Here is a 57,671-nt window from a genome sequence, read left to right as displayed (position 1 = left end):
GCACCAGCACGATCAGCGTGTCCAGCGGGATCACGCCGTACTGATAGCCGGCCTCGGTGACCACGGTGAAGAAGCGGTCCCAACCCGGGCTGGTCAGGCCGCGCATGCTCCACAGCAGCGGCTCGTCGAAATACAGGTCTTCCAGCGCATGCACTTCGTCGGCGAGGGCCACGAACACGCCCAATGGCAGCAGGACTCCGGCGAACAGCAGCACCACGCGCCAGGCATTGAGCCGCAGCCAGCGGCGCAGGCCGGCCGCTTCGGCGGCGGACTCACCCGGTGCGGCGGACATAGGTGCGTTCGACGTACTCGTCGATCAACGCCACGAACTCGTGGGCGATGTTCTCGCCACGCAGGGTCACCTTCTTCTCGCCGTCGATGAATACCGGCGCGGCCGGCGCTTCGCCGGTGCCCGGCAGCGAGATGCCGATGTTGGCGTGGCGCGACTCGCCCGGCCCGTTGACCACGCAGCCCATCACCGCCAGGGTCATGCTCTCGGCGCCGGGATGGGTCACCTTCCACTCCGGCATCTTCGCGCGGACGTGGTTCTGCACCACCTTGGCCAGCTCCTGGAAGAACTCGGAGGTGGTGCGGCCACAACCCGGGCAGGCGGTGACCAGCGGAGTGAAGGCGCGCTGGCCGGTGGTCTGCAGCAGTTCCTGGGCGACGATCACTTCCTGCGTGCGCGACTGCCCCGGCTCGGGGGTCAGCGAGATGCGGATGGTGTCGCCGATGCCTTCCTGCAGCAGCACGGCCAACGCCGCGCTGGAGGCGACGATGCCCTTGCTGCCGATGCCGGCCTCGGTCAGGCCCAGGTGCAGGGCGAAGTCCGAGCGCTGCGCCAGGTCGCGGTACACCGCGATCAACTCCTGCACGCCGCTGACCTTGCAGCTGAGCACGATACGGTCGCGACCCAGGCCCAGCTCCACCGCGCGCTCGGCCGAATCCAGCGCCGAGCGGATCAACGCCTCGCGCAGCACCCGGCCGGCATCCCACGGCACTTCGCGCCGCGAATTCTCGTCCATCAGCTGCGCCGCCAGCGCCTGGTCCAGCGAACCCCAGTTGGCGCCGATGCGCACCGGCTTGTCGTACTTCAGCGCGAACTCGATCAGCTGCGCGAACTGGGTGTCCTTCTTCTTGCCGAAGCCGACGTTGCCGGGATTGATCCGGTACTTGGCCAGCGCCTCGGCACAGGCCGGCTCCGCCGCCAGCAGTTGATGGCCGTTGTAGTGGAAGTCGCCGATCAGCGGCACCTCGATGCCCATCATCCGCAGCTTGTCGACGATGCGCGGGATCGCAGCGGCCGACTCGGGATTGTTGACGGTCAGGCGCACCAGTTCCGAGCCGGCGCGCCACAGTTCGGCCACCTGCTTGACCGAGGAGGCGACGTCGGCGGTGTCGGTATTGGTCATCGACTGCACCACCACCGGCTTGCCGCCGCCCATGGTGACGCCGCCGATGCGGACCGGCTGGGTGAGACGGCGCGCCCAGGGCGCGGCATCGGCGGGGGGCGGGGGGCGGCTGACGGCATCGTACATGCGCCCATTTTAGCCTGCGCGGCCGCTCCTGCCGCACGCGCCGGCACCGCCGATTCAGCCAGGCGGCACCGCTGCGACGGTTTGTCGCAGGCAGCCCCCGGGTCCAGCGCATACGATGCGCAGCATGGATTCCACCGATGCCTCCTTCCTGCGCACCCTGTGCAGCCTGCGCTGGCTGGCCACCGCCGGCCAGGCCGCGACGATCCTGGTGGCGACCTGGCCGCTGCAGTTGCCGCTGCCGCAGGCGCCGCTGTGGGCCGGCGTGGCGGTGCTGGCGCTGTTCAACCTGTACGCGCAGCTGCGCCTGCGCCATGCCGACTCGGCCGCGCCGGCCACCGCCTTCGGCCACATCCTGGTCGACGTGACCGTGCTGACCTGGATGGTCGGCTGGAGCGGCGGCATCGGCAACGCCTTCGGCTCGCTGTTCCTGGTGCTGATCGCGCTGGCGGTGCTGGCCCTGCCGCTGCGCTGGGCGCTGGCGGTGGCGCTGGCCTGCGTGGCCGGCTATGCGGTCAGCGCGCTGTTCGGCCTGCCGCTGCCGCATGGCCCCTACCAGGCGCTGGACCTGCAGCGTTGGGGCATGGCCGCCAACTTCCTGCTGTCCACGGTGGTGGTGCTGGTGTTCTCCACCCGCCTGGCGATGGCCATGCGCGAGCGCGAACGCGAGCTGGCGCTGCTGCGCGAGCGCTTCACCCGCAACGAGGGCATCGTCGCCCTGGCCACCCATGCCGCGTCGGTGGCGCACGAGCTGAACACACCGCTGGCGACGATGACCCTGCTCACCGACGACATCGCCGAACAGAGTACCCAGCCGGAGCTGCGCGAGGACCTGGACACCCTGCGCGAACTGCTGGTGCAGTGCCGCGAACGGGTGCTGGCGCTGGCCGCACCGGCGCAGCGCGCCGGCGGGCAGACGGTGTCGCTGGCGCAGGTACTGCACCAGTGGCAACTGGTGCGGCCGACCGTGCGGCTGCGCCGCAACGACGACGCGCCGCTGCAGTTGCGGATGGAAAGCGCCATCGGCCATCTGCTGCAGGTCTTGCTGAACAACGCCGCCGACGCCGGCGAACGCGCCGGCCACCCCCAGGTGGACCTGAACGTGCGGGTCACCGGCAGCGAACTGGTCGGCGAGGTGCGCGACTACGGCGGCGGCTTCGACGCCAACCAGGTCGGCCTGCCGGCCACTCTGTTCCGCAGCGGCAAGCCCGAAAGCATGGGCGTGGGCCTGGCGCTGTCGCATGCGACCATCGAACGCCTGGGCGGTGAGTTGTGGACCGAGCCGGCGCCGGACCACGGCGCCCGGGTCGGCTTCCGCCTGCCGCTGCTCGCCCTGGAGACCTCCGCATGAACACCGACACCCCGCTGGGCCTGCTGGTCGACGACGATCCGCTGTACCTGCGCACCCTGCAGCGCACCCTCGCCCGCCGCGGCCTGGAGACGCGCACCGCCGACAGCGCCGCCGCCGCACTGGCGCTGGCCGCCGAGGCGCCGCCGGACTACGCACTGATCGACCTCAAGCTCGGCGACGAATCCGGCCTGGCGCTGATCCAGCCGCTGCGCGCGATCCGCGCCGACATGCGCATCCTGCTGGTCACCGGCTACGCCAGCATCGCCACCGCGGTGGAGGCGATCAAGCTCGGCGCCGACGACTACCTGCCCAAGCCGGCCACGGTGCCGATGATCCTGCGTGCGATCGGCCTGGAGGCCGAGGAGGACGACGACGAGGACGGCAGCGACGTGCCGGATGCGATGACCCCGCTCAGCCGCCTGCAGTGGGAGCACATCCAGCAGGCCATGCACGAGACCGGCGGCAACGTCTCCGCCGCCGCGCGCCTGCTCGGCATGCACCGCCGCTCGCTGCAGCGCAAGCTGGCCAAGCGGCCCAGCCCGCAGCGCGATCCGCCGCGCTAAGGCGGGCGGCGCGGCGCGGTGGCCTGAACCGCCCGTCCGGCTGGCGCTCAAGTCCCCTGGTACCGGGCCGATAACCCGGCATGCTGAAGTCTCCCCCACCCGCCTTGCTGGACGAGCCGCAACGGCTCAGCGCCCTGCGCCAGCTGTGTCTGCTGGACACGCCGGCCGACCAGGTCTTCGATCTGGTCACGCAGTTGGCGTCCCGCTACCTGCGGGTGCCGATCGCGCTGGTCTCGCTGATCGACGAACAGCGCCAGTGGTTCAAGTCCCGGGTCGGCCTGGAGGTTCCGCAGACGCCGCGCAGCCAGGCGTTCTGCGCCTACGCGATCCACAGCCCGGAACTGATGGTGGTGCCCGATGCCCGCCAGGATCCGCGTTTCCGCGACAACCCGCTGGTCACCGGCCCGCCGTTCATCCGCTTCTACGCCGGCGCGCCGCTGCTGATGGCCGATGGCGCCAGCCTGGGTACGCTGTGCGTGATCGACAGCGAGCCGCGCCACGAGTTCGACGAGGTGGCGCGCCGCACCCTGCAGGACCTGCGCGACCTGCTGATGGTGCGCATCGACACCCTGCGCAACAGCGGCTTCGTCGATGCGCTGACCGGCCTGCCCAACCGCAGCCGCTTCAACGACGACCTGACCATGTGGCTGTCGCTGCAGACCGCCGACCACCACGACACCGCAGTGGCGATCGACGTATGCGGCATCGACTATTTCCGCGACATGGTCAAGGCGCTGGGCTGGGAGTACGCAGAAGGTTACCTGCTGGCCGCGCGCGACCGCCTGCGCAAGGCCCTGGGCACCCTGCCGCTGTACCGCATCGACACCACCAGCTTCGTGTTCATCATGGAAGGCAGCGACACCGCGCATCTGGAGTACTGGTGCGAGCACGTCTGCGACGCCTTCGCCGCGGCGATCGACCACCAGGGCATTCCGCATGCGGCCAGTCCCTCGCTGGGCGCGGTGCGCCTGGACGGGGCGCTCAGCGCCAACCATACGGTGCGCTCGCTGACCACTGCGGTGGACATGGCGCGCCAGCGCGGGCAGCGCTGGAGCCTGTACGAGCGCAACCACGACGCCAACCAGCGCAACGCCTTCCGCATCCTGGCCGCCTTGCCCGAGGCGCTGGAGGCGCAGGGCCAGCTGAGCCTGCACTACCAGCCGCGGGTGAGCCTGCGCAGCGGCGAATGCGTCGGCGTGGAAGCGCTGCTGCGTTGGCAGCATCCGCTGCTGGGCACGGTGGCGCCGAACGACTTCATCCCGCTGGCGGAAAAGACCGCACTGATGAGCCGCATCACCGCCTGGGTGCTGCGCACCGGCATCGCCCAGGCGGCGCTGTGGCAGCAGCGCGGCTATCGCTTCAGCGTCTCGCTGAACGTGTCGGCGGTGGATCTGGAGCAGGTCGACTTCATCGTCCGCCTGCAGGCGCTGCTGCAGCAGCACGCGCTGGCGCCCGGCGCGCTGGAGATCGAATTCACCGAAAGCGCGATGATCCGCGATCCGCAGCGGGTCGCCGAACAGCTGCAGCAGATCAGCGCGCTCGGGGTGAAGATCGCCATCGACGACTTCGGCACCGGCTACAGCAACCTCGGTTACCTGAAGAACATCCCGGCCAGCGCGCTGAAGATCGACCAGTCGTTCATCCGCGCCCTGCCCGGCAGCCGCAGCGACGGCATGCTGGTGCCGTCGATGATCCATCTCGGCCACGACTTCGGCCAGCAGGTGGTGGCCGAAGGCATCGAGAGCGAAACCGTGTACCGGATGCTGCGCGAGTGGGGCTGCGACGAAGGCCAGGGCTACTGGATCGCGCGGCCGATGCCGGCCGAGGCGCTCGACGCCTGGCTGGCCGAGCCGTGGCAGGGCAGCGACGCCTGAGCGCACCGCGCCACGGCCGGCCCGTGGCTCACCAGAACACCGCGTACAGCGTCACCAGGATCGCGATCACCACGGCGGCGCCGAGCTTGAAGCCCAGCGTGGTGCCGTAGCGCACATCGTCGGTGCGGATCAGGTCGCGCGCCGGCGCAAGCGGGGTGAGCAGCGACACCACCACCGCCGCCACCAGCGACAGCACGAACACCAGGCCGATGCGGTCCATGAACGGCAGTTCCGGCCACAGCTTCTTCAGCGCGAACGACAGCAGCACCGAACCGATCGCCGCGGTCAGCGCGCCGGCCTCGTTGGCGCGCTTCCAGAACAGGCCAAGCATGAAGATCACCACCACGCCCGGGGTGAAGAAGCCGGTGAATTCCTGGATGAACTGGAAGCCCTGGTCGAAATTGCCCAGCAGCGGCCGCGCGGTGAGGATGCCGATCAGCACCGAGGTCACCGCGGCCACGCGGCCGACCCGCACCAGCTGCGGCTGGTCGGCCTGCGGGCGGAACTTGGCGTAGAAGTCCAGGGTGAAGATGGTCGCCACCGAATTGATCTTGGACGCCAGCGAGGCCACGATCGCCGCCACCAGCGCGGCGAACACCAGGCCGAGGATGCCGCTGGGCAGCAACTGCATCATGGTCGGATAGGCCTGGTCGGGCTTGGCCAGGTCCGGCGCCAGCACCACCGCGGCGATGCCCGGCACCACCACCACCACCGGCATCAGCAGCTTCAGGAACGCGGCGAACACCATGCCCTTCTGCGCCTCGCCGATGTTCTTGGCCGCCAGCGCACGCTGGATGATGTACTGGTTGAAGCCCCAGTAGCTGATGTTCATCACCCACAGGCCGCCGATCAGCACGCTCAGGCCCGGCAGATCCTTGTAGAACGGGTTGTCCTTGGACAGGATCATGTGGAAGTGCTCGGGGTGCGCGTTCCACAGATGCCGGAAGCCGGCGAGCACGCCGGCGCCGTCGCCGATCCGCGACAGGGTCAGACCGGCGACCAGCAGGCCGCCCAGCACCAGCAGCGTGACCTGGACGATGTCGGTCAGCGCCACCGCCTTCAGCCCGCCGTACAGCTGGTACACCAGCGCGAACACGCCGATCAGCGCCAGCGCCAGGTTCTGGTCCATGCCGGTGACCTGGCTCACCGCGATCGAGCCCAGCCACAGGATCGAGGTCAGGTTGACGAACACGTACAGCAGCAGCCAGAACACCGCCATCAGCGTGCGGATCCACTTGCCGTAGCGCTGCTCCAGGAACTGCGGCATGGTGTAGATGCCGTTGCGCAGGAAGATCGGCAGGAAGAACTTGCCGACGATCAGCAGGGTCAGCGCCGCCATCCACTCGTAGGAGGCGATCGCCAGACCGATCGCGTAACCGGAACCGGCCATGCCGATGATCTGCTCGGCGGAAATGTTCGCCGCGATCAGCGAGGCGCCGATCGCCCACCACGGCAGGGTCTTGCTGGCCAGGAAGTAGTCCTCGGCACTCTTGCGGTGCCCGGCCTTCTCCCGCGACACCCATTGCGCGAGCAGGAAGATGCCCGCCAGGTAGACCACCACGATCGCCACATCCAACGTCGCCAACCCCACTGCCTTCTCCTACGGGCCGCAGCCCTGTCGCACCGTTGTCCATGACGCCGCCCGCGTGGGCGGCGCCGCTCGTTCGATCAACCCATTCGCCGCCTGCGCCGCCGCTCAGTGCAGCGGGCAGTCGACCACGCTCTGCGCCTCGTTGCTGCTGCCCAGGGCGATCCGCGACAGCGACAGATCCAGCGCGCCGTCGCTCTCGATCAGCGGCAGGCGCTCGAGCCGGGTCAGGTCGGCACCGGCCACCGCGAAGCACTTCAGCGGCACGCCGAGGGTGCGCCACTCGCCTTTGGGCAGCGCAGCCAAGGCCTTGCCCAGATCCACGCGCGCGCCGCAGTCGTGGCCGCAGGCCACGCCGATGCGCGCGGCTGCGTTGGGCGCCGCGTCCACCTTCAACGTCAGGATCAGTTGCACGTCGCCATTGCTCTCGCGCGAGACGTCCAGCGGCTTGGGCAACACCAGCGCCAAGCCGGACTTGCCGCTGCCGGACCAGACGAAGCGGCGCGCATCCTCCTGCGCCTTGTGGTCGATCGCGGTGACCTTCAGCGATCCGTCGGCCAGTGCCGCCGGGAAGGTCGCCGCCGGCAGATTGGCCTGCGTGCCGCCGAACAGGATCAGGTTGATGCCCGCCGCCGGCTTGCCGCGGTCCAGGTACACCCCGCCCACCGCCTGCGCGCCGGACACGCCCGACACCTCGGACAAGCGGCTCAGATCGCCCTTGTCCTCGTAGGTGAGGCCGTAGCCGAAAGCGAACTGCGGGCTGTAGTTCTTCTGCCCGACGTTGTTGGCGAACTGCACCGCGGTGCGCGGCCAGGAGAAGCTCAGCTTGCCGTGGAAGTCGTACTGCACACCGCCGTCCGGCTTGCGCAGCAGCACGTCGGCGATGCCGGCGCCTTCCGAACCCGGCAACCAGGCCGCGACGAAGGCGTCGGCGGCGTTGATCTCGCGGTTCACCCACAGCGGCCGCCCGCTCAGGAACACCGCCACCACCGGGATGCCCTGGGCCTTGAGCGACTTGATGAGTTCCAGGTCGCTGTCGTCGCCGGGCTTGTACAGCAGCGTGGCGATGTCGCCCTGGAATTCGGCGTAGGGATGCTCGCCGAACACCACCACCGCCACGTCCGGCTTGCTGGTGAACTTGCCGTCCACCGCCAGCTCGGCACTGCCGCCGGCGGCGCCGACCTGCTGCTGCAGGCCCTCCCAGATGGTGGTGCCGTTGGGGTAGTCGGCGCGCTTGGTGCCGGTGCCCTGCCAGTTGAGGGTCCAGCCGCCGGCCTGCTTGCCCATGTCGTTGGCGCCGTCGCCGGCCACCAGAAGCTTGAGCTGCGGCTTCAGCGGAAGCAGCTGGCCCTGGTTCTTCAGCAGCACCAGCGATTCGCGCACCGCCTGCCGCGCCACCGCGCGGTGTTCGGGCGCGCCGAGCAGCTCGAACTTGCCGCCGAGCGGACGCTGCGACGGCTTGCCGGCCTCGAACAGGCCCAGGCGCAGCTTCACCCGCAGGATGCGCCGCACCGCATCGTCCAGCCGCGCCATCGGGATCTGCCCCGACTTCACCGCCTTCAGCGCGTTCTCGTAGACGCCCTTCCAGCTGTCCGGGGCCATCAGCATGTCCACGCCGGCGTTGAACGCGGCCGGGCAATCGTCGTTGCGGCAGCCGGGCACCTGACCATGGCCGTTCCAGTCGCCGACCACGAAGCCGCCGAAATGCATCTGCCCCTTCAGCACGTCGGTCAGCATGACCTTGTTGCCGTGCATCTTGACCCCGTTGACGCTGTTGAACGAGGCCATCACCGTTTGCGCCCCCGCCGCGATCGCCGGCGGATAGCCGGCGCCGTGGATGTCGCGCAGCTGCTGCTCGCTGATCCGGGTATCGCCCTGGTCTTTGCCGTCGGTTGTGCCCCCATCGCCGAGGAAGTGCTTGACCGAGGAGATCACGTGCGACCCGTCCAGGAAACCCGGCGTGCCGGGCACGCCCTGCAGCCCCTCGACCACCTTGCCGGCGAAGCTGGCCACCACCTCGGGCGACTCCGAATAGCCTTCGTAAGTGCGGCCCCAGCGGTCGTCCTGCGGCACCGCCACGGTCGGGGCGAAGGTCCATTCCATGCCGGTGGTGCGCGTCTCGGCGGCGGTGATCTCGCCGATCTTGCGCATCAGCTCCGGGTCGCGGGTCGCGCCCAGGCCGATGTTGTGCGGGAACAGCGTGGCGCCGACGATGTTGCTCTGACCGTGCACCGCGTCGATGCCGAAGATGATCGGGATCGCAGGTCCGGCACCGTCGGTCTGCATCGACGCCGTGTAGTAGGCATCGGCCAGCGCCAGCCACTGCGCCGGGCTGGCATCGTACTTGCCGCCGGGATCGGAATTGCCGCCGGCCAGCACCGAGCCGATGTGGTACTTGCGCACGTCCTCCGGGGTCATGCTGCCGATGTCGCCCTGCACGGTCTGCCCGACCTTCTGCTCCGCCGACATCTGCGCCATCAGCTTGGTGATGCGCGCCTCCAGCGCCGGATCCTCCTTCAACGGCCAGGCCGGCGACGGCCACCGGTCCGGATGGATCGGCGGCGGCGGCGCGGCCGCCGGTGCGACCGGCACGGAGCGACCGGGAACGGCGGCGGCCAACGCCAGCAGGCCAAGCGCAGCGGCCGCGGCCAGCGCCGTGCGAAGCGGCGCGCGCGCGCCAGCGGTCTGTGTGTGCAAGAGACTCCCTCCCAGGAACGGCGAACGCATGCCATGTCGCGGCCGGACCGCACACGCCGAGGTGCGGCCGGCGCCTACGCTTCCCGAATCGCCCCAAGCCTGTCAACCGCGGCGCGAGGTATGCCTCGATGCCGCACGGATATCGACTGACGCTATAGCGATGGAATACCGGGTTTGCTTGGGGTGACTGGCATGGACTTGTCTTGCTTCACCAGCATAGGCAGCGTCGCTGCGGAGATTTTGCTGCATCGCAGTAGAACCGACATTGCACACTGCGCAGATCTGGGACCGCATACGGACAGATGACGCACCTGATCGCTTGCCAGTTCGATGGCCTTCTTACCCCGTCATGGAGCATGGCCGAATCCGTGACGGTGACGTCTGGTAGGCAATCAATGTCGAACCGAGACGGAGTCGTTCGCCACAGGCCCGCCGGCACAAGGACCATTGCTCCTAGATCGAGGCTCTCAGTCGACAGGCCGCGATAATGTCCTTCCATTGCCCGGAGGCAAGCAATGACGCATCGAGATTGACCAGATGGTCGTTCTTGCGGAACGCGAACGCATACACCTGATCGAAAAAATCTGGAGAAAACAAACTTTCATAGCGATTAAAAGCCCCGTCATACATGCACAGGGAGAACCTGCAACCCTCCGCATCGAACATGCTTGCCAAAGCCCGATGAATTTCTGCAGAGATCACATCCGGAGCAGCCACGACCGTCTCGAGGAGCAATACGCCGTTCGGCCAATCGTCGCCAAGCATCCTGTAAACGGACGCTTCGCTCCGCGAACTGATATCCCGCTTCAGCGTTGCATATGCTCCCTGCAAGGAAGCTGCATCAAAAACACCGTAGCACAGAACGGAGAATGTGCTTGCGCCATAAACCGAGAGGAAATCAACGGCGCGCATAAATGTAAAAATCGAATTTATTCATGACCTATACACCTTCAATCCCAGAAAGGACGATACTGACCGCCTCATTCCCTAGGCCGCCTCAGCAAAGCCAAAATCAATCTCGCCGGACACATACCCACTAGATTTATTGCACGTACAGAGCTCATGCATGCCGAGCTCGATATACACGAGCAGCCAATAATCATTGCAGCCTTTTCCTAAGCCGCCAAGCATTAAAAAATTCAAATACTGTAACAGCAGAAAAAAACAAAGCAAAAAAAAGAAGAAGCTTCGCTAGCCACAATACATTTATAATCCATGCGATAGATGCCGCAACAGCAACAAACAAAATAAGCTTAATTCCACTACGAAAGCGAATCTCTGATTGCCTTATGCGAACCTCAATTCTCATCCCCTATCCTCCACAGCGGCACTACCACCAATAGCCCTAAATCCGAAGCTGACGCATACTGGATCCCCACTAATAAAACGCCCCGAATCTGTAGGGTAGTACCGCACCCGATGGTATAGAGCTCACCCGCATCCTGCTTCGGCTCCGTGTGCTGATAAGGGTGTCTCGCCCCCGCACTTGTTTGGTTTGTCCATCCGTAAGGACATAAGTCATATTGCTGGATCAAGGCCATTGACACGGGTTAATGCGCGCGTACTGTTCATTGTCTGCCACCTTTGAACTTTTTGGATTTTTCCGCCCGCACTGGTCGTGGCCGAAGATATAGACCACTGAAATGTGATCAGCCGGATGTCCATCAATGCAATAAAAATCCTATTTACCAATACCACCTCAGCATTAAAAAATTACGTACACTAGTCTTTTGGTAAAAATGTCATCTTCAAGCTCTCGTAAGTTTCCTTGTCTTGTATGCCGCCCTTCTCAGCAGCCAATTTACCCCAATGCAAGGCCTCGGGACCATTATTGTGCGACACGCAATCAAGGTAATAGTCGCGCATACCTCTAATTGCCATAAGCTCTCCGCCTTCGGCCTTTGAACGACTGGAAACAACATCAAATTTTCTGCAACTCCCATCCCCTGACACGGGAGCCACATTATCCTTAGGGCGATCAGATCTTTCACATGAAACCAAAAGTATAAGAAAAACCACAATCCCAGCCCTCAACATCATGGCCTTACACTCCTATATTCACCTGGATCATTTAAATCCATAGGGCCGTGGATATCGCTTTTATGTCCGTAGCGAGTCGCCAGCGTATCTCTAGTTGTATACCAGACGGACATCGTAGGTGCATCAACTTCCGTACCTCTAATTTTGGATAGACCTGTCATAACATTGACCATACCCGGCAACTCAGGATCCGCGCCAGTATTGCATGCCTTTAGAATTACAGGCTCGTCGTCCTTGCATCCCTCTTGCTTTCTGCGCAATCAGGCGGCCGACCTAGTCGTAGCCGTAGCCGATCTCGCCCAAGGCCGTGCCGTCCGAACTGATCATCCGCATCAAAATCACCCAACATTCCAAAGTTATTGACCTCAGATGATTGGCGACCATTATCCCGGGAGAGCCAGTGGAAAAAAAGCAAAAAACTCAATGCAGAAAAATAACCAAATCCTATTCAGCAAAAAAATAAACTCACCAAAACAGGAAGAGCAACAGCCATAGAAGAAGCCCCGCCTCCCACTACAATCTTTATCCACACTCACATCCGCTTATCACCCAAAACTAACCAACCTTGTTAAATATGAAAATATTATCATTCCATAACTTAGAGAAATACTCCAAAGGAAATTGCAAATCCGGGTGACTACCATCATCAAAAATTAGTCGCCACCAAGGAGTTAGGTATGCAACAGACGCAACCGGTACGCCGTTATTAATAACACTCAATTTTGAAATAAAGATATTTCGAACGCAATGCACCTCAACTCCACACCCAATTTTAAAAACCAATCCACCAACGTCGATAAATTTAAATCCATCATCTTCAAAAATATTATGCACTTTGGGTCACGCAATATTTTCTCCCAATCAACAAGCCAACCCGCTACATTCAAGCTCTTACCACCTGATGCAAAAAAATTTAACTCCCCACCGCTGTAGACAAAGACATCCTGCTCTAGCGGATCGTAAACCCTATAGCGACGAACCAGTATTTTATTGGCCACAACCACAATTACCTCCAATTCTTCCTGCGCGCGTTGCCGAACCCACTAAGCCGCCTCCTACTAAAAGGGATGTCCACCCAATGCTCGTTCTTCCTGCACCAGCAATTATGTCGGCGCTACTTCTTCCTTGCGCCACCAGGCCTTCATATGTGACGGCATGCCAATTTCTCAATGAGTAAGCGAAAGGTCCTCTGAAATAATTCTTCAGCGCGTTTCTTGCGATCACGCTTTCCTCTGCAGACAATCCCAATCTTGGAATCTGATGGGCTTTTGCCACGTAACCCAATCGACTCAGTGGCATAGCTAAACTATAAATAGCTCCGGCGACTTACCCACCAGAATAGTAACCTGAACATTTTTCAACTGCGCCATTAATACCCCATTGATCCCGGATGTAGTTCGTCAACCCAAATGACAACGAGTCGCCAAAACCTGCTACCGCATCTACTACCGGCTGGGGAATTGATGGCAAATCAAAAAGACCTAAAGGATCTCCATACATCAATGGGGAACCATGGACGTAGGAATATGCATTTGCTCCACCGGCCAACCCGATGGGGTCCTCACTAACAAAGTGCCCCAACTCTGGCCGATAGTACCGCGCCCGGTAGTAATAAAACCCGCTCGCATCCCGCTCCCGCCCCGTGTACTGATAGGGGTTGCTGGTCCCTATATTGGCTTGGCTGGTCTGACCGTAAGGGCTGTAATCGTAGCGCTGGATCAAGGCACCACTGGCGTTGGTGAGTGCACGCGTGCTGCCAAGCGCATCGCTCAGGAAGTACGCACGTCCGCTGGCTTCATTGCGCGCATAGCGCTCATCGATCCCAAGCCCGGTCAGGATCGGGTTGACGGTGCCACCCTGGGTTTCCTGCACCGCGTCCAGCCCATCGTACAGATAGCTGATCGTCTGCCCGCCTTCGGTCTTGCTCACTCTTCGACCCAGCGGGTCGTAGCCGAAACTGGCGATGCTCGCCGTTCCCTGTTTGATCTCCACCAACTGGTCGCGCGCATTCCAGACGTAGGTCCTTACGCCATCGGAGAGCAGGTTGCCGTTGGCGTCGTAGCTGAGCGTCTGGCCATCGGCCTGGGTCTGGCACTGCTTGTCGTTGACGCTGGCTGTTGGTGCTGTCGATTAATAAACATTACAACTTCCTCTTAAGTCGCCAGGCATTCCAATATTCAAATAATGCAACAACAAAGAAAAACAAAACAAAAAAATAAGAATTTTTGCCAGCCATAAAACATCCATAACCCAAGCAGCAGACGCCGTGACGGGGAAAAAAAGCAAGTTTAATGCCACTACGAACACGAACTTCTGATTACTTTATTCTAACATCAATTTTCATGCACCTATCCTCCGCAGCCGCAACCACTATTAATAGCCATGGTGACTGGAGTACCGTCTATCCCCAAAACGGAGATTTTTAGCCCCTATTCTGTAGCAACCATCACCGGCAGGAGCCGGCAGGGTGTCAATGAGCGGTTAAACAGCTCAATTTACATACTCGCCTCTCAAGAGTTGATGCCTCCCAAAAACCCTTGGCGACTCAAAATGCCACTGCTGTAAATTTCGCAACCCCTATCCATCGCAAATAATAATCCATAACAAAAACCAAAAATCCACCAAGATTTACTTGAAAAACTCCAAGTCTCGTATTTTGGAATAGCCTTCTGGATCCCAGAAGACCTCAGCCTGCTTCTCAGGCATCTCCAAGGAATGCAACCCTAATGAGTTTATATATCTGGATGAAAAATCAGGATTTATCGCAATGAATTTGTTTAAATTTCTCTCTAAATTACCACTATTTTCATATAAATATTTTGCATAATTTTCACGTTGCCGCAAAAAATCGTCCCTCCTTATATCAATAAAAATAGGATTTGAATTTAAACATATGTACATTCCATAACACAACTCGTCATCCACATTATAATCACCCAGCCTTCCAAAGTCGTTGACCTCAGAGGATATGCGACTAGTTACTTCAGGAGAGAAGCTGGACAGGAAGTAAAAAAAACTCAATGCAGAAAAAAGCAACCAAATTCTATAGCCAGCAAAAATACATACCCCGGCCAAAACAAGAAACGCAATAGATATAGATAGATTCCTGCCTCGCATCATAATCTTCATTTGCACTCACACCCATTCATCATCGCCGTTGGAATGGCGCCATAAATCCCCAACGTGGTAAATTTAAAAATATTGTACGCAATCCCACCATTCGACATGAGGTTATTTAGTCGCCCAGAGACAGGCAAGTAATTCCAACCGGCATTCGACCCACCAGCAGATCGGGGAGTGAACCAATGATGTAGCTCAAAACGTCCACGATAACCTCCCACGCTTCGCACCCTCGCTGATCACACGCCAATCCAGTACTGTCAGTCAAACTAATCGGATTGCCGTTAACATAGGCGTAAGAGTTTAAGCCTCCTGCCAATCCTATTGGATCCTCACTCACGAACCGACCTTGATTGGGAGAGTAGTAACGTGCTCGGTAGTAATAAAGCCCACTCGCATCCCGCTCCCGCCTCGTGTACTGATAGGGATTGCTGGTTCCTGTATTGGCCTGGCTGGTCTGTCCGTAAGGGGGGTAGTCATAGCGCTGAATCAATTCACCATTGGTACTGGTCAGTGCGCGCGTGCTGCCAAGGGCGTCTGTCAGGAAATACGCACGTCCGCTGGCTTCGTTCCGCGCATAACGCTCGTCGATACCAAGTCCGGTCAGGACCGCGTTGACGGTCCCGCCCTGGGTTTCTTGCACCGCATCCAGCCCGTCGTACAGATAGCTGACGGTCTGCCCGCCTTCGGTCTTGCTCACTCTTCGGCCCAGCGGGTCATAGCCGAAGCTGGCGATGCTCGCCGCTCCGTATTTGATTTTCTCGAACAACCGGTCGCGCGCGTTCCAGACTAGGTGTGCACGCCGTTGGAAAGCAAGTTGCCGTTGGTGCCGTAGCGTGGCGCCACTGGCTCTTTTAGATAGCCAAACTTAATAAATACACCTTCAAAAATCACCAAACCACAACAGTCGCGCTATACTTCACAGCAAAATCATAATTTTTCAATACGTCCACCCCTCCCCACCATGACCATGATAGTCACTAGAAATCGCCACCAACCATGACTTCATATCCGCCAAGAAATCAATTGAATTAAAATCAGAAAATTTCCTTTTCTTGAAATCCGCAGAAAGCTGCAAGAAAATCTGTTCCGCCACGTAGTTCATTCGATCATTCATTGACATTGACCCGGCGACCATCAAACGGTAATCCAACATTATATCAGTATACAACTCCCTTTTCTTCCTGTAGAACTTTGATCTTTGAGAGAACTCGAATTCAGGCTCTCTACAAACCATTATTAAACTCAACCTCTCCACTTCCCTCCCATAGAAACTCTGCTCAAAAAAGTCCACGCCCTCCAATAGAACATCAAGAATTCTAGGGATATACGTCTCCCAGTTTGCATCACAAGTCATCCAAATATCCATTTGCATCACCGCCTTATCTTATTACCCGCAGGAAGAATTCCATTTTGCACAGAAAAATTGTCAATCTTCATGCACTATAAGGCCGATGCTTCTATTTTTATCTGCATACTCTGGAACGTATCGAAGACGTCCCGCACCCAACCCATCCAAATAGATTTTTTATTATCGCATCGATGGATTCTGAGTGATCCCAAATTTCCACAATTAACTTTTTATCAAGCCAAGTCATTGACATCGTAGCTGAACGCCTGGCTGTTGGCCCGCGCCTGCCGGTTGCTGTCGTCGAAGCTGTCTGTGAAAGCAGCCTGCAGCTCATAGGAATGAAAATTAAAGGTCTGCCAACACACTAAAGCTAAGATTGCGCGCTAAATTTTTCGCAAAACAAATTTTTAAGCTTCAACTGAACAAAACCATACCCCAATACACTCCAGTTGCCCATATCAATCGGCTTTTCTTTAACTAAAACTTCACGCTCCACCGCCGCGGGATTTGAATCGGACAAATAAACCAACCAAGCCCTATGGGAAATCACTTCTTCTCGAACAAAAACAGGTACTGGCCAATGGACTCGCTCCCATTCTTTCAGACCACCAAGAATAGGCCAGTCACAATTTAGAAGAGCCAGGTCGCCTATCAGCCAACATTTCGAAGCGTCCGACGCCTTGAGATTCTCGACATCCATCAGGGAGGGAAGGGACCGATACAAGTCTCCAAAAAAATAAGCAAGTAAGACACCGCCTTGTGGCGCGACGCGTGCTACGACACCCACAGAGAAGCAGTTTTTTTCCAATGGTATAGAGAAAACTGAACCCTCTTTATAATTGACGCCTTTCAACCACCACCTCCCTCTTTCTTCAAAAATTCCTCAGCCGCTCTCATATACCCTTCCAACCTAGGGTTTTTCGGACTTATTCTATAAACAGCCTCGAAAGAAAAATCCTTCATAATAGGGTCACGCGCATGCTCCATTTGCCTTCCAATCAAATTACTCGTCCGACCTGACCTCATTACCATCCCATCAATATTTTTACACCACCTTTCGCCAGATCATCAAGCTGACTGTAACCTCCACCTAGTAATACCACGCCCGCAAGTAGCAATCCAACCGATGCAAACTTTGCGGTACGGCTTGCACACGGATCCAGCAATGTCTTGCCCGTATCGTAGATGTCATAAATACTTAATCCGACCTCGATAAGACCCCAAACAACAGGAATCAGGCACATTGGACAATTGCCGGAAGGATCCCGATAGCTCAACGGATCTCCATTCACACAAGCATATGAATTCATGCCTCCGGTCAGCCCAATCGGATCCTCACTCAGGAAGCGTCCAACGATGGAGGAGTAGTAACGTGCTCGGTAGCAATAAAGCCCGCTCGTATCACGCTCCCGCCCCGTGTACTGATAAGGGTTGCTGGCCCCTGTATTGGCCTTGCTGGTCTTTCCGTAAGGAGTGTAGTCGTAGCGCTGGATCAAGGCACCGCTGGCGTTGGTGAGTGCACGCGTACTGCCAAGCGCATCGCTCAGGAAGTACGCACGTCCGCTGGCTTCATTGCGCGCATAGCGCTCATCGATCCCAAGCCCGGTCAGGATCGCGTTGACGGTGCCACCCTGGGTTTCTTGCACCGCGTCCAGCCCATTGTACAGATAGCTGATCGTCTGCCCGCCTTCGGCCTTTTTGATTCGCCGGCCCCGGGTGATCGTGGTCAAAGCTATAGGCAGTTGCAGCACACAGTGTTTTCGGGGCAAAGCTGTCTTATGCAGTGGCCACAGCGATATTTCCTTTGGAACACCTAACTTTCTGGCAAACCCTCAAACAAATATTACTTGAAATAGCATCCACTGAGTTACCACCTAAAATCACGAGCTAAATTTTTGTTGCTACATTTTTCAATTTTTTGCGGCGACACGAATTTTCCAAGTAATGAATATAGCCCCTAATGAGATAACCAGAAATACACCACCTGAAGTCTTATAAAATAAACCACCTTCATTCCCTGGCCGCATAACCCATACCTGAGAAATTGAATCCAACATCGACGCCACCAAAGAAAAAAAAGCAAAAAAAGCCATCACACCCATATTTCTTGCATATTTGTGCAGCTTCGTGTCGCCTCTAGAGCCTATCACAATGGCGCATATATCAAAAATAAGCAGGATAGGCACAAAAAGCAAAAAAGCAACCTGAACTGTCATATTAGAACCTCATTAATAACACAATATCTAGCGACAGCTTGGCGAAGGGCACCAATCATAACCAAACCCCCCTCTACCAAAAAGGGAGTCATAAGTCTTCCCGCCAAATACGGCGCCCGCACCATTTTCACGAAAAACATCATCATGGAATTTACCGATATCTTTCATCCTGTCAAGCATTACTGGATTCTTGGGAGACGCCCCAGCTGAATTAAGCGCATTGGCGTGAGCCCTAGCAAGTGCAACTCGAATCTTCTCCATCTTCTCATACATGTCCGCATTGGCTTCCTTGCAGCTTTTCGCGGAACTCTTTTCAAGGATAGAATTTCCAAGGCGTGTATTAGTTATGCCGGACAACAGCCCTTGATTCAGTGCAACCTCTCTTGCCCTGCAAGCATAAAGGTCACCTCCAGTGCAAGCAGCTTGATAATAGAGCCCATAATTTCCCGAATTTGCGTAAGCTTGTTCCACAGGAGTTACCCAGCACCCTCGTTGATCACACGCCAATCCAGTACTGTCAGTCAAACTAACCGGATTGCCGTTAACATAGGCGTAAGAGTTTAAGCCTCCTGCCAATCCTATTGGATCCTCACTCACGAACCGACCTTGATTGGGAGAGTAGTAACGTGCTCGGTAGTAATAAAGCCCGCTCGCATCCCGCTCCCGCCCCGTGTACTGATAGGGGTTGCTGGTCCCTATATTGGCTTGGCTGGTCTGACCGTAAGGGCTGTAATCGTAGCGCTGGATCAAGGCACCACTGGCGTTGGTGAGTGCACGCGTGCTGCCAAGCGCATCGCTCAGGAAATACGCACGTCCGCTGGCTTCGTTCCGCGCATAGCGCTCATCGATGCCCAGCCCGGTCAGGATCGGGTTGACGGTGCCACCCTGGGTTTCCTGCACCGCATCCAACCCGTCGTACAGATAGCTGATCGTCTGCCCGCCTTCGGTCTTGCTCACTCTTCGGCCCAGCGGGTCGTAGCCGAAACTGGCGATGCTCGCCGTTCCCTGTTTGATCTCCACCAACTGGTCGCGCGCGTTCCAGACGTAGGTCCTTACGCCATCGGAGAGCAGGTTGCCGTTGGCGTCGTAGCTGAGCGTCTGGCCATCGGCCTGGGTTTGCCGGTTGTTGTCGTCGAAGCTGCCGCTGCGGGCCGCCGGCAGCGCCTGCGGGGCGAAGCTGCCGGTCTGCGCCACCAGGCGGCCGACCTGGTCGTAGCCGTAGCCGATCTCGCCCAGGGCCGTACCGTCCGGCTTGAGCCAGGCGATGCTGGTGGTCTGGTTGGCGGTGTTGTAGGCGTACCCGGTCTTGACGCCGTTGGGCAGCGTGGTCTCGGTGAGGCGATCGGCGGCATCGTAATCGAACGCCACGGTCTCGCTCCCCTGCAGCAGGGTGCGCAAGCGGTCGACGTCGTCGTAGCGGTATTCCAGTGCCGCCTGGTTGGCCGCGATCATCTTGGTACGGCGGCCCGCGGCGTCGTATTCGTAGACGATGTTGCCTTGCGGTGTGATGGCCTTGATGACCTGGTCGAACAGGTCGTAGTCCCAGCTCAGGGTACCCGCTGCCGAATCGACCAGCGCGACACGGCGGTTGCCGGCGTCGTAGGTGAAGGTCTGGGTGCGCCCGTCGGCCTCGGTGACCACCGACAGGCGCCCGAGCACGTCGTAGGTGAAGGTCTTTTTCTGGCCCTTGCGATCGGTGTAGCTGGCGACACGGTCCATGGTGTCGTAGGTCCAGGTCTCGGACTGGCCCAGCGCGTCGGTACGGGTCAGCGGACGGTTGCGCTCGTCGTAGGTATAGGTGATGCCGTTGCCGTGCGGCAGCAGGATCGCCACGACGTTGCCGTTCTTGTCGTAGCCGAACTCGGTCACGTTGCCGGCGGCGTCGTAGGCCTTGCTGACCCGGCCAAGCGCGTCGTATTCCTGGCGCGTGGCGTTGCCCAGGTCGTCGCGGCTGCCAGTTACCCTGCCGAGGCTGTCGTACTGGAAGCGGGTGCTGCGCCCCAGCGGATCGACCATGCCGGCCAGATCGTAGCCAGCGTACTGGAAGGCGATCGTCTGGCCGATCGCATTGGTCGCGCTCAACGGCAGGCCCGCGCCATCGCAGGCGAAGCGCGCCGTGCGGCCGCCAGGATCGGTGACCGCAGTCAGGCAGCGGTTGGCGCCGTAGTCCAGGCGCGTGACCCGCCCGAGCGGATCCGTCGCCGATTGCAGGTCGCCGTCACTGGTGTAGCTGAGGCTGGACACGCGCGCCTGTGTGGTGCCCGCCAGCAGCGTGACCTGCAGCGGTCGCCCGCCCGCGTCATAGCGATACTCGGTGCGACGGCCGAGCGGGTCGATACTGGCGGTGACCTGCCCGTAGGCGTTGCGCTCGAAGCTGTACGTCTGTTGCTTGTCGGTGCCATAGGCCAGGATGTCGGTCTTCGGATAGGCGCTGTTGCCGTCGAAGACGACGCGGCGTTTGCTGCCGTCCGGACTGGTGACGAGCACACCAGTGGTGCCGCCATCGACATGCGCATAGTCGATGACGAAGATGCCGCCATCGGCCTGGGTCTGCTTGACGACCCTGCCGGTGGACACGCCGTTGACGACCTCGAACTCGTTGAGCAGGACGCGCTTGCCGCGCGCGTCGGTGATGGACTGCATCCGATGCTGCGCGAGTGCGTTGTTCTGGGTTCTGGTCTGGTAGGCATACGCCTTGCTGCCGCCATCGGGGAACCCCACCGTGGCGAGCAAGCCATTGCTGTCGTAGGCATAGGTCCAGCGATTGCCGGCGTTGTCGGTGGCGGCCGCGATGCGATTGCGAGTGTCGTACTCCAGGCCGATATAGCGCCCGCTCGGCGACACGATGCGCGCGACCAGGCCGGCATCGTAGAGCAGCGTGGTGCGGTTGCCGTAGCGGTCTTCCAGCCAGCGCAGGCGGGTGTCCATGTAGCTGGAGAACTGCATGCGGCTGCCGTCGCGCAGGGTGATGCGGAAGCCGCGACCCCAGGGCTGCAACGGGTCCGGATCGTAGACCGATTGCAGCACGGCACCGGCATACTGCGTGGTCGAACCGGCTTGGCGCCACTCGCCACGCGGGCCGGAACCGGAGGCCCGATCGAAGCGGATATAAGCGCCAGTCGGCAGCACCAGATCGAGCGAATCGTAGGTGCCCCCGGGGTTGTGGAGGTAGTAGCCCCAGTTGGACGCGGTGCCGATGCCGAACTCGCGCTGCTTCATGTCGTGGGGACGGTAGCTGCGCGAGAGGCTCAGCGCCGTCACATCGGCGATCTGCAGGTCGGTTTCCGAATGGACGAATTCGCCGGTCTTCAGGTCGATGGGATCGGCCGCATTGGCGACGCCGCCGCTACCCGGGGTTCCGCAGCAATGCCCATCCGGCGGCAACCCGGCCTCGCTGGGCGGGTCGTTGCTGGGCACGCTGTACATGCCGCCCATGGTCTGGTGCAAGGCGACGCCAGGCTCGGGAACGAAATGCTTGCCGTCGGCCGAAACGGTGCCCTTGCCGTAGACGCGCCAGCCATCGCGCGGGTCGTACATCCAGAAATTGGCCTGGGTACCCGCGGCGTAGCCGTCGTAGTTGGGGTAGTAGACCTGAATGCCGTTGTTGGCGCCGGGGTCGAGTCCGCGGATCTGCGCGCCGCCCGGCTCGACCGTGAACGCCATCGGATGGTTTTCGGTGACCGGGAACGGCGCGCGATTGACAGGCGTCGGCACGATCGCCAGTTCGGTCACCAGGCGGCCCTTGCGGTCCAGCACGACGGTGCCCTTGGGAATGCGCAATTGCAGGCCGGGAATGTCCGGGTGACCAACGACCATGTCCTCGACGGTCGGCGACGGGATCCGGATCTTGTCGCGCGCAGCGATGCGTGGCAGATGCAGCAGATAGCCGAGTTCGTTCAATCGGCCAGCGGCGACTTCGGTGCCGACGACGAATTGACCGTATTCGGCGCCGGCCGTGTTGGCGGTGCTGCCGTCGACGTAGAGTTCCTGATGCCCCGCCGGCACATCGAACAGGGTGAACCAGCCGTTCTTGTCGGTAAGCGCGCGCTCCTTGCCGATGCTGACCTCGACCCCGGCCACGGGTTGCTGGTCCACCCGCACCACACGCCCGCGCACCATCGTCACGTGGAAGGTCGCGGCGATGCGCGCGATGCGCGCGTTATGTTCCGGCTGTTGCGAGGCGCCATAGATGCGCCAGCGGCTGTCGGTATTGTCCTGTCCCGGGTACCAGATGCCGTCCACCAACAGGCCGTGCGCGCGGCACGGCAAACCGTCATTGGCACAGGACGCCGGCGTGCCTGCACCGGTCATCTGCACGCTGGGTGCGGCGCCCGCCTCTGCAGGCGCGGCCGTTGCGTGCACCACCGGCTGTCCGTTGCTGTCGTACGCCGCAGTGCGGAAATCCAGGGCGATCAGCGGCACGGCATCGCCCGATGCGCCGCGCGCACCGTCGACCATCAGGGTGTAGCGGGAATCCGGGAACAAGGCCTGACGCGGCTGCACGAACAGCAGACGCCCCTGCTCCACAGGCGCGATGCGTACCGCGACGCGCCCCTCCGGACCGACCAGGGTGACGGTGCGCGCGGACAACGTGGGCATGTGCAGCGGACGCGAGAAGCGCAGCGAGAGCCGCGCGGTCGGCGCGACGCCGGCTGCCCCCTGCACCGGCACGCTGCCGGCGAGCCGTGGCGCGCCTGGCGTATCGGCGATGCTGGCCGGATACGGAAGAAACGCACCCGCGAGCGGATCGAACACGGCATCGCTGGCGATGCGCTGGGCGTTCCGCGACGCCGGCAACGCCACACGGCCATCGGCCAGCAGGCGCGAGCTTGCGTTGCCGCCGCCCGGCAGATCCGCAGGCAGGGTGATCGCCCGATCGCTGGCCTCGTCCCAGAGCTGCGCGCCAGCACCGGCGCCATCGCCGGTGCCGCCGGCGAGGAGCAGGCGGCCATCGGTGAGGACCGTGGCGATATGCCCATAGCGCGCACGCAGGCTCAGCCCCGTGGCCGGCTGCACGGAGGCGCTTGCCGGATCGAACCACGCGCCGCCGTCCTGCAGCCGGCCCTTGGCATCGCGGCCGCCCCAGACCAGCACGCGCCCGCTCGGCAGCAAGGTGACGCTCGCATCGATGCGTACCGATGGCAGCGCGATCTCGCGCGCGCGCTGACCGGGCACGCGATGGCGCAGAAAGCGCCCGTCGGGCGCCAGCGCCAGCTCGCTGCCATCGGCCAATGTGGTCGCATGCCACTGCCCGAGCACTGCAGGAACAGCGCCAATGCCGACGGCCGGCATGGCCGCCGTCGACCAGACCAGCTGTTGGGAGGCGGCCGTCGACGCCAGCGCGCCCAGCAGCCCACCCAGGATCACGCTTTTCCATGCGCTGTTGAACCACGTCATATGCTCGCTCCGCTCCATGCCTGCTTCCGTTCTGCGTCCGTTCGACGGAACCGCGTCGGTGTTCTAGGGTGTACTGTCCAACGTGATGTCCATCGCCGCGGTGACACCGTCCTCGGGCACGATCCGCAATCGATAGGTGCCGCTCGTCGGCAGCGCCGGGAAACTCAGGTCGCTGCTGCCGGTGCTTGCGCTGAACGATCTATAGAACTGCCCGTCCGGCCGGTACAGCGCGTAGGTCACCGGCCGGCCGACCGGCGAGGTCGTCTGATTGACCACCCGCATCAGTACGCCCTGCCCTGCCGTGCCGCTGAAGGACAGCGTGGCGGTCTTTCCGTGCCTGTCCAGCGCGATCGACTGCGGGACATCCCACGCCAAGGTGCCAACGACGGTGCTGGACACCGAGGCGGTCAGGGAGAAGCTCTGGTCTTCCGTCGAAGGGACCACCACGACGCCATAGCGTCCAGCTTGCGCGGCGTCGATGGAGAATCCGCAGCCGTAGGTGCGGAAGCAATTCGTATTGGAGACGACCTTGCTGCCGTCCGGACGATAAAGCGTTACATAAACCCAACCGAACCCGCTGCCGGACAATGCGATCTGATTGAGACCGAGATCGAGCTTCTGCCCGGCTTGAGCATCGAACCAGAAGTAGATACCTGCGCCGGGCGTGCCCGCAGCGAACGAGCGACTACCATCCACGGCCACCGGGGTGCCGGTGGACAAGGTGACGGTGGTGTCGACCGTCTGCCCATACTGCGGATCGACCACAATGCTGTACTGGCCGGTCGTCGGCAGGCTGCCCAGGCCGATCACGGTTCCTGTGCGCGTCGATCCGGACGTGAGCAAGGTGCCGTTGGGCTGGTAGACGAGGTAATAGCTGGTGCCATCCGCCGGCGCGGTCGTCTGCTCCTGGACCAGCACGGCAAGTTTGTCGCCGGCCTGCCCCTGGAAACGCAGCCGCGCATTCTGTCCGCGCCGGGCAACGGAAACGGCCAGTGGCGTGTCGCGCTGCAGGTTCAGGGGCAGATCGCTGGACAGCGTCACGTCATAGGTCGCCGCCTGATCGTCGCCCTGGCCGATCAAGAGCGCGTACTTGCCTGCCGCCAGATTGGCGAGATCAAAATCGCAGCCGCCACGTTCGACATCGCAGTAACTGCTTGCCAATGTGCTGCCATCGGCCTTGTAGAGAGTAGCGACGACGCGCTGCGCGCCGGGACCGACGACCTGGATGCCGCTGATGCCCAGTCCCAGGTTCTGCCCCTGACTGGCGACGAAAGAAAAGTGCTTGTACTGCGCCGGCAACCGGGTCACGACATGCGCAGGAGCGCCGTCGATCGGCAGCGCGACGCCCGAGGACAGGATGATGTCCGCTTCCAGCGGGCTTCCTGTCCGGCTCTCGACCTGGATTGCATACTCGCCAGACGTTGGAATATTGATCAGATTGATGGCATCGCCCACCTTGATGGTCGCCGCCTTCCAGGCAGCACCATCCGGCCGTAGCACGCGATACACCACATCGCGACCGGCGGGTAGTGTCGTCTGCGCCGCGACCAGCAGCATCAACGACTCGCCTGCCTGCGCCTGGAAGCGGAGCCGCGCATTCTGCCCATACCGGGCCAGCGCCAGATGTAAGGGCTGATCGCGGGTCAGCTGATCCAGCAACTCGGACGACAGCACTGCGCGGAACTTGATCGCCTGGCTCGCCGAGGTCGGTGTCGCCACCACGCTGTAGCGTCCCGCCAAGGTGTTCCTCAGCGGCAACGAACATCCGTCCTCGGCGTAGCAGATGCCGCTGTACAAGGTCGTACCGTTCGGGCTGTAGACGGCGATATTGAAGTAACTGCCCGAACTCACCGCGATGTCGGTGATCCCCAGCCCCAGATTCTGGCCGGCCTGGGTATCGATGGAGAAATGCACGCCCTGCCCTGCGGGCGCCTGGTAGCTGCCACCTGCGCCGTCCAGTTCGACATTGCCGTCCTGTCCCGTGGAGAGTTTCAACCGGGCCGACCACAACGCGCCGCCCACCGGATCGACGAACACCCGATAGCTCCCCGTCTCCGGGAGATTGGGCAGGGCCAGAATGACGTTGCCGCTGGCCGTCACGTCCTTCCACAACGCGCCGTTCGGCCGATACACCGCATAAACCACGTCGCGGCCTGTCGGCCTGGTCGCAGCGTCAGCGACGAGCAAAGCCAGGCTCTCGCCGGCGGTCCCGGCGAACGTCAGGCGCGCATTCTGGGCATAGCGCGAGATGTTCACGGAACTCAATGCATCCCTCTGCAGGAAGCCGGCGACCTCCGTGGAGAGGGTCGCCTTGAACGCCATGCTCTGGGAGCCAGATTGCGGACTCACGGTCACGCCATAGTTGCCCGCGGCGAGGTTGAGCAGATTGAAGGCGCAGCCATTGGCGGCATAGCAGGTCGCGGTCGTGAGCGTGGAACCGTTGGGATTGGCGATCTTGACGTTGACATAGGTCCCGCTGCTCAGGTTCAGATCGCCGATGCCCAATCCCAGGTTCTGCGAGGCCGCTGCGCTGAAGCTGAAGAACACGCTTTGACCGGCGGCGGCGCTGTACTCGCCGCTGCTGCCATCCAGTTGCAGCCCACCCGCACTCCCGGTCGTCACCAGCACCTTGGCGGCCACGGTGGCGCCATAGCGCGGATCCACGAACAGTCGGTAAGTCCCGGCGATAGGCGTATTCATCGTCAGGGTGCCCGAGCCAGACACCGCCATCGACGACAACGCCGTGCCATCGGGCCGGTACACGCGGTAGTACACCACGCCGTTCGCCGGCGTCGTGGTCTGCTCCGACACCTGCAGTGCCAATGCGTCGCCGGCACCCGCCTGGAACGACAGCACTGCGTTCTGCCCGCGCCGGCCGATGCCGACCTGGCTGACCGCATCCCGCGTCAAGGAAAGCGCCAGGTCGGTGGACAGGGTCGCCTTGAAGCGCATCGTCTGCGTCGTCGTGGCAGGGGCGACCAGGACGCCATAACGTCCCGCCGCCAGTTCCGGCAGATTCACATCACAGCCGTCGTTGGCCACCTCGCAGGCGGCACCGGCCATCGGCGTGCCTGAAGGGCCATAGATCGTGACGTTGAGCGGGCCGCTTTCGTTGGACTGCAGCTCGCTGATGCCGAGCCCCAGGCTCTGCCCGGCGGTCGCGGTAAAGGTGAAGTACACGCTGTCGCCCGGCAGTTGCGTTGCGAATGCGCCGGTGGCGCCATCGATCCCACTACCGCCACCACCTGCGTCTCCGGTGCTGAGCCGCGTCTGCAACCGCACGGTTTCTCCGAATCCGGGATCCACCAGCACCTGATAGGTGCCGCTGGTCTTCGCCGTCACGTAGGTGGTACCTGCGGCGCGCACCGCCATCGAGGCAACACTGGTGCCATCAGGCGCGTAAACGCGGTAGTAAACATCGCGGCCGGCGGGCGCGGTGGTCTGGCCGGCGACTTGCAACGCGAACGCCTCGCCCGCCGCGGCCTCGAACGACAAACGCAGATTCTGGCCTCTACGCTGTGTCTCCACGACCACATCCTGGTCCTTCGGCAACGCCTGCACCAGATCCGATGAGAGCAACAGATTCAGGCGCATTGTGCGTGCGCCGCTCGTACCGGGCGTCAGCAGCACCTGATACACGCCGGTCCTGGGCGCGGCGATGTTGAGTGCGCAGCCGTTGTTGGCCTGATTGCAGTACTGATAGCCAAGATTGACGCCGTCGGCGTCGAAGACCTGCGCCAAAGCTGTTCCCCACCCGCTGCCGACCGGCGACTGCTCGGTCAGCGCCAGGCCCAGCCTGCTCCCGGCCTGGGCCAGGAAGGTGTAGCGCTTCGATTGCGCGGCGATCGACGTGGCGACACTGGTTTCGGCGCCGTCCAGCGCAAGCCTCCCGGCATGCTCCACTCCCATCTTCCAGCTGGCGGAGGAAGTACTGGGGGTGAGCAGCAACAGGTAAGTGCCGCCCACCTTCAACCGCGGCAGATGCAGGGTGGGCTGGTTCGCATTCACCAGTCCACTGGCGATCTCCACGTTATCGGTGCCGAACACCAGGTAGTTCAACGTCGTGGACCCCAGCGACTGGAATTGCGCGCTGAGGTAATCGCCGGCCATGCCGGTGAACAGGACCGCGGCGGACCCACCCGCGTTGGCGACCGCGACGTCGACCGCGGCGGCGTCCAGGGTCAGGCGCGTGACGCTGGCGATGCCGACGGACGACACACTGCTTGGCACCACCAGCACATCCTGGCTGCTGGTGGCGCTGCCGTAGGGCGTGGTCACGGTCACCGGCCCGCTGCCGCTCCTGCCCGGCACCGGAAAGACCAGGCGCGTGCCGGTGGCGCTCGACAGCACCGCGGTCTTGCGATCCAGCTTCGCCGTGGTCTGCCCGGCGACCGGGACCAGGTTCTGTCCGTCGACGGTGATCGCCGTACCGGCGCTGGCGATCAACGGCGATATGCCGGTGATGGTCGGCTGACGGAGGTTGGCATCGACCACGAACTGCTGCGCACTGCTCGCGCTCTGTCCAGCCACGGTCACGGAGATCGGGCCGGTACTGGCGTTGGCAGGCACGAGCACGGTCAACTCGCGTGCGCTGGCAGCCACCACCGTGGCCGCCTGCCCATTGAAAGCCACGCTGTTGGAGGACGCAGCGGTGGAAAATCCCTGCCCCTGGATCAGCACGCGATCGCCCGCCGCACCGCGCCCCGGACTGAAGCCCAGCACCGCCAGGGTTCCGCTGGAGACGCGTTCGACGGCGACGATATTGCCCATCGTGTCGTAGCGATAGCGGGCACTGGCACCGGCATCGTTGCTGACCGCGACCAGACGCCCCTGCGCGTCGTAGACGTAGGAGGTGGCACCAGACGTGCAGGCCAGAAGGGTGAGCAACGAGGCCGCCACCGTTCTGCCCACGATGCGCCGCCAACCGCGCGCGTGCACATGCGCCGCACGCTTCAGCAAACCCACGACCGAGCCCATCCCTGCGCCGCGACGTTCCATGCTTTCATCCCTGAAGACTGGCCACGATGGCCGGCTGTCCGTATGCTGACCTTGCTTCGTGCATTCAGCCTGGATATAGATATCCGACAGTGGGGACAGGAGTCAACAGCGTCATGCCAAGGAACTGGCGTCATCACATCGTCATCTGCATGCGCCTGTGGTCGGCCGCCCTGGTCTTGGTGCTGACCGGGTGTGGTGGCGATCAGCACGACACGGCGGCAGCGCGGATCGCGCTTGGTCAGGCGCTGTTCCACGACATGCGGCTCAGCGCGGATGGCAAGACCAGTTGCGCAAGCTGCCATCGCGCCGAGTTGGCCTATACCGACGGTGCCGCGGTGTCCACCGGGACGGGCGGCCAACACGGCACACGCAACGCGCCCAGCCTGCTCGACAGCCGCTTCATGACCCACTTTTTCTGGGACGGACGCGCAGCGACACTGGAAGAGGCGGTCCTGCAACCATTGACCAACCCGCGCGAGATGGGCCTGGCCGATCGGCAGGCCGTGCTGGCCCACCTTGCCCGCGACCCGCGCTACGCGTCACTGTTGCATGCAGCCGCCGGCGAGGACGACGGCGACATCCAGGTCGTGGCCGCCGCGCTCGCCACCTACATCCGCGCCTTGCCGGCGCCGCCCACGCGCTACGAGACGTACCGGACGACGCATGGCGCGCGCGCATCGCTGAGCGAGGACGAACGCGAGGGATTGGCGCTGTTTTCCGGCAAGGCCGGCTGCGTCGATTGCCACCGGCTGGACGGCACGCCTGCGACCACGAGCGATCAGCGCTTCCATCACGCCGGCATCGGTTTCAACCAGGTCGCCGGCAACGTCGCCGCCCTGCTCGACGTACTGGAGCGACAGAAGCGCGAAGGCAGGAGCCTGGGCGATTCCATCCTCTCCGACGTTCGCGTGGCGGAACTGGGCCGCTTTGCGGTGACGCGGGCGCCGCAGGATCTGGGCGCCTTCCGCACCCCGTCGCTACGGACGGTCGCCGATACTGCGCCCTATATGCACGACGGCAGCATCGCCGATCTGCCGGCGGCGGTGGAACACGAGGTCTACTATCGCAACCTCGCCCGCAATCGACCGATCAGTCTGACCGCGGAGGAGAAGCACAAGCTGGTGCTGTTCCTGCAGGCGCTGTCCAGTACGGGCGCCGCGCCGCGCTAGGAGCCCGTACGCGGCGCGCTGTTCGCCGGCTCCATCACGTCGACGTCCTGCTGCGAGGCGAGCTTGCCATCGAGCGTCACCTCCAGCATGTAACGCCCCGGCGGCCAGCCGGCCGCGTTGTCGAAACGCAGCGACTGGAGCTGACCGGAGCGGGTCATGGCGCGCTCCACCAGCCCGACCTGGCGACCATCGCGCAGATCCAGCAAGCGCGCTTTCAGGACCTGTCCCTGGGCAGCGCCGCGCAGGGCCACGTTGACCAGGATCGGCGCATCGCTGGTCTGCGGCACAGGCCTTCCGTCGCGCATCGCGCCGATCCGGACCTCGACGACGTGCAGCGGTTGCGCCGCAGTGGCCGGATTCTGCTCCGGAGCCTGCCGCTGGCACGCCCCCAGGCTCAGCACCGCCGGCAGCAACATCCAACACACCATCCTTTTCGCGTTCATCATCCCTGCTTCCTTCCTGGACCGGAGATTGCCATTGCGATGCACGCCCGCAGGCCGCATCGTTCCTCGCGAACGCACGGCGGCGAACGGCCCCGTGCGCTTCGCTTCGCGTCAGCCCTGCAACCGCCCCAGCACAGCGCGCGTCACCGGGTCGGCGATCTCGGTGGACTGGCCCTGCAGCGCCGGCAGCAACTGGCTCGCCAGCTGCTTGCCCAGTTCCACGCCGAACTGGTCGAAGGCGTTGATGCCCCAGACCACCGACTGCACGTACACGCTGTGCTCGTACATCGCGATCAGCGCGCCCAGCGCCTGCGGGGTCAGCGCGTCGAGCAGGATCAGCGTGCTCGGGCGGCCACCCGGGTAGTCGCGGGCCGGATCGTCGCTGCCCTGCCCGTTCGCCAGCGCTTCGGTCTGCGCCAGCAGGTTGGCCAGCAGCGCCTGGTGGTTGACGGTGTACGGGTCGTCGTTGCGGATGCAGCCGATGAAGTCGGCCGGCACGATGCTGGTGCCCTGGTGCAGCGCCTGGAAGAAGCTGTGCTGCACGTCGGTGCCGGCGCCGCCCCACCACACCGGCACGGTGTCGGCCTCGACCGGGCTGCCGTCCAGGCGCACGCGCTTGCCCAGGCTCTCCATCACCAGCTGCTGCAGGTAGGCCGGCAGCAGCGCCAGGCGCTGGTCGTAGGTCATCACCGCCTGCGTCGCGTAGCCGAGCAGGTTGCGGTTCCACAGCGTGGTCAGGCCATGCAGCACGGCCACGTTGCGCTCCAACGGCGCGTTCAGGGCGTGGTCGTCGAACTGCGCGGCGCCTTCCAGCAGCTGTTCGAAGGCATCGGCGCCGATCGCCAGCGCGATCGGGAAGCCCACCGCCGACCACAGCGAATAGCGGCCACCCACCCAGTCCCACATCGGCAGCACGCGGCCGGCAGCGATGTCGAAGGCCTTGGCGGCGCGCTCGGGGTTGGCGCTGACCGCGTACAGGCGCTCGCTGCCGCCCAGCCAGTCGCGCAGGATCTGGCCGTTGAGCAGGGTTTCCTGGGTGCCGAAGGTCTTGGAGATCAGCACGCCGGCGGTACGCGCCGGGTCCAGCGTGGCCAGGGTGCGCTGCATCGCTGCGCCGTCCACGTTGGAGACGAAGTGCACGCGGAAGCGCGCGCCGGTGACCGGACGCAGCGCGTCGGCGACCAGGCGCGGGCCCAGATCGGAGCCGCCGATGCCGACGCTGACGATGTCGGTGACCTCGGTCTGCGCCAGTGCGTCGATCAGCGCACGCATGCGCTGCTGCACCTCGCGCGCGCTGGCGTGGGCCTGGCTGGCCACCGGTGCGTCGGTGAGGTCGCCGCGCAGCGCGGTGTGCAGCGCGGCGCGGCCTTCGGTGACGTTGACCGTCTCGCCACGGAACAGACGCTGGAAGGCGCCGGCCAGGTCGTGTTCGGCGGCGAGCGCGAGCAGCGCGTCGAGCGCGGCGCGGTCGTACTTCTGCCGGGCGAAATTGAAGTACAGCGGTCCGACCTGCAGCGCCAACGTCTCGGCACGGCCGGGTTCGGCCGCCAGCAGGTCGGGAAGGCGCGCCCCGCGCAGGCGCTGGGCGTGGGAATGCAGTGCGTCGAAACCGGTGGACTGTGTCATGCGGCCTGCTTTGGGATGCTGTGGTTGGTGTGGGTGATCTGATTGTTGCCGTCCACGTAGACCAGGGTCGGCTGGAAGCGCGCGGCTTCCTCTTCGCTCATGCCGGCGAAAGCGGCGATGATGATCAGGTCGCCGACCTGCACGTGGCGCGCGGCGCCGCCGTTGAGCGAGATGATGCCGCTGCCCTCGTCGGCGCGGATCGCATAGGTGCTGAAGCGCGCGCCGTTGGTGACGTCCCAGATGTGCACCTGCTCGAATTCGCGGATGCCGGTCGCGTCCAGCAGCAGCCCGTCGATGGCGATCGAGCCTTCGTAGTTCAGCTCGGAATGGGTGACGGTGGCGCGGTGGATCTTGGTCTTCAACAGGCTCAGTTGCATGGCACGGGACTGCGGTCAGGAAAGACGCGCAGTTTAGCAGCCGAGGGTTAGGTGGCGGTGGTGAAGGGCGGCCTCAAACCGTCGCAGGAGCGGCTTCAGCCGCGACCGGCGATCGCGGGAAAGCCCGGTCGCGGCTGAAGCCGCTGCTACGACGACGGTGCCGCGGCCTGCCGCGCTCAGAATTCCAGGTTGTCGATCAGCCGGGTGCGGCCCAGGCGCGCGGCGATCAGCGCCACGCGCGGGCCGGTGCCGTCCTGCGGCTCGCTCAGGTCGGGCGTGCGCAGCACGCTGTAGTCGACCTCGAACCCGGCCGCCTGCAACTGTGCGGTCGCCGCCGCCTCCACCTCGGCGCGCGGGCGCCCGGCCAGGTGGGCCTCGCGCATCGCCAGCAAGGTGCGGTGGATATGCGTGGCACGCGGCCGCTCCTCGGCCGACAGGTACTGGTTGCGCGAACTCATCGCCAGGCCATCGGCCTCGCGCACGATGCCGCCGCCCAGGATCTCGATCGGGAACGCCAGGTCGGCCACCATCTGCCGGATCACCGCCAGCTGCTGGTAGTCCTTCTTGCCGAACGCGGCCAGATCCGGCTGCACCTGGTTGAACAGGCGCGCCACCACGGTGCACACGCCATCGAAATGGCCGGGCCGGCAGGCGCCTTCCAGCACCTCGCTGACGCCCGGGGTGTGCATGCGCAGCGCCAGCTCCACGCCCAGCGGATACATGCTTTCCACCGTCGGCAGCCACAGCACGTCGCAGCCGGCGCCCTCCAGGCCACTGGTGTCGGCTTCCGGGGTGCGCGGGTAGCGGGTGAAGTCCTCGTTCGGGCCGAACTGGGTCGGGTTGACGAACACGCTGGAGACCACGCGGTCGGCGTACTGTCGCGCCAGCATCACCAGCGAGAAATGGCCGGCGTGCAGGTTGCCCATGGTCGGCACGAAGGCCACGCGCAGGCCCTGCCGCTTCCAGCCGGAAACGATGGCGCGCAGTCGCGCCAGGTCGGTGACGGTCTCGATCATTTGGCGTAGGCGTGTTCGGCGTCGGGGAAGGTGCCGGCGCGGACCGCGTCGGCATAGGCGCGGGCGGCACCGGCGATGGAGCCGCCTTCGGCCAGGAAATCCTTGACGAAGCGCGGGCGGCGGTGGCCGCTGTCCAGGCCGAGGAAGTCGTGCATCACCAGCACCTGGCCGTCGCACTCGGGGCCGGCGCCGATGCCGATGGTGGGGATGTCGATCTCGGCGGTGATGCGCGCGGCCAGCGGCGACGGCACGCATTCCAGCACCAGCAGCGCGGCCCCGGCCGCGGCGACCGCCTTGGCGTCGGCCAGCAATTTGGCCGCGGCGGCCTCTTCGCGGCCCTGGATCTTGTAGCCGCCGAAGGTCAGCACCGACTGCGGGGTCAGGCCCAGGTGGGAGCACACCGGGATGTCGCGTTCGCTGAGGAAGCGGATCACCTCCAGCTTGTGGCCGGCACCCTCGAGCTTGACCATCTCCGCGCCGGCCTGCAGCAGCCGGGTCGATGCGTCCAGCGCGCGCTCGGGCGTGGCATCGGACTGGAACGGCAGGTCGGCCACCAGCAGCGCGCGCTGCAGCACCCGCGCCACCGCGGCGGTGTGGTAGACGATGTCGTCCACGCTCACCGGCAGGGTCGAGTCGTGGCCCTGCACCACCATGCCCAGCGAATCGCCGATCAGGATCAGGTCCACGCCATTGGCGTCGAAGGTTCGCGCGAAGCCGGCGTCGTAGGCGGTCAGCATCACCAGCTTCTGCTGGCGGCGCTTGGCCTCGGCCAGGGCGGGAACGGTCCAGGGCTTGCTGTCGGCGTGACTGCTCATAAGCTCATGTGCTGCGGTAATGAGCCGAGCATTATCTACCGATTGGCACGATCCCGCCGGTTTCGATGCGGTCGCGTGCGTCACGCACCGTTCCATGGCCCGGAATCGCCGTCTCCGCGGCGATCTCGGCCAGCGGCAGCAGCACGAACGCACGCTCGTGCAGGAACGGGTGCGGCACCTGCAACCCCGGCAGGTCGATCACCGCCTGGGCATACAGCAGCAGGTCCAGATCCAGCGTGCGCGGGCCCCAACGCTCGCCGGGCAGGCGCTGGCGGCCGTGGCGGTGTTCCAGGTCCAGCAGCGCCTGCAGCAGCTCCGGCGCCGGCAGCGTGGTGCTCACCAGCGCCGCGGCGTTGATGAAGTCCGGCTGGTCCTCGCGGCCCCAGGCCGGGCTGCGGTACAGCTGCGAGGCACGCAGCAGGCGGGTCTGCGGCAGCGTGTCGAGCGCGGCCAGGGCCGCGCGCAGGGTCGCCGCGGCGTCGCCAAGGTTGCCGCCCAGGCCGATGCAGGCCTGGACCGGCGCCGGTCTCGCGGCGCTCACTCGACGGGCGTGGCGGCGTCCGGGCGGCGGCGCCGGCGCCGGCGGCGCTTGGGGGTCTCTTCGCTGTCGGCCGGCGGCGCGAACGCCAGCTCGTCGCCGGCGTAGTCCACCTCCGGATCGAAGCCGCGCGGCGGCGGCGCGTAGCCGGGCTGCTGCTGCAGTTCGCGCCAATAGGCGATGTCGGCCGCGTGCTCGTCCGACGCGGACTGGCGCACGATCAGGAAATCGAACGCAGCGCGGAAGCGCGGATGCGACAGCGTGCGCACCACCCGCTTGCGCTGGCGCGAGGTGAAGCGCGACTGCAGCAGCCAGATCTCCTGCATCGGCAGCGAGAAGCGCCGCGGCAGCGCCACGGTGCTGAGTTGGTGCAAGGTCACCCGGTCGGCGGCGCGGCGTTGCGCCTCCTCCATCTGCATGCCCTGCTTCTGCAGGGTCATCAGCGCGCGGCAGTAGGCCGGCCACAGCAGCAGCGCGAACAGGAACGCCGGCGACACCGGCTCGTCGTTGGCGACGCGGTTGTCGGTGTTGCGCAGGCCCTCGATCAGCATCCGCCGCAGCGCGCCGCTGCGGTTGGAGCGCAGCGCCGCCGCGCTCTCCGGGAACAGCGCGGCGAGCAGGCCGTGCCGCTCCAGCCCCTCGAAGCTGGCCACGCCATGGCCGGACAGGAACAGCTTGAGCACTTCCTCGAACAACCGTGCCGGCGCGGCCTCGGCCAGCAACCCGGCCAGGCGCGGGATCGGCTCGGCGGTGCCGGCCTCGATCTCGAAATCGAGCTTGGCCGCTAGGCGCACCGCACGCAGCATGCGCACCGGGTCCTCGCGGTAGCGCTGCTCGGGGTCGCCGATCAGCTTCATCAGCCGCGCCTGTACGTCCTCGAAGCCGCCGACGTAGTCGCGCACCGAGAAGTCCTCGATGGCGTAGTACAAGGCGTTGCAGGTGAAGTCACGGCGCACCGCATCGTCCTCGATGCTGCCGTAGACGTTGTCGCGGACCAGGCGGCCGTTGTCCACCTCGCGGTCGCCGCTGCCGTCGTCGACGTTGGCGCGGAAGGTGGCGACCTCGATGATCTCGCGGCCGTAGACCACGTGCGCCAGGCGGAAGCGGCGGCCGATCAGGCGGCAGTTGCGGAACAACTGCTTGACCTGCTCGGGGGTGGCGTCGGTGGCGACGTCGAAATCCTTGGGCTGGACCTGGACCAGCAGGTCGCGGACCGCGCCGCCGACCAGGTAGGCGCCGAAGCCGGCCTCGCGCAGCCGGTACAGCACGCGCAGGGCGTTGGGGCTGATGTCCTTGCGCGAGATGGGGTGCTGATCGCGCGGGATCGCGCGCAGGGTGAATGGCGATGGAACTGGCGGATTGATGATGGCGCTTCCGTATCGGGTTGCGGGATTGCCGAAGGGCGGCGAGACCCATATACTAGCGCGCTGCAATCGACGCGACCAAACGCTCCCTTCGTCTAGTGGTTAGGACGTGGCCCTCTCAAGGCTAAAACAGGGGTTCGAGTCCCCTAGGGAGCGCCATCCTCACTTCGGCTGCAGCGCGACACAGCAAAAACCCCGCCTTGGCGGGGTTTTTTGCGTTTCGGCGCCGGCCACGGCCCGACGCGTCTCATTCCTGGTTGCGCGGGTGTCGATCGTCCTCGGCCAGACGGCTGCAGACGCCAGCACGCCGACCCAAGCCTACCTGGAACGCCGGGGCAGCCCGGGCGACGTGCGCGACCCGGTCGGCATCAGTGCGCACGTACCCACCACCCGCAGGTCGCGGTCAGGCCTGCGCCAAGTCAGGGGCGGCCTCCCCGGCCATGACCGCCACCGGCGCCGATGCGGTCTCCGCCACCGCATCGTGCGCATGCAGGCTCTCCAGATGCCGCACCTGTACCTGCACCTCGGCGTAGCGCGCACCCAACGCCTGCTGCAGGCGCCGCGCGGCATCTTCCACGTACATCAGGTTCTCGCCATTGCGGCGCGCGAACGCCTGTTCGTCGGCGCGCCGCACCGCCGCCTGCACCGGCGTGGCCAGGGCCTGCTCGGCCAGCGCGATCACGCCCTCCGCGTCGAAGCGCACCGCCCGCGCCGACACGCCGACCCGCACCGAGGCCACGCTGCGCTGGCTATGCGGGGTGGCGTGACTGCCGTGCCGGAGCAGCCAGTCCGCCACCGCCTCCCGCGATAGCGAGGCCTGTTCCGGGTGCTGCTGCACGAAGGCCTCGCTGAGCAGTTGCCGCGCCAGCGCCGCCGAACACGGGCAGGTCGAGGAATACAGCAGATCCACGCCGAGTCCGAGCCGGACCACGCCGCCACGCAGCTCGGCGTCGATCCGCAGCGGATACGCCCGCCATCCGGCCAGCCCCGGGCTGCGCAGTGCCGGGCTGCGACGCAGCAGTTCCAGGCGTAGCGACACCCGCGCCGCGGTCGAGGCGCAGTCGGCATGGCTATGCACCATCGCCCGCAGCAACTGCGACAGCCGCGACGGCGACAGCGGCTGCTGTGCGCACTCGTCGAGCAGGCGGTACAGCCGCGACATATGAATGCCCTTGACCTGCGCCGACGGCAGGTCGACGGCGAGCGCGGCCTGCGCCGGCACGGGTGCCGCAGGCGCGCCCTCGCCCATGTCCAGACAGATCGGCAGCGCGATGCCGTCCATGCCCACCCAGTTCAGGGGAGCGGCGATCTGCGAAGGTTCGTCGGCGGCGACATCGGGCAACGGCGAGGGGATCTGCAGGTTCATCGGATCGACGGGAGCGGCAAGGGAGCGAGGGACGGCAAGCAAGGCAGGGCGACAATTGTTATAAAGTAACACAACAAGCGCACACCGATGGGACCGCCCTTCGCACACCTCAGGAATCAATGAATCCCTATGGGCTGCGCGGATCTGCTCACAAGGATTCGCCCAGACCCTCATCCGCCCCTGCGGGGCACCTTCCCCCGAAAAGGGGCCATGGTCCCGGTGGGAGAAGGGAGAGGCCAAAGCCCCTCTCCCACCGGGAGAGGGGTTGGGGTGAGGGTACGACACGCGCAGCGCCACCACCGATCCGGCAATACCTTCAGCCGCCGGGCTACAGACACACCGATCCAGCGATGGCACGCGCGCAGCACGCGCGTGCGTATCGGCCTCAGCCCTGCATCTGCTCCAGTTCCTTGCCCTTGGTCTCGTACACGTAGCGCAGCACGAAGAACACCGACAGGAACGCAGCGACGGTGTAGATGCCGTAGGCGCCGGCCAGGCCGATGCTGCCGAGCAGGATCGGGAAGGTCACGGTGATGGCGAAGTTGGACATCCACTGCGCCGCACCGGCCACCGCCAGGCCGGAGCCGCGGATCTGGTTGGGGAACATCTCGCCCAGCATCACCCACATCACCGGGCCCCAGGACATGTTGAAGAAGACCACGTAGACGTTGGCGGCGATCAACGCCAGCCGGCCCATGCCCGGCGACAGCGCCAGCTTGCCGGCCGCATCCAGCGAGGCGCTGGCGAAGGCGATGGTGACCAGGGCCAGCGACACCGCCATGCCGGCCGAGCCGATCCACAACAGCGGCTTGCGCCCGACCCGGTCGATCAACACCACGGTGATCAGGCAGGCACCGATGCTCAACGCACCGGACAGCACGTTGATCAACAACGCATCGCTCTCGGAGAAGCCCACCGCCTGCCACAACACCGCGCCGTAGTAGAACACCACGTTGATGCCGACCAGTTGCTGGAAGGTGGCCAGGCCGATGCCGATCCACACGATCGGGCGGATCTTGCCGGTGACCTTGCTGACCAGGTCCGACAGCCGCGGCGTGTGCTGGTCGGCCGACAGCGAGGCAGAGATTTCGGTCAGCTTGGTCTGCGCCGTGTTGGCGCCGTACAGCCGGGTCAGCACCGCCAGCGCCTGCTCGCGGCGGCCCTGCACCACCAGGAAGCGCGGGCTCTCCGGAATCGCCAGCAACAGCAGCAGGAACGCGGTGGACGGCAGCGCCTGCATCCAGAACATCCAGCGCCAGGCCGGCTGGCCCAGCCACAGCGCCTCGGTGGACGCGCCGGCGGCCTTGGCCAGCAGATAGTTGCTGAGGAAGGCGCAGAACAGCCCGCCGATGATGGCAATCTGCTGCACCGTGGCCAGGCGCCCGCGGTAGCGCGCCGAGGCGACCTCGGCGATGTAGGCCGGCGACATCACGCTGGCCGCGCCCACCGCGAAACCGCCCATCATCCGCGCCAGCACGAACACCGCCGAGTTGTGCGCCGCGCCGGCGCCCAAGGCCGACAGCAGGAACAGCGCCGCCGAGACGATCAGCACCGTGCGCCGGCCCCAGCGGTCGGCGAGCGAGCCGGCCAGGAACGCGCCGATCGCGCAGCCCAGCAGCATCGAGGCGACCTCGAAGCCAGTGCCGGCGGAACTGGACTGGAAGGTCTGCTTGAGGCCATCGACGGTACCGTTGATGACGCCGCTGTCGAAGCCGAACAGGAAGCCGCCGATGGTGGCGACGCAACTGATCAGGATGATGAGGCGGGTGTTCTCGCCGGCGTCGGCGTGGCGATCGATCGGAACACTGGACATGGGTTCACCTGGTGGCGTGCAAGAGGGAGACGGCCGGCGCGCGGGAGCAGCATGCGCGGCGGCGGCACCGGGCCGCCGCCGCACACCGGTTCAGCGCAGCAGGTACTGGTTGATCAGGTTCTCGTAGGCTTCCTGGCGGCCGCTGCGCTGGGTCGGCTCGCCGGCCTGCGCGGCATGCGTGACGAGGTCGGCGAGCGTGCTTTTGCCGGCGGCGAAGGCCGCGCCGGCACCGCTGTCGAAGCTGGCGTAGCGCTCGCGGCGCCACTGCTCCAGCGGCGAGGCGGTGAGCAACGCGTGGGCGACTTCGAGGCCGCGCGCGAACGCGTCCATGCCGCCGATGTGGGCGATGAACAGGTCCTGCGGATCGGACGACTCGCGGCGCACCTTGGCGTCGAAGTTGAGTCCGCCCGGGGCCAGCCCGCCCTGCCGCAGCACCACCAGCATCGCGCCCACGGTGTCGTACAGGTCGACCGGGAACTGGTCGGTGTCCCAGCCGTTCTGCGGATTGCCGCGGTTGGCGTCGATGCTGCCGAGCAGGCCGGCGTCGCTGGCCACCTGCAGGTCGTGTTCGAAGCTGTGCCCGGACAGGGTGGCGTGGTTGGCCTCGATGTTGAGCTTGAAGTCCTGGTCCAGGCCGTGCTGGCGCAGGAAGCCGACCACGGTGGCGCTGTCGAAGTCGTACTGGTGCTTCATCGGCTCCATCGGCTTGGGCTCGATCAGGAAATTGCCCTTGAAGCCGATGCTGCGCCCATAGTCGCGGGCCAGGGTCAGGAACCGCGCCAGATGCTCCTGCTCGCGTCGCATCTGCGTGTTGTGCAGGCAGGCGTAGCCTTCGCGGCCGCCCCAGAACACGTAGTTCTCGCCGCCCAGTTCCACGGTCGCTTCCAGCGCGGCCTTGACCTGCACCGCCGCGCGCGCGACCACGTCGAAGTCCGGGTTGGTCGCCGCACCGTTCATGTAGCGCGGATGCGAGAACAGGTTGGCGGTGCCCCACAGCAGCTTGACCCCGGTGTCGGCCTGGCGCTGCCTGGCGATGCCGACCATGTGCTTGAGGTTCTTTTCGTACTGGCCGACGTCCTCGGCGTCCGGCGCCAGGTCCACGTCGTGGAAGCAGTAGTACGGCACGCCGAGCTTGGTGAAGAACTCGAACGCCGCATCGGCCTTGGCCTCGGCGCGGCCCAGCGCATCGCTGCCGGCATCCCAGGGATAGGCCCGCGTGCCCGGGCCGAACGGATCGGCGCCGTTGCCGCAGAAGCTGTGCCAGTAGGCCACGGCGAAGCGCAGGTGCTCGGCCATGGTCTTGTCGCCGATGCGCTTGCCGGCGTCGTAGACCTTGAACGCCAACGGATTGTCCGAGGCCTTGCCCTCGAACGGAATGCGACCGATGCCCGGGAAGTATTCCTTGGCGCCGGTGTAGACGGAAGTGCTCATCACGAAGTCCTGGTGCGTTGCGGGGGAAAGGGAATCACGCGGCGTACAGCGGGCCGATGGCCTGCAGATGCCGCTGGAAGCTCTGGTAGTGCGCCTGGTACTGCGCGCCGCGTTGCGCATCCGGCTGCGCGGAGCGCGTCGCATCGTCCTGCTGGTGCTGCAGCACCACCTCGGCCAGGCTGGCGCGCTCGCCCTGCGCCCAGCCATCGGCCCACAGCGCCTGCAGCGCGGCACCGAACGCCGCGCCCTCGGGTTGCGCCGGCACGTGCACCGGCAGCCCGAACAGGTCGGCGATGAGCTGGCGCCAGCCGGCGCTGTTGCTGCCGCCGCCGGTGAGGGAGATGGCATCGAACTGCAGGCCGGCGTCGACGAAGGCGTCGAAACCGTTGCGCAGGCTGTAGCTGGCGCCCTCCATCGCCGCGCGATAGAAATGCGCCGGCGTCGTGTTGTGCAGGTCCATGCCGGTCAGGCAGCCGCGCGCGGCCGGCAGGTTCGGGGTGCGTTCGCCGTTGAAGAACGGCAGCAGCACCAGTCCGTCGGCGCCGGGCGCGGTGGCGGCGAGCAAGGCCTCGCCCTGCCCGGTCTTGATGCCGAACAGGCGCGCGATGGTCTCGGTGGCCACCGTGCAGTTCATGGTGCAGATCAGCGGCAGCCAACCGCCGCTGGAAGAGCAGAACGCGGCCCAGCGTGCGTCCGGGTCGACCACCGGGCGCTCGGCGTAGGCGAACAGCGTGCCGGAGGTGCCCAGGCTCATGCTCAGACGGCCCGGCACCACGTTGCCGGTGCCGATCGCCGCCATCATGTTGTCGCCGCCGCCGGTGGCCACGCGGACCTCGCGCGGCAGGTTCAGCGTCTGCGCCGCGGCGGCGGAGAGAAGGAAACTGGTCTCGGTCGGCACCAGCGGCGGCAGCGCCGCGGCCAGGTCGCGCTGCGGATCGATCGCCTGCAGCAGCGGCGCCGACCATTGCCGGGTGCGCACGTCCAGCCAGCCGCTGCCGGAGGCGTCGCCGACTTCGGCGTAGCGCTCGCCCGTCAGCCAGAAGTTGACGTAGTCGTGGGGCAGCAGCACCGTCGTCATCGCCGCGTAGGCATCGGGACGATGCTTGCGCGTCCACGGCAGCTTGGAGGCCGTGTAGCCGGCCAGGATCGGATTGCCGGCCAGTTCCACGCAGCGCTGCGCGCCGCCGACCGCCTCCATGATCTCCTCGCACTCGCGCTGGGTGCTGGTGTCGCACCACAGCTTCACCGGCGCGGTGACCTGGCCCTGCGCATCCAGCGGCACGAAGCCGTGCTGCTGCCCGGACACCGCGATGGCCCGCACCTGCGACCGCTGTTCGGCGCTCAGTGCGGCGAAGCAGGCGACGATGCCGTCGATCCACCACTGCGCCTGCTGCTCGCGGGTGCCGTCGTCGCGGCTGATCAGGTCCAGCGCATGGCCGTGGGTGGCCACCACCTGCCGGCTGTCGGCATCGTAGGCGAGCAGCTTGACGCTCTGCGTGCCCACGTCCACGCCGATGTACAGACTCATTGCCCTACCCGCCACATCGTGCACGCACCCAGTTCCATCATCGCTCCAGAAGAAAGGCCGGCGTGCGGGGACCGCCCGCCGTGACGCCGAGTGTAGTGCGCACTGCACGCATCACGCAGCGGCGCATGATGACGCTGCGCGTCGCGCGCTGCCAGGCGGCCCGAGCGATGACGTACGCACGCACCGGATCCAGCCACCCTGCAGCCAATTCACGGTCAACGGATGCAGAAGCGGGACACGGATCGAGCCAACGGATGTCATTGCATGCAGGGACGGCCCGTCGCATGCGCGACACGATGACGACTGGCGCGGTCTCGACTCTGCGCAGGAGGTGTCTACACACGGCACCATCTTGATGCGCTGCATCAAACCTGCGCGCAAGGCGTGAGCACGTTGCAGCGGAGCGCATTCGATGCATCCCTTCTCCCCCTGGACCATGGCCCTCTTCGGGGAAGTACCCCAAGGAGCGGATGAAGCGCTGCGCTCCGTACCCTCACCCCAACCCCTCTCCCGAGGGGAGAGGGGCTCAAGCGCACCGCGGCTGCTTCGTTGTCACCGTCACGATCACGCCCACGCGTGTGAACACGCATCCCTTCTCCGATTGGGACCATGGCCCCCTTTTCGGGGGAAGGTGCCCCGCTGGGGCGGATGAGGGTACGGGCGTAGCGCGCATGTTTCGCTGCATCGCGACCCAGTCGGCACGCCACGGCCGCCAGCGTGCGGCAACCGACACTGGCAGCATCTCGCCTCGCGCCAGGCTCATCCGGCCCGCGCCGCGACGGCATGGCCGGTCCCCTTGCGCGGCACCTCCAGGGGTTGGCCGCGGTACTCCACGCTGGCGTCGGCCGCGGGTTCGAGCGCGCCGGCATCGTCGCGCGGGCCATCGACGAAGCGCACATGGATGCTGCGCCGGTCCTGCATGCCCGGCCAGCGCCCCTCGCGCGCGCCGATGCGCAGCACGCCCCTGGCCTGGTCCCACAGCAGCGGAATGCGGCTGAACTCGCCCTTCTCGTAGCCGTAGCCGGTGCCGTCGTCCTCGTACAGCGAGAAGCGGCCATCGGCGCCGGCATAGACCACCACGGTCAGCGGTGCGTCCGGGATCTGGTCGACGTACTGCTGCACGCGGGTCATCGGCACGATGGCGCCGGCGCGCACGAACAGCGGCATGCGCTGCAGCGGCGCGGCGGCGTCGATGGTCTGGCCGCCGGCGTGGCGCGCGCCACTGTTGAAGTCGATCCAGTCGGTGCCCGCCGGCAGGTAGACCTTGCGCGAGGTCGCACCGAAGCGGGTCACCGGCGCGACCAGGAACGCCGGGCCGAACAGGTACTCGTCGTCGATGTCGGCGACCTTGGGGTCGTGCGGGAAGTCCATCGGCAGGCCGCGCATCATCACTCCGTCGTGGTGATAGGTGTCGCCGGCGAGCGTGTAGATGTAGGGCAGCAGCGCGTAGCGCAGGCGGCTGTAGTAGGCCATGCTGGCGTAGTACGGCGTGCCTTCCGGCGCGATGTTCCAGATCTCGCGGTACGGGAACTGGCCGTGCGAGCGGAACAGCGGCACGAAGGCGCCGAACTGGAACCAGCGCGTGTTGAGCTCGCGCCACTCGGGCAGGTGCGCCGGGTCCTGGCTTTCGTAGCGCTTCTCCACGGCGAAGCCGCCGATGTCGAAGGTCCAGTTCGGCAGGCCCGACATCGACAGGTTGACGCCGGCGGAAATCTGCTCGCGCATGTCCTCCCAGCGCGAGGCGATGTCGCCGCTCCACACCGCCACGGCGTTGCGCTGGATGCCGGCGTAGCCCTTGCGCGAGAGGATGAATACGCGCTTGCCGTCGGCGGCACGGTCGCCGGCATAGACGCCGTGGGTGTGCGGCAGCGGATAGGCATTGAAGAACTCGGTGGACGGCCCCAGCGCGGTCGGGGTGGTGCGCGCCTTGCGCTCGGCGATGTCCAGGTTGGAATGCACGTCGGGTTCGTCGGCATCCAGCCACCAGGCATCGATGCCCTTGCGGTTGAGCGTCGCGTCGATCTGCCGCCAGTAGATCGCCTGCGCATCGGCCGCGTACGGGTCGTAGAAGGCGTTGGTGTAGCCCTTGCCGATCCAGTCCAGTTCTCCCACCTCGACGTTGCGCCGGTAGATGTGCCCGGCCGCGTCCAGCTCCTTGTAGTGGGCGGTGCTCGGATAGAACTTCGGCCAGACCGAGATCATCAGCTGCGCGTGGCTGGCGTGCACTGTGTTGACCATGCCGTCCGGGTCGGGAAAGCGCGCGCGGTCGAAGGCGTGCGAGCCCCAGGCGTTCTCGGGCCAGTACGACCAGTCGAGCACGATGTTGTCGATCGGCAACTGCCGCCGGCGGTACTCGGCCAGCACGCCGAGCAGCTCGTCCTGGGTCTTGTAGCGCTCGCGGCTCTGCCAGAAGCCGTAGGCCCACTTCGGCAGCAACACGGCCTTGCCGGTCAGCGTGCGGTAGCCGGCGATGACCTGGTCGGCGTTGTCGCCGGCGACGACGTAGTAGTCGATCATCTGCCCCGCTTCGGACCACAGCGACAGGTCGCCGGCTTCGGCCGCCGGCAGCGGGTCGCGATGCAGCAGCGCGATGTAGCTGGGATCGATCAGGTCCCATTCGACCTTGAGGGTATGCCGCTGGCCGGGTTGCAGCTGCAGCGCGAACTCGTGGTGCCAGGGGTTCCAGTTCTGCCGCCAACGGTCGACCAGCAGCTTGCCGTCGACCCACAGCCTGGCGTATTCGCTGGCGTAGAGCGAGAAGGTATGCGTGCCGCCGCGTTCGGCCTCGATCTGGCCTTCCCAGCGCACCTGCATGCGGCGCTTGTCGCCGGGCTTGGCCGCGGCGGGGAATTTCGCCAGGTCCTTGATGTATTGATAGTCGATGTCGGCTTCGCGACGCTCCAGCACCGGCTTGCCGTCGATCGCGTAATGCGCGGTCAGCGCACCGGGCTTGCCGTGCGCGTCGTACAGGCGCAGCGTCGCCGGCAGCGGCTGCAGCCCGCGCGGATCGCCGAAGCGGGTGATCGCGTTGTTGTCCCAGAGGATCCCGTAGTTGCGGCTGGACACGAGGTACGGCACCGCCATGTCGAGATTGCTCTGCAGCAGTTCGATGTCGTGGCCCTTCTGGTTCATCCAGCCCTGCTGGTGCTGGCCGAACCCGTAGAAGGCCTCGTCGGGCGGCGAGACGAAGCGCTGGCGCACGCTCAGGTAGTGGCGGCCCTCGACCTGCAACGGCGCGAAGCTGCGCCCGCCCGCCACTTCCGCCAGCAGCGGCGTGCCCTGCGCATCGCTGAAGCCGACATGGCCGTCGACGGTGGAGACCTGCGCGGTCATCCGCGCGGTCTTGAGCTGCACCGTGTCGCCGTGTTGCTCCAGCGTAAAGCCGGTGTCGCCCTGCACCGGCACCCGCATCAGGCTGGGTGTGCGCTGGAATGCGCCGGTCGGATCGGCACTGACCCGGACGATGCCGCGGTCGATCACCTGCAGGCGTACCGGCGCGGCGCCCTTGCCGCTGGGATGCACGGTGACGCCATCGGCATCGCGGGTCACCTGCTGCGCGGCGGCGGACGCGGCGACCGCGAGCAACGCCAGCGCCAACAGGCGTGGCAACGAAGGCGGCAGGCAACGGTTGGCGTGGTGCATGGTCACTCCCTTGGAAAGTCACGCGGCATGGCGCGTCTGGCGCCGCCGCATGGTCAATACGTCGCCAGGGTGACGCGCAGCAATTGCGGCACGTCGGAGAAGTTGAGCCCGTAATCGGTCTGGTCGCCGTTCCAGTTGCGCCGGAACCGCCATTGCTCGCCCTCATACTCACCCTCCTCCACCCGGTCGTAGAGCATGTCCGTGGTCGCCGCGCTGGCCGGATGCAGGGTCACCCGCGCATGCTGGGCGGTGATCAGGAAGGTGTCCGGGCCGAGTTCGGCGATCAGCGCCGCGCCGATCGGCGCAGGATTGCCGGGCGGCTCGCCCTGGAACCAGAACTGCGGCACGCCGTAGGTGACGGTGGCGCTCCAGCGCGCGTTGAGCGGCAGTTCCTGCACCGCCTGGCCCGGCGCCTCGGCGGTGCCGTGCAGCTTGCCGGCGGCCGCGGCGCGGGCGAACACGCGCATGCCCATGCCCACCGCGCGATAGCCCAGCGCGAACGGCGCCAGCGCCTGCGCGTCCACGCGCTTGGCACCGAGCGGATCGTTGGAGTAGCCGCTGTAGTCGACGCCGAAGGTGGACCAGCCGATGCCGTCGTGGCCCAGCGCCGGATACAGATAGCGCGCGTACTCGGGACGGTTGCCGGTCTCGGCGACGAACAGCGCGTTGTCGGGACGCGCGTAGCGCTGCAGCACCGTGGTGTACAGCGGATACTCGGGCATGTAGATGTCCGGCGCCAGCAGATCGATGTGCGGCGCTGCCGCCTTCCACACGTCGAGCACGTTATCGGTGGGGCCGCCGCTGGCGTACTGCCCGGGCTGGCCGGGATTGAACGGGCCGCGCAATGCCGCATTGACGTAGATCGGCAAGGGATACGCGGCCTTGCCAGCCTCGGCGATACGGTCGATGAAGTGCGCGATGTGCCAGGCATGGAAGATCTCGTCGGCCTCGGCGCCGAACACCTGCGCCCAGTTGCCCGGCGGCTTGCCGAGCCGCTGCAGCAATGCCTGCGGCACCGGGCCGTCGAACACGCGCTGCGCCATCGGCGAGAAATCGCGCGCACTGCCGTAGGTGCCCGGCTCGTTCTCGGCCTGCACCATGATCACGGTGTGCTGCGGATCGGCCTGGCGCAGATGCCGCATGAAGGCGACGAACGCTTTGCGATCGGCCTGCAGCGTGGCCGGCGCCAGCGGCGACAGCGAACCCAGGCGTCGCCCGTCGCGCGTGACCACGCGCGGAAAGCGCGCATCGTCGGTCTTGACCCAGTGCGGCGCGTAGTTTGGGCCGTTGTTCTTCCAGGTGCCGAACCACACCAGCACCAGCCGCACCCGTTGCGTGCGCGCCTGCGCCAGCAGGGTATCGACGAAGGAGAAATCGAAGCGACCCTCTTCCGGTTCCACCTGTTCCCAGGCGATCGGCACCTGCACGGTGTTCGGCCCCAGCGCGTGGATCGCCGGCCACACCTGCGCCAGCGCCGCCGGATAGTTGCTGGAGTTGTTGACCTGCGCGCCGAGGATCAGGAACGGTGCGCCGTCGACCAACAAGGCATGCCGACCGTCGCTGCTCACCAGGCGCGGGATCGGTGCCTGGGCCGGCGCCGATGTCGCGGCAGCGGGCGCGTGCGTCTCCGCCGGCGGTGCATCCGACGCGGCCTGGCAGGCGCTCAGCAGCAGCGACAGCAGGACCGGCAGCCGCCATGCGGTGCGAAACGCGCGCGACAGCGATCCGGTTCTTCGCATGCGGCCGGTGCCCTGCCTCACCAGTCGTCGCTGCGGAACGGGCCCACCGGCAACTGCTCGCGGTTGACCAGGTTGGCATCCTCGGGGTTTTCACTCCAGGCGTAGCGCAGTGCCTGCGGCTGCGGCACCGCGTCGCTGCGGACCACCACCTGGTCGCCCTCGATCCGCGCCTGCGCCGGATGGAAGCGGCGATCGGCGCCGGCCAGGGCGAAGCCACGCAGCACAGTGCCGCCGCTACGCACCGCCAGGGTGCTGCCCATCAAGTCGAACATCACCCGCGCCTGGCCATCGGCGAACGTGGCGCGCGCGAACGCCGGCGCGCTGTAGACCAGGGTTTCGCCGTAGGCCACATGGCGTGCGACCAGCGCCAGGCGATGCCCCACGTCCTGCTTGTTGGGGGGATGGATGTTGTCCGGCGTGCCGATGTCGATGGTCACCGCCTGCCCGGTGGCCGGCAGCGCCAGCGTCCTGGTCTGCGATTCGCGCAGTTGCGCCCACGGACTCAGGTCGCCCTGGTCGTTGCCCGCCTTCCAGTTGGCCAGTTGCACCCACAGGAACGGCAGCTGCGGCTGTCCGCGCTCCTGCCGCCAGCGCCCGATCAGCGAGGCGAACTGCTCGCGGTAGCGCAGCGCGCCATACGGGTAGGCGTTGCTCTCGCCCTGGTACCAGATCACGCCCTTGACCGGGAACGGCTGCAAGGGATGGATCATCGCGTTGTACAGCAGCGTCGGCACCTGGTTCTTGTCGTCGTTGGCGGCCAACGTGACCTGACCTGGGCGGAACTGCCAGTCGCCGGCCAGCGAACGCGGCTGGCCACCGTCGGGCTGCACGAAGAACGCCGTCGCATCGCCGGGAATGCCGCCGAAGCCGCCGGTATCCAGGATGCGGATCGCGATGTGGTTGACGCCGGCGCGCAGCGCTGCCGGCGGCACGCGGTAGCGGCGCGGCTCGGTGTAGCGCCCTTCGGTGTGGCCGACCTCCACGCCGTTGACGTAGGTGGTGTCGGCATCGTCGGCCGGGCCGATGCCCACGACGGCGCCGGTCTTGGCTTCGGCTGCACTGAGGGTAAAGGTGGTGCGATACCAAGCGACGCCGTCCATGCCGACGTAGCCATGCTGTTCCCACAGCCCCGGCAGCGGCTGGCGGTCCCAGTCGCGGTCGTCCAGATCGGCGGCGGACCAGCCGGCATCCGCATCCGCGGTGGTCGGCTGTGGCCAGCGCGCCACGCGCCGCCGGGTCTCGCCGAGGTCCTGTGCGTCCTTGGCCTGCATCTGCGCGATGCGCGTGCGCACCTGCGCCGCGTCCACGCCCGGCGAGGCCGCGTCCATCCAGGCCTCGATCGCACTGCCGCCCCAGGTGCTGTCGATGATGCCGATCGGCACGCCGGTGTGCTGGCGCAGGTCGCGCGCGAAGAAATACGCCACCGCCGAGAATGCGCCGGCGGTGGCGGGCGTCGCCGCAACCCAACTGCCGCCGGGCAGCCGTGGCTGCGGCTGCGCCGACCAGGCCTTGGGCACCTTGAAGTTGCGCAGTTGCGGATCCGTCGCCGCCGCCACTTCGCGCGCGCCGTCGCGCGCCTGCGCCAGCGACCACTCCATGTTGGACTGGCCGCTGGCCAGCCACACGTCGCCGATCAGCACATCGCCGATGCGGCGCTGGCTGCCGTCGCCCTGCACCTCCAGCACGTACGGGCCACCGGCCGCATGCGCCGGCAACTGCAGTCGCCAGCGGCCATCGCGGCCCGCGACCGCACTGGCGCTGGCACCGTCCAGGCGCGCCTGGATGCGTGCGCCAGGCGTGGCCCAACCCCAGACCGGAATCGGTGCATCGCGCTGCAGGACGGCGCCGTCGGCGAACAGCAACGGCAGTTGCAGCTCCGCCGCGGCCGGCCATGACGCGAACGCCAGCGCCAGCAGCGCCAGGCGAACGGTGGGATGCAGCGGTCTTGTCATGAAGCGGTTCCTGCGTCGGGAGAAAAAGCCGGCCGCAGCCACCTGCCTTGCCGCAGGCGGTCCGCGTGCCGGAGACGGCTGCGCGCCTACCAGTTGGCGCGCAGCACCAGCGAGTAACGACGATCGTTGACGAACCAGCTGCGCGTGTACAGATGCCGGTCGACCTCGCCATCGCTGTAGGAGGTCGGCCCCATCAGCACCTTGGTCTCCGCGTTGGTGATGTTGTTGGCCTGGATGCCCAGTTGCAGGTGCGGCGAGAACCGATAGAACACCGAGCCGTCGAGCTGGCCGTAGTCGTCCGACCAGGTGGGCAGCTTGGTCGACACGTCGCTGGCGGTCAGCAGATAGCGCGAACGCCAGTTGTAGGCCAGGCGCACCGACAGCGGGCCCTTCTCGTAAATGCCGGCGAGGTTGTAGCTGCGCCGCGACAGGCCTTCCAGCGGCAGCGCCACGCCGGTCACGGTGGTCTTGGTGTAGGGATCGGTGGCCGTGTTCACGCCGCCGCTGCTGTCGACGAAGGTGAAGTTGGCATTGACGCCGAAGCCGCTCATCCAGCCCGGCAGCGAATCGAAGAACTGGGTGTAGCCGTACTCGAAGCCGCGGATGCGGCCCTTGTCCATGTTGTACGGACGCGTCACCAGGAAATCCTGGCCGCCGTAGTTCTCGGTGACGGTCTGGTTGGAGAAGTAGTCCTTGACGCTCTTGTAGAACAGCGTCACGTACATCATGTCGCTGCTGTCGAAGTACCACTCCAGCGCGGCGTCGTACTGGTCGGCCTTCATCGGCTTGAGGTTGGGGTTGCCGGCGGAGCCGGTCCAGTCCTTCAGCGAGCCGTCGTCGTTGACGGTGGCCGTCAGCAGCAGATACGGCTGCAACTGGGTGTAGTCCGGCCGCGCCATCGCCTTGGACGCGGCAAGGCGCAGCTGCAGCGCATCGGAGAACTTGAAGCGCAGGTTCAGGCTCGGCAACACGTCGGTGTAGCTGCCGCGCGCGTCGTTCGGGAAGTACTGTCCGTAGTACTGGGCCTTGAGCACGTCCGAGGCCGAGGTGGCGGACAGGTCCGGATACTGGCCGTAGCCCGAGGCCTCGGTCCTGGTCTGTACCACGCGCACGCCGATATTGCCGTCCACCGGCACGCCCAACGCGGTGTCGTTGCCGAAGTACATCACCATGTACGCGGCCTGGGTGCGTTCGAACTGGCGGTTGGTGTCCTGCAACTGGTACTGGTCCGGTGACCAGCCATAGCCGCGCAGTGCGACGATCTGCTCGATCAGCGCCGAGGTGCCGGCGTAGTCCTTGACCGCGCTGTTGCGCGGGAAATACAGGTTGTTGGGCACGCGCACCTTGCCGCGCAGCAGGTTCGAAAAGGAATACAGCGACGAGGACGCGGTCATGTAGCTGGCCAGGTCGGCCAGGCCGGTGGCGGTGCCGGGGATGGTCGCCCAGTTGTCGCTGATCACGCCCCAGTTGTAGCCGGAATTCTTGTTGGTCTGGGTGCGGTCGGTGGCGCGGATGCCGGCACGGAAGGTGCGCAGCCACGGGTTGTCGTCGTAGCTGTACTCCAGGTCGAAGCGCGTGGCCAGTTCGCGGCCGCGGTTCTTGGCAAGGTGATCCATCGCCGCGCTCCAGAAGTAGTTGGAGGGGTCGGCGGTGTAGCTCGGGTCGGCCAGGGTCACTGCGGGATACGTGCCGCTGAGGTCGAAGGTCAGGCCCGGCAGATAGATCGAACTGAACAGGGTGAAATCCAGGGTGTCGCTCTGCGACTGCACCAGTTGCATGTCGCCGCGCACGGTCAGCCGGTCGGTCAAACGATGGGTGAAGCCGCCGGACAGATCGGAGGTGGTGGTGCTCTGCCGGGCGTAGCGGTTGTCGGTGTAGAAGCGCACGCCGTCGTTGCCGGTGACGTTGCCGCGCCAGGAACTGGACGCCGGCGACCCGCTGACGAAACGGCCTGCGTCGTCGTAGGTGAAGGTGGTACCGGGTGCCGGCGCGATGGCGTTGGTGTCGTCGTTGAAGAACGCCGCGCGCTCCTGCCAGTTCATGTCGTAAGACGAGCGCAGGTATTGCACGTAGAGGTCGGTGGCGTCGCTGGGCCGCCACTGGAAGGCGGCCGCCACGCCCTTGCGCTTGCGTTCGAACTCCAGCTGCCGCCAGTTGACACCTCCGGGCACGTAGACCTTGTCGAAGCTGGTGCCAGCCAGCAACGCGGGATCGGTGCGGCGCACGAACGGTTCCACCTGGATGCCGTCGCTGCGCGTGGCCAGTTCCGAGTGCGCCACATCGAGCATGAAGCCCATTTCGCCCAGGCCGGTGTTCCAGCGATCGCTGAACAGGAACGAGCCCGACGGCTTGTAGGTCTTGCTCAGGTCGCCGTAGTTGACGTCGGCGGTGAAGCCGATGACCCGGCCCGGCTGGTCGAACGGCATGCGCGTGCGCAGGTTGACCGTGCCGCCGAGGCCGCCTTCGATGATCTCCGCCGAGGGGTTCTTGTACACGTCCACGCCGGCCATCAGTTCGGCCGGCACGTCCTCGAAGCTGAGCCCGCGTCCGCTGGCGGCGCTGAAGCTGTCGCGACCGTTGAGTTCGCCGCGCACCTGGGTCATGCCACGGATCATCACCCCACTGCCTTCGGCCGAGAAGTGGTCCGGGTCGTTGCGCGCCATGAAGTGATCGATGGTCACGCCGCTGACCCGCTGCAGGGTCTCGGTGACGCTGCGGTCCGGCAATGCACCGATGTCCTCGGCGCTGACCGAATCGACGATCTGCTCGGCATCGTGCTTGATCGACTGCGACTTGATCAGGCTGCCGCGCACGCCCTTGACCTCGACCGCATCGAGCTGGGTCACCGGGTCGCCCTTCTTGCGCGCGGCAGGCTGCGCGCGCGCAGAGTCCGCCTCCTGCGCCAATGCCTGTGCGCTGAGCAGCAGGCCGATGCTCAGCGCGATGAGCGAATGCGGCAAAACACGGGGACGACGTGACGCTGCGGTCGGCAGAGCCGGACCACAAGAATGCTGCGATGCCATGCTGTTTCCCTCCCAGGAGACATGCACACAGACACGGGCGACGGTCGCACCAGGGCGCCGTCCTGCGAGTTGTGACGGCGTCGGTCTCAGCCGCTGCCGTATCGGATGGCGCCGCTGCGCAGAGTGGCAGGCCGGTCGCTACCGCGATCGGCCGAGACTAGGAATGCACTTGGCGTGAAACAAATGAAAAATTCCCGTCAATCTATGCGATTCCAGACTAGCGGGATGCGCACCACGGCATGTCTACGAAATCGTCCGCTTGTGATATCGCAGCGCCCGCGGCGGCCTTCAAACGCTTGCCGCCCGTTCGGGATACAGCCGCTTGGCGGCATTGCGCAGAGCCAGCAACACGCGTTCGGCGCCAGGCGGCAACAGATAGTCGCGACGGCGCACGATGCCAAACGATTCCATGCGCACGCCCAGCGTGATCGGCAACACGGTCAGCAGCTTGGCCTGCACGTACGGCGCCACCGCCTCGGCCGGCAGCGCGGCCAGCAGGTCGCTGCCGCGCAGCAGGCTGGTCATCACCGGCAGCGACGAGGTCTCGATGACATTCTGCGGCGCCGGCACCGCGTGCTCCAGGAACATCGCGTCCAGGCGCGCACGCAGCACGCTGTCGGCCGGCGGCAGCACCCAGCCGTAGCGGGCCAGGTCGGCATGGCGCAGGTCGGCGCGGGTGGACAGCGGGTGGCCGGCGCGGGCGATCACCGAGTGCGGCTCGTCGGCCAGCGGCTCGAACTCCAGCGCCTCGGCGCCGTAGGGGCCGAGGATGCGCCCGATCACGATGTCGAGTTGGCCGTCGAGCAGCTTGGCCACCAGCGGCCGGCTGTAGTCCATCTCCACCCGCACCAGGATGCCGGGGAACTCGCGCTTGACCTCGGCGATGGCCTGCGGCACCAGGTTGGTGCCCGGATTGACCACGGTGCCGATCGAGACCTGGCCCATGCGCCCCTCGCACAGCGCCGCGATCTCTTCCTGGGCGCGGCCGATCTCCGACATCGCCGCGCGTGCGCGGCGGATCAGCACCTGCCCATACCAGGTCGGTTCGACCCCGCGCGCGTGGCGCTCGAACAGCTTCACCCCCAGCAGGTCCTCCATTTCCGCCAGCAGCTTGGACGCCGCCGGCTGGGTCATGCTGGCCGCCTCGGCCGCGCGCAGCACCGAGCGATGCTCGTGCAACTGCAGCAGCAGCAACAGATGCCGGGTCTTCAGGCGCGCGGCGTTGAACCAGGGATTGGCGGAAGCATTCATCGTGGGCGGGCGTCCTGGGGGAGCGGAGCCGCGTATTCGGCGGCGGAATAGAATATGCCTAAAATTTCATTTGCAGAGCATAGCTCACGCGCGCAGGCTACGGCCCATCGCGCCCCCGCTGGCGTCGCCGTCGTCGGGCACCGGCCTGCCGGCTGCGGAGGCCGTCGGGTGGGGCCAGCGCGCCGACGCATGGCGCGGACTGCAGCGGCCCCGCCGTCCGGTCCCGCCGCTGCGCCGCGCTGGCCGGGCGCCTCCGTCACCGTCGTTTCTGCCAGGTATTCCGATGTCCGCCGCCTCCCCGTTCCGACTCCCGCTGATCGCGATCCTGCGCGGTCTCACTCCCGAGGACGCGCTGGCGCACGTCGGGGCGCTGGCCGACGCCGGCTATGACGCGATCGAGATCCCGCTCAATTCACCGCGCTGGGCCGACAGCATCGGCCCGGCCGCGCAGGCGTTCGGACAGCGCTGCTGGATCGGCGGCGGCACGGTGCTGCAGATCGGCGACGTCGACGCCCTGGCCGATCTGGGCGCGCGCTTCATCGTCACCCCCAACACGCGCCCGCCGGTGATCCGCCACGCGGTGGCGCGCGGCCTGCAGGTGGTGGCCGGCTTCGCCACCGCCACCGAGGCGTTCGACGCGCTGGATGCCGGCGCGCAGATGCTCAAGCTGTTCCCCGCCGCCACCTACGGCCCCGGCCACGTGCGCGCCCTGCGCGCGGTGCTGCCGGCGCAGGTGCCGCTGTTCGTGGTCGGCGGCGTCAACACCGAGACCCTGCACGACTACCTCGGCGCGGGCGCGATCGGCGCCGGCATCGGCGGCGAGCTGTACCGCCCCGGCCAGTCGCTCGCACAGACCCAGGCGCACGCCGCCGCCTTCCGCCACGCCTATCTGGACCGCGCATGAAGATCGTCCGCCTCACCACCTACCACGCCGCGCCGCGCTGGCTGTTCCTGAAGATCGAGACCGACGAGGGCATCACCGGCTGGGGCGAGCCGGTCATCGAAGGCCGCGCGCGCAGCGTCGAGGCCGCGGTGCGCGAACTCGGCGACAGCCTGATCGGCAAGGACCCGGCGCGGATCAACGACATCTGGCAGATGCTCTACCGCGGCGGCTTCTACCGCGGCGGCCCGATCCTGATGAGCGCCATCGCCGGCATTGACCAGGCGCTGTGGGACATCAAGGGCAAGGCGCTGGGCGTGCCGGTGTACGAACTGCTCGGCGGGCGCGTGCGCGACCGCATGAAGACCTACCGCTGGGTCGGCGGCGACCGCCCGGCGGCGACCATCGCGCAGATCCAGGGCTACCGCGACCTCGGCTTCGACACCTTCAAGTTCAACGGCACCGAGGAAATGAAGCTGATCGACGGCCCGCGCGCGGTGGATGCGGCGGTGGCCAAGGTGGCGCAGATCCGCGAGGCGTTCGGCACCGCCATCGACTTCGGCATCGACTTCCACGGCCGCGTCGCCGCGCCGATGGCGCGCGTGCTGCTGCGCGAACTGGAGCCGTTCAAGCCGCTGTTCGTCGAGGAACCGGTGCTGCCCGAGCAGGCCGAGTACTACCCGCGGCTGGCCGCGTCCACGCCGATCCCGCTGGCGGCCGGCGAGCGCATGTTCTCGCGCTTCGACTTCAAGCCGGTGCTGCAGGCCGGCGGCCTGTCGCTGCTGCAGCCGGATCTCTCGCACGCCGGCGGCATCACCGAATGCCTGAAGATCGCCAGCATGGCCGAGGCCTACGAGGTCGGCCTGGCGCCGCACTGCCCGCTCGGCCCGGTGGCGCTGGCCGCCTGCCTGCAGGTGGATTTCGTCTCGCACAACGCGGTGCTGCAGGAACAGAGCATCGGCATCCACTACAACGAAGGCGCCGACCTGCTCGACTACGTGCTCAACAAGGACGACTTCGCCTGCGACAATGGCGGCAGCATCGCCGCATTGCCCAAACCGGGCCTCGGCGTGGAGATCGACGAGGAGCGCCTGCGCCATGCCAACGCCAACCCACCCGACTGGCACAATCCCATCTGGCGTCACGCCGACGGCAGCATCGCCGAGTGGTGAGCCGATGAACACCTCTCTTCCGCCCCGCCACACCGCCACGCTGGCGGTGGACAGCCGCTGTGCGCATGGTGAGGGCATGCTGTGGTGCGAACGCCGCGGCGTGCTGTTCTGGGTCGACATCAGCGGCCGCCGCCTGTGGCGCCACGATCCCGCCAGCAACGTCAGCCGCCATTGGGACCTGCCCGATCGCCCCGGCTGCCTGGGCCTGTTCGACGACGGCCGCCTGCTGCTGGCGCTGGCCAAGGGCGTGTACGCGGCCGATCCGGATGCCGCCGCCGAGGCCGACAGCGCGCTGCCGCTGCAGCATCTGGCGGACGTGGAGCCGGAACGCGACGACACCCGCAGCAACGACGGCCGCGCCGATCGCCACGGCAACTTCGTATTCGGCACCATGAGCGAACGCGAGGACCAGGCGCCGGTCGGCAGCTTCTACCAATGGTCGGCGCGCCACGGCCTGCGCCGCCTGCCGCTGCCGGGCGTGGCCATTCCCAACGCGATCTGCTTCAGCGCCGACGGCCGCACCCTGTACTACTGCGACTCGGTGCAGCCGCGCATCCTGTGCTGCGACTACGACCCGGACAGCGCGCACACAGCCAACAGCCGCGTGTTCGCCGAACTGGACCATGCCGGCGCCGAGCCGGACGGTGCCATCGTCGACGCCGAAGGCCACCTGTGGAACGCGCAATGGCGCGCCTGGCAGGTGGTGCGCTACCGCCCCGACGGCAGCGTCGAGCGGCGTGTCGCCCTGCCGGTCAAGCATCCCACCTGCCCCGCCCTGGGCGGCGCCGATGGCGGCACGTTGTACCTGAGCACCTCGCGGCAGGATCACAGCGAGGACGAACTGGCACGCACGCCGCAGGCCGGCGGCGTGTACGTGGCCGCGGTCGGCATCGCCGGCCTGCCCGAAGGACGCATCGCCAGCGCATGATCGTCGTCGATTGGGGGACCAGCAGCCTGCGCGGCTATCGGCTCGACGCCGACGGCGGCATTCTCGACCAGCGCCGCAGCGACCAGGGCATCGCCGCCTGCCAGGGCCGCTTCGCCGCGACCTTGGCCACCCTGATCGACGGCTGGGACGGCGACATCGTCCTGTGCGGGATGATCGGTAGCCGCAACGGCTGGATCGAACTGCCGTACGCGCCCTGCCCGGCCGACGCTGCCGCCCTGGCCGCGGCGATGCAGCCACTGCAGGATCCGGCCCTGCCCGGCCGCACGCTGTGGTTCGTGCCCGGCGTGGCCAGCGACGCCGACGCCGTGCCGGACGTGATGCGCGGCGAGGAGACCCAACTGATCGGCCTGCTCGCGTTGCTTGCGCAGGAACCGCCGACGACCGAGGTCCACCACGTCTGCCTGCCCGGCACCCACAGCAAGTGGGTGACCCTGCAGGACGGGCGCATCGCCTCGCTGGCGACGATGATGACCGGCGAGCTGTACGCGCTGCTGCGCACGCACAGCCTGCTGGCGCGGCTGATGGACGCCGACGACAGCGCCTTCGATGCGGCCGCGTTCGACGCCGGCGTGCAGCGCAGCGGCGACCCCGGCGGGGTGCTGCACCACCTGTTCGGCGTGCGCAGCCTGGGCCTGTTCGAACGCCTGAGCGGCGCCGCGGCACCGTCCTACCTGTCCGGCCTGCTGATCGGCCACGAACTGCGCGCGCACCCCACCTTGCCGCCGGTGGTGCATCTGGTCGGCGGCAGCGGCCTGCTGGCGCGCTACGCGCATGCGCTGGCCGCGCTCGGCAGCCGCGTGCGCACCCACCCCGAGGATCTGGCCGCGCGCGGCCTGTATCGGCTGGC

At 65.6% G+C, this 57,671-nt stretch carries 40 protein-coding genes and 1 tRNA gene (1 of these 41 running past the window's edge); 9 read left to right on the top strand and 32 right to left on the bottom strand.

Annotation, left to right across the window (positions count from 1 at the left end):
* Both CEK65_RS06445 and ispG read right to left on the bottom strand, forming a co-directional pair.
* Positions 1-292: the start of a phosphatase PAP2 family protein gene (locus CEK65_RS06445; RefSeq protein ID WP_017915921.1), read on the bottom strand. Its footprint begins 419 nt before the window's first position; only the first 292 of its 711 coding nucleotides appear in the window; it begins with the start codon at positions 290-292; its stop codon lies off the left edge, out of view.
* Positions 273-1,538, bottom strand: a complete 1,266-nt coding sequence (gene ispG / locus CEK65_RS06440) for a flavodoxin-dependent (E)-4-hydroxy-3-methylbut-2-enyl-diphosphate synthase (protein WP_148830382.1) — start codon at positions 1,536-1,538, stop codon at positions 273-275. The genes CEK65_RS06445 and ispG overlap by 20 nt, the downstream gene beginning before the upstream one ends.
* Positions 1,539-1,662: 124 nt before the next feature.
* Between ispG and CEK65_RS06435 the strand changes: the two genes are divergently transcribed.
* The 3 genes from CEK65_RS06435 (at position 1,663) to CEK65_RS06425 (ending at position 5,323) form a co-directional block, all read left to right on the top strand.
* Positions 1,663-2,886 carry an ATP-binding protein gene (locus CEK65_RS06435; protein ID WP_043091040.1) on the top strand — a complete coding sequence of 408 codons (1,224 nt, stop codon included), beginning with the start codon at positions 1,663-1,665 and terminating at the stop codon, positions 2,884-2,886.
* Positions 2,883-3,449 (top strand): response regulator transcription factor, encoded by a 567-nt coding sequence (locus CEK65_RS06430; protein WP_017909993.1) that lies wholly within the window; start codon positions 2,883-2,885, stop codon positions 3,447-3,449. The genes CEK65_RS06435 and CEK65_RS06430 overlap by 4 nt, the downstream gene beginning before the upstream one ends.
* Before the next feature lie 80 nt (positions 3,450-3,529).
* The gene (locus CEK65_RS06425; RefSeq protein WP_193314711.1) at positions 3,530-5,323 is read left to right on the top strand and encodes a sensor domain-containing phosphodiesterase; all 1,794 of its coding nucleotides are present in this window, start codon (positions 3,530-3,532) and stop codon (positions 5,321-5,323) included.
* A gap of 28 nt (positions 5,324-5,351) precedes the next feature.
* Here the strand turns inward: CEK65_RS06425 and CEK65_RS06420 are convergent, their stop codons facing one another.
* The 14 genes from CEK65_RS06420 to CEK65_RS06350 all read right to left on the bottom strand — a co-directional run bounded on the left by CEK65_RS06420 (position 5,352) and on the right by CEK65_RS06350 (position 28,730).
* On the bottom strand, positions 5,352-6,914 hold the full coding sequence (locus CEK65_RS06420) for a sodium/sugar symporter (RefSeq protein ID WP_152181154.1): 1,563 nt from the start codon (positions 6,912-6,914) through the stop codon (positions 5,352-5,354).
* A 105-nt stretch (positions 6,915-7,019) separates the two neighbouring features.
* On the bottom strand, positions 7,020-9,638 hold the full coding sequence (locus CEK65_RS06415; protein ID WP_152181153.1) for an exo 1,3/1,4-beta-D-glucan glucohydrolase: 2,619 nt from the start codon (positions 9,636-9,638) through the stop codon (positions 7,020-7,022).
* Between the two features lie 423 nt (positions 9,639-10,061).
* The gene (locus CEK65_RS06410; RefSeq protein ID WP_152181152.1) at positions 10,062-10,520 is read right to left on the bottom strand and encodes a hypothetical protein; all 459 of its coding nucleotides are present in this window, start codon (positions 10,518-10,520) and stop codon (positions 10,062-10,064) included.
* 810 nt (positions 10,521-11,330) lie between these two features.
* The gene (locus CEK65_RS06405; RefSeq protein WP_152181151.1) at positions 11,331-11,648 is read right to left on the bottom strand and encodes a hypothetical protein; all 318 of its coding nucleotides are present in this window, start codon (positions 11,646-11,648) and stop codon (positions 11,331-11,333) included.
* Positions 11,649-12,364: 716 nt separating this feature from the next.
* Positions 12,365-12,652, bottom strand: a complete 288-nt coding sequence (locus CEK65_RS06395) for a hypothetical protein (protein WP_152181150.1) — start codon at positions 12,650-12,652, stop codon at positions 12,365-12,367.
* 322 nt (positions 12,653-12,974) lie between these two features.
* Positions 12,975-13,691, bottom strand: coding sequence for an RHS repeat-associated core domain-containing protein (locus tag CEK65_RS06390; RefSeq protein WP_152181149.1), 717 nt, complete (start codon positions 13,689-13,691; stop codon positions 12,975-12,977).
* Positions 13,692-14,276: 585 nt separating this feature from the next.
* Positions 14,277-14,783 (bottom strand): hypothetical protein, encoded by a 507-nt coding sequence (locus CEK65_RS06385; protein ID WP_152181148.1) that lies wholly within the window; start codon positions 14,781-14,783, stop codon positions 14,277-14,279.
* Positions 14,784-14,883: 100 nt separating this feature from the next.
* Entirely contained in the window at positions 14,884-15,537 is a 654-nt protein-coding gene (locus CEK65_RS21320; RefSeq protein ID WP_193314709.1) for an RHS repeat-associated core domain-containing protein, read from the bottom strand.
* Positions 15,538-15,708: 171 nt separating this feature from the next.
* Positions 15,709-16,143, bottom strand: a complete 435-nt coding sequence (locus CEK65_RS06375) for a hypothetical protein (RefSeq protein WP_152181147.1) — start codon at positions 16,141-16,143, stop codon at positions 15,709-15,711.
* Between the two features lie 346 nt (positions 16,144-16,489).
* The gene (locus tag CEK65_RS06370; RefSeq protein ID WP_193314708.1) at positions 16,490-16,972 is read right to left on the bottom strand and encodes an Imm26 family immunity protein; all 483 of its coding nucleotides are present in this window, start codon (positions 16,970-16,972) and stop codon (positions 16,490-16,492) included.
* Positions 16,973-17,144: 172 nt separating this feature from the next.
* Positions 17,145-17,849, bottom strand: a complete 705-nt coding sequence (locus CEK65_RS06365) for an RHS repeat-associated core domain-containing protein (RefSeq protein WP_226980489.1) — start codon at positions 17,847-17,849, stop codon at positions 17,145-17,147.
* A gap of 180 nt (positions 17,850-18,029) precedes the next feature.
* Complete coding sequence (locus tag CEK65_RS06360; protein WP_152181144.1) at positions 18,030-18,335, bottom strand: hypothetical protein; 306 nt, start codon at positions 18,333-18,335, stop codon at positions 18,030-18,032.
* 27 nt (positions 18,336-18,362) lie between these two features.
* The gene (locus tag CEK65_RS06355; protein WP_193314707.1) at positions 18,363-23,732 is read right to left on the bottom strand and encodes an RHS repeat-associated core domain-containing protein; all 5,370 of its coding nucleotides are present in this window, start codon (positions 23,730-23,732) and stop codon (positions 18,363-18,365) included.
* A 63-nt stretch (positions 23,733-23,795) separates the two neighbouring features.
* Positions 23,796-28,730: an IPT/TIG domain-containing protein gene (locus tag CEK65_RS06350; RefSeq protein WP_152181142.1), complete on the bottom strand. Its 4,935-nt coding sequence runs from the start codon at positions 28,728-28,730 to the stop codon at positions 23,796-23,798.
* Between the two features lie 26 nt (positions 28,731-28,756).
* Between CEK65_RS06350 and CEK65_RS06345 the strand changes: the two genes are divergently transcribed.
* Positions 28,757-29,899: a cytochrome c peroxidase gene (locus tag CEK65_RS06345; protein WP_152181141.1), complete on the top strand. Its 1,143-nt coding sequence runs from the start codon at positions 28,757-28,759 to the stop codon at positions 29,897-29,899.
* On the opposite strand, the gene CEK65_RS06340 is transcribed toward CEK65_RS06345, so the two are convergent.
* The 7 genes from CEK65_RS06340 to pcnB form a co-directional block, all read right to left on the bottom strand.
* Positions 29,896-30,315, bottom strand: coding sequence for a hypothetical protein (locus CEK65_RS06340; protein ID WP_152181140.1), 420 nt, complete (start codon positions 30,313-30,315; stop codon positions 29,896-29,898). The genes CEK65_RS06345 and CEK65_RS06340 overlap by 4 nt on opposite strands.
* 138 nt (positions 30,316-30,453) lie before the next feature.
* Complete coding sequence (gene pgi / locus CEK65_RS06335; protein ID WP_152181139.1) at positions 30,454-31,968, bottom strand: glucose-6-phosphate isomerase; 1,515 nt, start codon at positions 31,966-31,968, stop codon at positions 30,454-30,456.
* Positions 31,965-32,345: an aspartate 1-decarboxylase gene (gene panD / locus CEK65_RS06330; protein WP_019802071.1), complete on the bottom strand. Its 381-nt coding sequence runs from the start codon at positions 32,343-32,345 to the stop codon at positions 31,965-31,967. The genes pgi and panD overlap by 4 nt, the downstream gene beginning before the upstream one ends.
* A 176-nt stretch (positions 32,346-32,521) precedes the next feature.
* Positions 32,522-33,361 (bottom strand): pantoate--beta-alanine ligase, encoded by an 840-nt coding sequence (gene panC, locus CEK65_RS06325; RefSeq protein ID WP_152181138.1) that lies wholly within the window; start codon positions 33,359-33,361, stop codon positions 32,522-32,524.
* The gene (gene panB, locus CEK65_RS06320; RefSeq protein WP_152181137.1) at positions 33,358-34,176 is read right to left on the bottom strand and encodes a 3-methyl-2-oxobutanoate hydroxymethyltransferase; all 819 of its coding nucleotides are present in this window, start codon (positions 34,174-34,176) and stop codon (positions 33,358-33,360) included. The genes panC and panB overlap by 4 nt, the downstream gene beginning before the upstream one ends.
* 31 nt (positions 34,177-34,207) lie before the next feature.
* On the bottom strand, positions 34,208-34,717 hold the full coding sequence (folK, locus tag CEK65_RS06315; protein ID WP_152181136.1) for a 2-amino-4-hydroxy-6-hydroxymethyldihydropteridine diphosphokinase: 510 nt from the start codon (positions 34,715-34,717) through the stop codon (positions 34,208-34,210).
* Complete coding sequence (pcnB, locus tag CEK65_RS06310; RefSeq protein WP_026143854.1) at positions 34,714-36,132, bottom strand: polynucleotide adenylyltransferase PcnB; 1,419 nt, start codon at positions 36,130-36,132, stop codon at positions 34,714-34,716. The genes folK and pcnB overlap by 4 nt, the downstream gene beginning before the upstream one ends.
* Positions 36,133-36,162: 30 nt before the next feature.
* On the opposite strand from pcnB, the gene CEK65_RS06305 reads away from it, so the two are divergent.
* Positions 36,163-36,237 (top strand) — tRNA-Glu (locus CEK65_RS06305).
* A 244-nt stretch (positions 36,238-36,481) separates the two neighbouring features.
* On the opposite strand, the gene folE2 is transcribed toward CEK65_RS06305, so the two are convergent.
* The 9 genes from folE2 to CEK65_RS06260 form a co-directional block, all read right to left on the bottom strand.
* Positions 36,482-37,432 carry a GTP cyclohydrolase FolE2 gene (gene folE2, locus CEK65_RS06300; RefSeq protein WP_193314715.1) on the bottom strand — a complete coding sequence of 317 codons (951 nt, stop codon included), beginning with the start codon at positions 37,430-37,432 and terminating at the stop codon, positions 36,482-36,484.
* A gap of 397 nt (positions 37,433-37,829) precedes the next feature.
* A complete protein-coding gene (locus CEK65_RS06295; protein ID WP_152181134.1) occupies positions 37,830-39,257 on the bottom strand; it encodes a sugar porter family MFS transporter in 1,428 nt (475 codons plus the stop codon).
* 90 nt (positions 39,258-39,347) lie between these two features.
* The gene (gene xylA / locus CEK65_RS06290) at positions 39,348-40,688 is read right to left on the bottom strand and encodes a xylose isomerase (RefSeq protein ID WP_152181133.1); all 1,341 of its coding nucleotides are present in this window, start codon (positions 40,686-40,688) and stop codon (positions 39,348-39,350) included.
* A 34-nt stretch (positions 40,689-40,722) separates the two neighbouring features.
* Positions 40,723-42,216 carry a xylulokinase gene (gene xylB, locus CEK65_RS06285; RefSeq protein WP_152181132.1) on the bottom strand — a complete coding sequence of 498 codons (1,494 nt, stop codon included), beginning with the start codon at positions 42,214-42,216 and terminating at the stop codon, positions 40,723-40,725.
* A gap of 759 nt (positions 42,217-42,975) precedes the next feature.
* On the bottom strand, positions 42,976-45,858 hold the full coding sequence (locus tag CEK65_RS06280) for a TIM-barrel domain-containing protein (protein ID WP_152181131.1): 2,883 nt from the start codon (positions 45,856-45,858) through the stop codon (positions 42,976-42,978).
* Positions 45,859-45,911: 53 nt separating this feature from the next.
* Positions 45,912-47,597, bottom strand: coding sequence for a DUF5597 domain-containing protein (locus tag CEK65_RS06275; RefSeq protein WP_152181130.1), 1,686 nt, complete (start codon positions 47,595-47,597; stop codon positions 45,912-45,914).
* Between the two features lie 17 nt (positions 47,598-47,614).
* A complete protein-coding gene (locus CEK65_RS06270; protein ID WP_152181129.1) occupies positions 47,615-49,549 on the bottom strand; it encodes a sialate O-acetylesterase in 1,935 nt (644 codons plus the stop codon).
* A gap of 86 nt (positions 49,550-49,635) precedes the next feature.
* On the bottom strand, positions 49,636-52,509 hold the full coding sequence (locus CEK65_RS06265; protein ID WP_343192909.1) for a TonB-dependent receptor: 2,874 nt from the start codon (positions 52,507-52,509) through the stop codon (positions 49,636-49,638).
* Positions 52,510-52,860: 351 nt separating this feature from the next.
* Entirely contained in the window at positions 52,861-53,823 is a 963-nt protein-coding gene (locus CEK65_RS06260; protein WP_017913161.1) for a LysR substrate-binding domain-containing protein, read from the bottom strand.
* Between the two features lie 283 nt (positions 53,824-54,106).
* Between CEK65_RS06260 and CEK65_RS06255 the strand changes: the two genes are divergently transcribed.
* The 4 genes from CEK65_RS06255 to CEK65_RS06240 all read left to right on the top strand — a co-directional run.
* A complete protein-coding gene (locus CEK65_RS06255) occupies positions 54,107-54,727 on the top strand; it encodes a 2-dehydro-3-deoxy-6-phosphogalactonate aldolase (protein ID WP_041500105.1) in 621 nt (206 codons plus the stop codon).
* On the top strand, positions 54,724-55,875 hold the full coding sequence (dgoD, locus tag CEK65_RS06250; protein WP_017913163.1) for a galactonate dehydratase: 1,152 nt from the start codon (positions 54,724-54,726) through the stop codon (positions 55,873-55,875). The genes CEK65_RS06255 and dgoD overlap by 4 nt, the downstream gene beginning before the upstream one ends.
* A 4-nt stretch (positions 55,876-55,879) precedes the next feature.
* A complete protein-coding gene (locus tag CEK65_RS06245) occupies positions 55,880-56,803 on the top strand; it encodes an SMP-30/gluconolactonase/LRE family protein (RefSeq protein ID WP_152181128.1) in 924 nt (307 codons plus the stop codon).
* Positions 56,800-57,671 (top strand): 2-dehydro-3-deoxygalactonokinase (locus CEK65_RS06240; RefSeq protein WP_152181127.1); only part of this gene is annotated, 872 nt, incomplete at its 3' end. The genes CEK65_RS06245 and CEK65_RS06240, both read left to right, overlap by 4 nt.

This window comes from Xanthomonas sp. LMG 12459 (assembly GCF_009192905.1).
In the GTDB taxonomy this organism is placed as follows: domain Bacteria; phylum Pseudomonadota; class Gammaproteobacteria; order Xanthomonadales; family Xanthomonadaceae; genus Xanthomonas_A; species Xanthomonas_A sontii.
Note: the sequence above shows the minus strand (reverse complement) of the source record. Positions and strands in the feature narration are given on the sequence as shown.

Bases quoted from the DNA above. Each gene is read 5' to 3' on its own strand.
- ispG (WP_148830382.1), bottom strand. From the start codon at position 1,538: ATGTACGATGCCGTCAGCCGCCCCCCGCCCCCCGCCGATGCCGCGCCC.
- CEK65_RS06435 (WP_043091040.1), top strand. From the start codon at position 1,663: ATGGATTCCACCGATGCCTCCTTCCTGCGCACCCTGTGCAGCCTGCGC.
- CEK65_RS06430 (WP_017909993.1), top strand. From the start codon at position 2,883: ATGAACACCGACACCCCGCTGGGCCTGCTGGTCGACGACGATCCGCTG.
- CEK65_RS06425 (WP_193314711.1), top strand. From the start codon at position 3,530: ATGCTGAAGTCTCCCCCACCCGCCTTGCTGGACGAGCCGCAACGGCTC.
- CEK65_RS06415 (WP_152181153.1), bottom strand. From the start codon at position 9,638: ATGCGTTCGCCGTTCCTGGGAGGGAGTCTCTTGCACACACAGACCGCT.
- CEK65_RS06410 (WP_152181152.1), bottom strand. From the start codon at position 10,520: ATGCGCGCCGTTGATTTCCTCTCGGTTTATGGCGCAAGCACATTCTCC.
- CEK65_RS06405 (WP_152181151.1), bottom strand. From the start codon at position 11,648: ATGATGTTGAGGGCTGGGATTGTGGTTTTTCTTATACTTTTGGTTTCA.
- CEK65_RS06375 (WP_152181147.1), bottom strand. From the start codon at position 16,143: ATGCAAATGGATATTTGGATGACTTGTGATGCAAACTGGGAGACGTAT.
- CEK65_RS06360 (WP_152181144.1), bottom strand. From the start codon at position 18,335: ATGACAGTTCAGGTTGCTTTTTTGCTTTTTGTGCCTATCCTGCTTATT.
- CEK65_RS06355 (WP_193314707.1), bottom strand. From the start codon at position 23,732: ATGACGTGGTTCAACAGCGCATGGAAAAGCGTGATCCTGGGTGGGCTG.
- CEK65_RS06350 (WP_152181142.1), bottom strand. From the start codon at position 28,730: ATGGAACGTCGCGGCGCAGGGATGGGCTCGGTCGTGGGTTTGCTGAAG.
- CEK65_RS06345 (WP_152181141.1), top strand. From the start codon at position 28,757: ATGGCCGGCTGTCCGTATGCTGACCTTGCTTCGTGCATTCAGCCTGGA.
- CEK65_RS06340 (WP_152181140.1), bottom strand. From the start codon at position 30,315: ATGTTGCTGCCGGCGGTGCTGAGCCTGGGGGCGTGCCAGCGGCAGGCT.
- pgi (WP_152181139.1), bottom strand. From the start codon at position 31,968: ATGACACAGTCCACCGGTTTCGACGCACTGCATTCCCACGCCCAGCGC.
- panD (WP_019802071.1), bottom strand. From the start codon at position 32,345: ATGCAACTGAGCCTGTTGAAGACCAAGATCCACCGCGCCACCGTCACC.
- panC (WP_152181138.1), bottom strand. From the start codon at position 33,361: ATGATCGAGACCGTCACCGACCTGGCGCGACTGCGCGCCATCGTTTCC.
- panB (WP_152181137.1), bottom strand. From the start codon at position 34,176: ATGAGCAGTCACGCCGACAGCAAGCCCTGGACCGTTCCCGCCCTGGCC.
- CEK65_RS06295 (WP_152181134.1), bottom strand. From the start codon at position 39,257: ATGTCCAGTGTTCCGATCGATCGCCACGCCGACGCCGGCGAGAACACC.
- xylA (WP_152181133.1), bottom strand. From the start codon at position 40,688: ATGAGCACTTCCGTCTACACCGGCGCCAAGGAATACTTCCCGGGCATC.
- xylB (WP_152181132.1), bottom strand. From the start codon at position 42,216: ATGAGTCTGTACATCGGCGTGGACGTGGGCACGCAGAGCGTCAAGCTG.
- CEK65_RS06280 (WP_152181131.1), bottom strand. From the start codon at position 45,858: ATGCACCACGCCAACCGTTGCCTGCCGCCTTCGTTGCCACGCCTGTTG.
- CEK65_RS06275 (WP_152181130.1), bottom strand. From the start codon at position 47,597: ATGCGAAGAACCGGATCGCTGTCGCGCGCGTTTCGCACCGCATGGCGG.
- CEK65_RS06270 (WP_152181129.1), bottom strand. From the start codon at position 49,549: ATGACAAGACCGCTGCATCCCACCGTTCGCCTGGCGCTGCTGGCGCTG.
- CEK65_RS06260 (WP_017913161.1), bottom strand. From the start codon at position 53,823: ATGAATGCTTCCGCCAATCCCTGGTTCAACGCCGCGCGCCTGAAGACC.
- CEK65_RS06255 (WP_041500105.1), top strand. From the start codon at position 54,107: ATGTCCGCCGCCTCCCCGTTCCGACTCCCGCTGATCGCGATCCTGCGC.
- dgoD (WP_017913163.1), top strand. From the start codon at position 54,724: ATGAAGATCGTCCGCCTCACCACCTACCACGCCGCGCCGCGCTGGCTG.
- CEK65_RS06245 (WP_152181128.1), top strand. From the start codon at position 55,880: ATGAACACCTCTCTTCCGCCCCGCCACACCGCCACGCTGGCGGTGGAC.